The sequence below is a fragment of the Pseudomonas sp. NPDC087358 genome (assembly GCF_044900785.1).
GTDB lineage: Bacteria > Pseudomonadota > Gammaproteobacteria > Pseudomonadales > Pseudomonadaceae > Aquipseudomonas.
Genome location: NZ_JBJDOA010000002.1, coordinates 198,196 through 253,630 on the forward strand (window position 1 = coordinate 198,196; position 55,435 = coordinate 253,630).

At 60.1% G+C, this 55,435-nt stretch carries 56 protein-coding genes (2 of these 56 running past the window's edge); 28 read left to right on the plus strand and 28 right to left on the minus strand.

The window, feature by feature from the left end; translation table 11 throughout:
• Both lptF and lptG read left to right on the plus strand, forming a co-directional pair.
• Window positions 1–182, plus strand: partial view of an LPS export ABC transporter permease LptF gene (lptF, locus tag ACI2KS_RS04510; RefSeq protein ID WP_404617610.1) — the 3' portion only. It extends 937 nt beyond the left edge of the window; 182 of the gene's 1,119 nt are visible here — the last part of the coding sequence; its start codon lies off the left edge, out of view; the stop codon is at window positions 180–182.
• The gene (gene lptG / locus ACI2KS_RS04515; protein WP_404617612.1) at window positions 175–1,236 is read left to right on the plus strand and encodes an LPS export ABC transporter permease LptG; all 1,062 of its coding nucleotides are present in this window, start codon (window positions 175–177) and stop codon (window positions 1,234–1,236) included. The genes lptF and lptG overlap by 8 nt, the downstream gene beginning before the upstream one ends.
• 28 nt (window positions 1,237–1,264) lie before the next feature.
• On the opposite strand, the gene ACI2KS_RS04520 is transcribed toward lptG, so the two are convergent.
• The 14 genes from ACI2KS_RS04520 to gap form a co-directional block, all read right to left on the minus strand.
• The gene (locus ACI2KS_RS04520; protein WP_404617614.1) at window positions 1,265–1,801 is read right to left on the minus strand and encodes an RDD family protein; all 537 of its coding nucleotides are present in this window, start codon (window positions 1,799–1,801) and stop codon (window positions 1,265–1,267) included.
• 96 nt (window positions 1,802–1,897) lie between these two features.
• Entirely contained in the window at window positions 1,898–2,110 is a 213-nt protein-coding gene (locus ACI2KS_RS04525; RefSeq protein ID WP_007977299.1) for a cold-shock protein, read from the minus strand.
• Between the two features lie 394 nt (window positions 2,111–2,504).
• Window positions 2,505–3,626 (minus strand): glycine cleavage system aminomethyltransferase GcvT, encoded by a 1,122-nt coding sequence (gcvT, locus tag ACI2KS_RS04530; RefSeq protein WP_404617616.1) that lies wholly within the window; start codon window positions 3,624–3,626, stop codon window positions 2,505–2,507.
• A 69-nt stretch (window positions 3,627–3,695) separates the two neighbouring features.
• Window positions 3,696–5,072 (minus strand): L-serine ammonia-lyase, encoded by a 1,377-nt coding sequence (locus tag ACI2KS_RS04535; RefSeq protein ID WP_404617618.1) that lies wholly within the window; start codon window positions 5,070–5,072, stop codon window positions 3,696–3,698.
• Between the two features lie 183 nt (window positions 5,073–5,255).
• Window positions 5,256–8,114: an aminomethyl-transferring glycine dehydrogenase gene (gene gcvP / locus ACI2KS_RS04540; RefSeq protein ID WP_404617620.1), complete on the minus strand. Its 2,859-nt coding sequence runs from the start codon at window positions 8,112–8,114 to the stop codon at window positions 5,256–5,258.
• Window positions 8,115–8,124: 10 nt separating this feature from the next.
• On the minus strand, window positions 8,125–8,508 hold the full coding sequence (gene gcvH, locus ACI2KS_RS04545; RefSeq protein ID WP_404617622.1) for a glycine cleavage system protein GcvH: 384 nt from the start codon (window positions 8,506–8,508) through the stop codon (window positions 8,125–8,127).
• 446 nt (window positions 8,509–8,954) lie between these two features.
• Entirely contained in the window at window positions 8,955–10,463 is a 1,509-nt protein-coding gene (locus ACI2KS_RS04550) for a sigma-54-dependent transcriptional regulator (protein WP_404617624.1), read from the minus strand.
• A 183-nt stretch (window positions 10,464–10,646) separates the two neighbouring features.
• Window positions 10,647–11,000, minus strand: a complete 354-nt coding sequence (locus ACI2KS_RS04555) for a DUF5064 family protein (RefSeq protein ID WP_404617626.1) — start codon at window positions 10,998–11,000, stop codon at window positions 10,647–10,649.
• Between the two features lie 60 nt (window positions 11,001–11,060).
• Window positions 11,061–11,486 carry a YbaN family protein gene (locus ACI2KS_RS04560; RefSeq protein ID WP_404617628.1) on the minus strand — a complete coding sequence of 142 codons (426 nt, stop codon included), beginning with the start codon at window positions 11,484–11,486 and terminating at the stop codon, window positions 11,061–11,063.
• 93 nt (window positions 11,487–11,579) lie between these two features.
• The gene (locus ACI2KS_RS04565) at window positions 11,580–12,179 is read right to left on the minus strand and encodes a biliverdin-producing heme oxygenase (RefSeq protein ID WP_404617630.1); all 600 of its coding nucleotides are present in this window, start codon (window positions 12,177–12,179) and stop codon (window positions 11,580–11,582) included.
• Between the two features lie 186 nt (window positions 12,180–12,365).
• Window positions 12,366–14,954, minus strand: a complete 2,589-nt coding sequence (locus ACI2KS_RS04570; protein WP_404617632.1) for a TonB-dependent receptor — start codon at window positions 14,952–14,954, stop codon at window positions 12,366–12,368.
• A gap of 120 nt (window positions 14,955–15,074) precedes the next feature.
• On the minus strand, window positions 15,075–16,040 hold the full coding sequence (locus ACI2KS_RS04575; RefSeq protein WP_404617634.1) for a FecR family protein: 966 nt from the start codon (window positions 16,038–16,040) through the stop codon (window positions 15,075–15,077).
• A 98-nt stretch (window positions 16,041–16,138) separates the two neighbouring features.
• Entirely contained in the window at window positions 16,139–16,654 is a 516-nt protein-coding gene (locus ACI2KS_RS04580; protein WP_404617636.1) for an RNA polymerase sigma factor, read from the minus strand.
• Window positions 16,655–16,902: 248 nt separating this feature from the next.
• A complete protein-coding gene (gene gap / locus ACI2KS_RS04585) occupies window positions 16,903–17,904 on the minus strand; it encodes a type I glyceraldehyde-3-phosphate dehydrogenase (protein ID WP_404617638.1) in 1,002 nt (333 codons plus the stop codon).
• 237 nt (window positions 17,905–18,141) lie between these two features.
• On the opposite strand from gap, the gene edd reads away from it, so the two are divergent.
• The 10 genes from edd (at window position 18,142) to ACI2KS_RS04635 (ending at window position 30,520) form a co-directional block, all read left to right on the plus strand.
• Complete coding sequence (gene edd / locus ACI2KS_RS04590) at window positions 18,142–19,968, plus strand: phosphogluconate dehydratase (protein WP_404617640.1); 1,827 nt, start codon at window positions 18,142–18,144, stop codon at window positions 19,966–19,968.
• 8 nt (window positions 19,969–19,976) lie between these two features.
• Window positions 19,977–20,930: a glucokinase gene (locus ACI2KS_RS04595; RefSeq protein ID WP_404618468.1), complete on the plus strand. Its 954-nt coding sequence runs from the start codon at window positions 19,977–19,979 to the stop codon at window positions 20,928–20,930.
• 162 nt (window positions 20,931–21,092) lie between these two features.
• Window positions 21,093–21,830 (plus strand): response regulator, encoded by a 738-nt coding sequence (locus ACI2KS_RS04600; RefSeq protein ID WP_404617642.1) that lies wholly within the window; start codon window positions 21,093–21,095, stop codon window positions 21,828–21,830.
• A 6-nt stretch (window positions 21,831–21,836) separates the two neighbouring features.
• Entirely contained in the window at window positions 21,837–23,297 is a 1,461-nt protein-coding gene (locus ACI2KS_RS04605; protein WP_404617644.1) for an ATP-binding protein, read from the plus strand.
• A 263-nt stretch (window positions 23,298–23,560) separates the two neighbouring features.
• Entirely contained in the window at window positions 23,561–24,847 is a 1,287-nt protein-coding gene (locus ACI2KS_RS04610; protein ID WP_404617646.1) for an ABC transporter substrate-binding protein, read from the plus strand.
• Window positions 24,848–25,000: 153 nt separating this feature from the next.
• The gene (locus ACI2KS_RS04615) at window positions 25,001–25,909 is read left to right on the plus strand and encodes a carbohydrate ABC transporter permease (protein ID WP_404617648.1); all 909 of its coding nucleotides are present in this window, start codon (window positions 25,001–25,003) and stop codon (window positions 25,907–25,909) included.
• The gene (locus tag ACI2KS_RS04620) at window positions 25,902–26,747 is read left to right on the plus strand and encodes a carbohydrate ABC transporter permease (protein WP_404617650.1); all 846 of its coding nucleotides are present in this window, start codon (window positions 25,902–25,904) and stop codon (window positions 26,745–26,747) included. The genes ACI2KS_RS04615 and ACI2KS_RS04620 overlap by 8 nt, the downstream gene beginning before the upstream one ends.
• Window positions 26,748–26,749: 2 nt before the next feature.
• Window positions 26,750–27,910 (plus strand): ABC transporter ATP-binding protein, encoded by a 1,161-nt coding sequence (locus ACI2KS_RS04625; RefSeq protein WP_404617652.1) that lies wholly within the window; start codon window positions 26,750–26,752, stop codon window positions 27,908–27,910.
• A gap of 135 nt (window positions 27,911–28,045) precedes the next feature.
• A complete protein-coding gene (locus ACI2KS_RS04630) occupies window positions 28,046–29,401 on the plus strand; it encodes a carbohydrate porin (RefSeq protein WP_404617654.1) in 1,356 nt (451 codons plus the stop codon).
• 243 nt (window positions 29,402–29,644) lie between these two features.
• Window positions 29,645–30,520 (plus strand): D-hexose-6-phosphate mutarotase, encoded by an 876-nt coding sequence (locus ACI2KS_RS04635; RefSeq protein ID WP_404617656.1) that lies wholly within the window; start codon window positions 29,645–29,647, stop codon window positions 30,518–30,520.
• Between the two features lie 93 nt (window positions 30,521–30,613).
• On the opposite strand, the gene ACI2KS_RS04640 is transcribed toward ACI2KS_RS04635, so the two are convergent.
• Entirely contained in the window at window positions 30,614–31,483 is an 870-nt protein-coding gene (locus ACI2KS_RS04640; RefSeq protein ID WP_404617658.1) for a MurR/RpiR family transcriptional regulator, read from the minus strand.
• Window positions 31,484–31,714: 231 nt separating this feature from the next.
• Between ACI2KS_RS04640 and zwf the strand changes: the two genes are divergently transcribed.
• The 3 genes from zwf to ACI2KS_RS04655 are packed head-to-tail and all read left to right on the plus strand — an operon-like array spanning window position 31,715 to window position 34,582.
• Window positions 31,715–33,184 (plus strand): glucose-6-phosphate dehydrogenase, encoded by a 1,470-nt coding sequence (gene zwf / locus ACI2KS_RS04645; RefSeq protein ID WP_404617660.1) that lies wholly within the window; start codon window positions 31,715–31,717, stop codon window positions 33,182–33,184.
• Entirely contained in the window at window positions 33,171–33,890 is a 720-nt protein-coding gene (gene pgl, locus ACI2KS_RS04650; RefSeq protein WP_404617662.1) for a 6-phosphogluconolactonase, read from the plus strand. The genes zwf and pgl overlap by 14 nt, the downstream gene beginning before the upstream one ends.
• A 17-nt stretch (window positions 33,891–33,907) precedes the next feature.
• A complete protein-coding gene (locus ACI2KS_RS04655; RefSeq protein ID WP_404617664.1) occupies window positions 33,908–34,582 on the plus strand; it encodes a bifunctional 4-hydroxy-2-oxoglutarate aldolase/2-dehydro-3-deoxy-phosphogluconate aldolase in 675 nt (224 codons plus the stop codon).
• A 309-nt stretch (window positions 34,583–34,891) separates the two neighbouring features.
• Here ACI2KS_RS04655 and ACI2KS_RS04660 read toward each other — a convergent pair whose 3' ends face one another.
• The gene (locus ACI2KS_RS04660; RefSeq protein WP_404617666.1) at window positions 34,892–36,061 is read right to left on the minus strand and encodes an aminotransferase class V-fold PLP-dependent enzyme; all 1,170 of its coding nucleotides are present in this window, start codon (window positions 36,059–36,061) and stop codon (window positions 34,892–34,894) included.
• A gap of 63 nt (window positions 36,062–36,124) precedes the next feature.
• A complete protein-coding gene (locus ACI2KS_RS04665; protein ID WP_404617668.1) occupies window positions 36,125–36,388 on the minus strand; it encodes a DUF3820 family protein in 264 nt (87 codons plus the stop codon).
• 229 nt (window positions 36,389–36,617) lie between these two features.
• On the opposite strand from ACI2KS_RS04665, the gene ACI2KS_RS04670 reads away from it, so the two are divergent.
• Window positions 36,618–37,088 (plus strand): PA2169 family four-helix-bundle protein, encoded by a 471-nt coding sequence (locus ACI2KS_RS04670; protein ID WP_404617670.1) that lies wholly within the window; start codon window positions 36,618–36,620, stop codon window positions 37,086–37,088.
• Between the two features lie 122 nt (window positions 37,089–37,210).
• On the opposite strand, the gene ACI2KS_RS04675 is transcribed toward ACI2KS_RS04670, so the two are convergent.
• The 10 genes from ACI2KS_RS04675 to ACI2KS_RS04720 all read right to left on the minus strand — a co-directional run bounded on the left by ACI2KS_RS04675 (window position 37,211) and on the right by ACI2KS_RS04720 (window position 44,256).
• Window positions 37,211–37,483 (minus strand): HPr family phosphocarrier protein, encoded by a 273-nt coding sequence (locus ACI2KS_RS04675; RefSeq protein ID WP_404617672.1) that lies wholly within the window; start codon window positions 37,481–37,483, stop codon window positions 37,211–37,213.
• Window positions 37,484–37,499: 16 nt separating this feature from the next.
• Window positions 37,500–38,357, minus strand: coding sequence for an RNase adapter RapZ (gene rapZ / locus ACI2KS_RS04680; protein WP_404617674.1), 858 nt, complete (start codon window positions 38,355–38,357; stop codon window positions 37,500–37,502).
• A 2-nt stretch (window positions 38,358–38,359) separates the two neighbouring features.
• Window positions 38,360–38,824 (minus strand): PTS IIA-like nitrogen regulatory protein PtsN, encoded by a 465-nt coding sequence (gene ptsN / locus ACI2KS_RS04685; RefSeq protein ID WP_404617676.1) that lies wholly within the window; start codon window positions 38,822–38,824, stop codon window positions 38,360–38,362.
• An 11-nt stretch (window positions 38,825–38,835) separates the two neighbouring features.
• The gene (gene hpf, locus ACI2KS_RS04690; protein WP_404617678.1) at window positions 38,836–39,144 is read right to left on the minus strand and encodes a ribosome hibernation-promoting factor, HPF/YfiA family; all 309 of its coding nucleotides are present in this window, start codon (window positions 39,142–39,144) and stop codon (window positions 38,836–38,838) included.
• 77 nt (window positions 39,145–39,221) lie between these two features.
• A complete protein-coding gene (locus ACI2KS_RS04695; protein ID WP_404617680.1) occupies window positions 39,222–40,715 on the minus strand; it encodes an RNA polymerase factor sigma-54 in 1,494 nt (497 codons plus the stop codon).
• Window positions 40,716–40,904: 189 nt separating this feature from the next.
• A complete protein-coding gene (gene lptB / locus ACI2KS_RS04700) occupies window positions 40,905–41,630 on the minus strand; it encodes an LPS export ABC transporter ATP-binding protein (RefSeq protein WP_404617682.1) in 726 nt (241 codons plus the stop codon).
• Window positions 41,630–42,178 carry a lipopolysaccharide transport periplasmic protein LptA gene (gene lptA / locus ACI2KS_RS04705; protein WP_404617684.1) on the minus strand — a complete coding sequence of 183 codons (549 nt, stop codon included), beginning with the start codon at window positions 42,176–42,178 and terminating at the stop codon, window positions 41,630–41,632. Before lptA ends, lptB begins: the two co-directional genes overlap by 1 nt.
• Window positions 42,165–42,737, minus strand: coding sequence for an LPS export ABC transporter periplasmic protein LptC (lptC, locus tag ACI2KS_RS04710; RefSeq protein WP_404617686.1), 573 nt, complete (start codon window positions 42,735–42,737; stop codon window positions 42,165–42,167). Before lptC ends, lptA begins: the two co-directional genes overlap by 14 nt.
• Before the next feature lie 10 nt (window positions 42,738–42,747).
• A complete protein-coding gene (locus ACI2KS_RS04715; RefSeq protein WP_404617688.1) occupies window positions 42,748–43,281 on the minus strand; it encodes a KdsC family phosphatase in 534 nt (177 codons plus the stop codon).
• Window positions 43,282–44,256 carry a KpsF/GutQ family sugar-phosphate isomerase gene (locus ACI2KS_RS04720; RefSeq protein WP_404617690.1) on the minus strand — a complete coding sequence of 325 codons (975 nt, stop codon included), beginning with the start codon at window positions 44,254–44,256 and terminating at the stop codon, window positions 43,282–43,284.
• A 312-nt stretch (window positions 44,257–44,568) separates the two neighbouring features.
• Between ACI2KS_RS04720 and ACI2KS_RS04725 the strand changes: the two genes are divergently transcribed.
• From ACI2KS_RS04725 to hisC, 10 genes are all read left to right on the plus strand, one after another.
• Window positions 44,569–45,378, plus strand: coding sequence for an ATP-binding cassette domain-containing protein (locus tag ACI2KS_RS04725; RefSeq protein ID WP_404617692.1), 810 nt, complete (start codon window positions 44,569–44,571; stop codon window positions 45,376–45,378).
• On the plus strand, window positions 45,378–46,175 hold the full coding sequence (gene mlaE / locus ACI2KS_RS04730) for a lipid asymmetry maintenance ABC transporter permease subunit MlaE (RefSeq protein WP_404617694.1): 798 nt from the start codon (window positions 45,378–45,380) through the stop codon (window positions 46,173–46,175). The genes ACI2KS_RS04725 and mlaE overlap by 1 nt, the downstream gene beginning before the upstream one ends.
• Window positions 46,175–46,642 (plus strand): outer membrane lipid asymmetry maintenance protein MlaD, encoded by a 468-nt coding sequence (mlaD, locus tag ACI2KS_RS04735; RefSeq protein WP_120129599.1) that lies wholly within the window; start codon window positions 46,175–46,177, stop codon window positions 46,640–46,642. The genes mlaE and mlaD overlap by 1 nt, the downstream gene beginning before the upstream one ends.
• A gap of 11 nt (window positions 46,643–46,653) precedes the next feature.
• Window positions 46,654–47,310 (plus strand): phospholipid-binding protein MlaC, encoded by a 657-nt coding sequence (locus ACI2KS_RS04740; protein WP_404617696.1) that lies wholly within the window; start codon window positions 46,654–46,656, stop codon window positions 47,308–47,310.
• Window positions 47,307–47,612, plus strand: coding sequence for a lipid asymmetry maintenance protein MlaB (locus tag ACI2KS_RS04745; RefSeq protein WP_404617698.1), 306 nt, complete (start codon window positions 47,307–47,309; stop codon window positions 47,610–47,612). Before ACI2KS_RS04740 ends, ACI2KS_RS04745 begins: the two co-directional genes overlap by 4 nt.
• Window positions 47,613–47,726: 114 nt before the next feature.
• Window positions 47,727–47,966 carry a BolA family protein gene (locus ACI2KS_RS04750; protein ID WP_093461891.1) on the plus strand — a complete coding sequence of 80 codons (240 nt, stop codon included), beginning with the start codon at window positions 47,727–47,729 and terminating at the stop codon, window positions 47,964–47,966.
• Window positions 47,967–47,989: 23 nt separating this feature from the next.
• The gene (gene murA / locus ACI2KS_RS04755) at window positions 47,990–49,255 is read left to right on the plus strand and encodes a UDP-N-acetylglucosamine 1-carboxyvinyltransferase (RefSeq protein WP_404617702.1); all 1,266 of its coding nucleotides are present in this window, start codon (window positions 47,990–47,992) and stop codon (window positions 49,253–49,255) included.
• Between the two features lie 168 nt (window positions 49,256–49,423).
• Window positions 49,424–50,059 carry an ATP phosphoribosyltransferase gene (gene hisG / locus ACI2KS_RS04760; RefSeq protein ID WP_404617704.1) on the plus strand — a complete coding sequence of 212 codons (636 nt, stop codon included), beginning with the start codon at window positions 49,424–49,426 and terminating at the stop codon, window positions 50,057–50,059.
• A gap of 127 nt (window positions 50,060–50,186) precedes the next feature.
• Window positions 50,187–51,515, plus strand: coding sequence for a histidinol dehydrogenase (gene hisD, locus ACI2KS_RS04765; protein ID WP_404617706.1), 1,329 nt, complete (start codon window positions 50,187–50,189; stop codon window positions 51,513–51,515).
• Between the two features lie 2 nt (window positions 51,516–51,517).
• A complete protein-coding gene (gene hisC, locus ACI2KS_RS04770; RefSeq protein WP_404618470.1) occupies window positions 51,518–52,570 on the plus strand; it encodes a histidinol-phosphate transaminase in 1,053 nt (350 codons plus the stop codon).
• 74 nt (window positions 52,571–52,644) lie between these two features.
• Here hisC and algW read toward each other — a convergent pair whose 3' ends face one another.
• Window positions 52,645–53,823: a Do family serine endopeptidase AlgW gene (algW, locus tag ACI2KS_RS04775; protein WP_404617708.1), complete on the minus strand. Its 1,179-nt coding sequence runs from the start codon at window positions 53,821–53,823 to the stop codon at window positions 52,645–52,647.
• A 112-nt stretch (window positions 53,824–53,935) separates the two neighbouring features.
• Here algW and ACI2KS_RS04780 point away from each other — a divergent pair, with 112 nt between their 5' ends.
• Together ACI2KS_RS04780 and cysD are read left to right on the plus strand one after the other, a co-directional pair.
• Window positions 53,936–54,694 carry a Nif3-like dinuclear metal center hexameric protein gene (locus tag ACI2KS_RS04780; protein WP_404617710.1) on the plus strand — a complete coding sequence of 253 codons (759 nt, stop codon included), beginning with the start codon at window positions 53,936–53,938 and terminating at the stop codon, window positions 54,692–54,694.
• A gap of 255 nt (window positions 54,695–54,949) precedes the next feature.
• Window positions 54,950–55,435, plus strand: the 5' portion of a protein-coding gene (gene cysD / locus ACI2KS_RS04785; protein ID WP_404617712.1) for a sulfate adenylyltransferase subunit CysD. The gene runs 432 nt beyond the window's last position; the window shows 486 of its 918 coding nt (coding positions 1–486); it begins with the start codon at window positions 54,950–54,952; its stop codon lies beyond the right edge, outside the window.

Here is a 55,435-nt window from a genome sequence, read left to right on the forward strand (position 1 = left end):
CTTACCTCACCATCCTGATTGCGGCACGCAGCGCGCTGGAAAAAGGCAAGACGCCGCCAGTGCTGGGTCTGTGGTGGGTGCATGGCATATTCCTGCTGACCGGTCTGGGTCTGGTGTACTGGGAGGCTTTGCGTCTGAAGATCGCGAGTCGCCGCAGCGCGTCGGAGGTGGCTCATGGTTAAGCTCGATCGATACATCGGCAAGAGCGTGCTCTTCGCCATCCTCGGTGTCCTTGGCGTGATTCTGGGCCTGGCCTCGCTGTTTGCATTCATTGATGAAATGGGTGAAATCAGCGACACCTATACGCTGATGGATGCGCTCAGCTTTGTCGTGATGACGGCGCCACGCCGCCTCTACGACATGCTGCCGATGGCGGCATTGATTGGCTGTCTGATTGGCCTGGGGGCACTGGCCAGCAGCAGTGAGCTGACGATCATGCGGGCCGCCGGGGTTTCCCTGGGACGGATCGTCTGGGCGGTCATGAAACCCATGTTGCTGTTGATGATTGCCGGTCTGCTGATTGGTGAGTACGTCGCGCCGGTCACCGAGGCTCAAGCCCAGGCGGCTCGTTCGCTGGCGCAGGGTTCCGGCGACGCGCAAAGCTCCAGGCACGGGCTGTGGCATCGTCAGGGTCAAGAGTTCATCCACATCAACGCCGTGCAGCCCGATGGCTTGCTCTACGGTGTAACGCGCTATCGCTTCGATGATCAGCGGCACATGCTCAGTGCCAGTTTCGCCAAACAGGCGAACTTCAAGACCGACTACTGGATGCTCAAGGATGTGACGACCACGCTGTTTCACGATGGCCGGACCGAAGTGGTCACCGCCCCGGAGGAGCGCTGGAACGTCGCCTTGAGCCCTCAACTGTTGAGTACGGTGGTGCTGCCGCCCGAGTCGTTGTCGATGACCGGGCTGTATAGCTACTCGCGGTACCTGGCCGATCAGGGCCTGAACAACGGCCGCTACTGGCTGGCGTTCTACACCAAGATCCTGCAGCCGCTGGTGACGGTGGCGCTGGTGTTGATGGCGATCTCGTTCATCTTCGGCCCGCTGCGTTCGGTAACCTTGGGGCAGCGCGTGTTCACCGGCGTCCTGGTAGGTTTTACCTTCCGTATCGCCCAGGACCTGCTGGGCCCGTCGAGCCTGGTGTTCGGGTTCTCGCCGCTGTTCGCGGTGCTGGTGCCGGCCGGTGTTTGCGCGCTGGCGGGTGTCTGGTTGCTGCGCCGAGCGGGTTGATCGCTGCTGCGTTGTAAAAAAGCCGACCTCAGGGTCGGCTTTTTTGTGGCTGATCGCTCGCAGACGGTCCTGAAACGGACTTTTTCTGCCGGGGAATGTGCACCAACCGGGTCTCGGAGTACATGTCATGCCAGCTGCGTTTGTGTTTGTCGAACAAGCTCCAGAAGAACCCAAGACCCATGCACAGCCAGGAGGCGATCGCCACGACAAAGCGCAGCAGCGCTTGCCACAGGCTGATGCCGGAGCCGTCGGCGTTTTGCACACGGATGCCCCAGACTTGCATCCCCAGGGTCTGCCCGGAGTGGGTCCAGAACTTGGCGAAGAAGGCAAACAGCGCGAACAGCAGCAGGGTCGAGAGCAGAGGGTCGCCGTCCAGCGCGCCGGACTCTGACAACTGGCGCAGCTTCACTTGCCCGACGACCCCCATCCAGACCAACTTGTAGATGAACGTCGTCACCATCAGCAGTGCGACGCACAACAGGGCGTCGTAAAAAATGGCAGCCAGGCGCCGGCCCAGACCTGCAGCGGGGAAGTCCCCTTGGGGGCGAAGCAAGTGTTTGGGCATGGGGCAGCGCTCTTCACCGCAAAGCAGGCAGTTTACGCAATCGCAGGCATAAAAAAGCCCCTGACGTTGCCATCAGGGGCTTTTGTGCTTCAGCGATCAGGCTTCGGCTTGTACTTCGTCAGCCTGCATGCCTTTCTGGCCCTGCACGGCGATGAAAGTGACCTTCTGGCCTTCTTTCAGGCTTTTGAAGCCGTTGCCCTGAATAGCGCGGAAGTGGACGAACAGATCCGGACCGCTCTCTGGAGTGATAAAACCAAAACCTTTCTCGTCGTTAAACCACTTAACGGTACCGCTCTGACGTTGGGACATTTTCTTATTCCTTGGAGCATAAATTAATGACAGTCCCTTTCGCACGAAAGAGTACTGGGCTGGTTGCAGGAAGAAGAAACGTAGAGCGGGATGTAGCATTGCTTTTGGCGCTACTGCCCAGGTCACGATCCCAGCGACCCATGCAAACACAGTCGAGAAACTCTACGCTAACTCTCGCAGAAAAAACAAGCCCCGGATATGCCCGGTTTCAGGGGGTTTGGCCGGCTTTTTGAAAACTTTAACCAAGTCCGATCAATCGATAGTTTTTGCTGTAAAGGCTGATCTGGAAGTGCAATTTTCTGACAGTTTGATTGCTGTTTGGGAGCGGCGCCAGACTGCGGCATTCGCACAGTTTCATGCACTGTTGCGGTGCCGCAGTTTTTTGACGGTGTGATTAACCGCGGAAGTAACGTGGTGCAACGAAAGGCATTTTGCTGACCAGCATCGGGACTTTCTTACCACGGACGATGGCCCATACCGGCGTTTCGAGCGCGGTGAATGCAGCGTCCAGGTAGCCCATGGCCAGCGGCCCGCCCAGCGTTGGACCAAAACCGCCGCTGCAGATCATGCCGATTACAGTGCCGTCGGCGTCGACGATTTCTGCGCCTTCCCGGACCGGGGTACGCTCCTGCGGCAACAGGCCCACGCGTTTGCGCGCCGCACCGCTTTGGTGCTGGGCGAAGATGTGTTCGGCGCCGGGGAAACCTCCCGCGCGTGCACCGTCGGCACGGCGGACCTTGGAGATGGCCCACAGCAGGCTGGCCTGAATCGGTGTGGTTTGGGTGTTCATGTCGTGGCCGTAGAGACACAAGCCTGCTTCCAGGCGCAGCGAGTCACGGGCGCCCAGGCCGATGGGCGCAACTTGCGGCTCGGCCAGCAGGCGACGGGCCAGGGACTCTGCCTGATCGGCCGGGACGGAAATTTCGTAACCATCTTCACCGGTGTAGCCCGAGCGGCTGACATAGCAGTCGATGCCATCGATGTTGCAGGAGGTGTACTGCATGAAGGTCATCTTCGCCACATCCGGCGCCAGGCGCGCAAGCGCGGTTACCGCTTGTGGGCCTTGAAGGGCGAGCAGGGCGCGCTCATCGAACAGCGGTTTGATGCCGCACTGATCGCCGATGTGTTTTTGCAGGTGGGCCAGATCTTCGTTCTTGCAGGCCGCGTTCACCACCAGCATCAACTGATCGTTACCCAGGTTGGCGACCATCAGGTCGTCGAGGATGCCGCCGCTTTCGTTGGTGAACATGGCGTAACGCTGCATGCCCACGGGCAGGTCGATGATGTCTACTGGCACCAGGGTTTCCAGGGCCTTTGCGGCATTTGCGCCGCTGAGCAGGATCTGGCCCATGTGCGAGACATCAAACAGACCGGCTTGCTCGCGGGTGTGCAAATGCTCCTTCATCACCCCGGCCGGGTATTGCACCGGCATGTCGTAGCCGGCGAATTCGACCATCTTGGCGCCCAGTTCACGGTGCAGGGCGTTGAGCGGGGTTTTCAGCAGTTCTGTGGACATGGATGACTCCTTCAAGACTTTTGCGGGTTCCTGCCCGTCGGGCATGAAACACCACGAAATGGGCTGGTATCAGCACTCGATAATGTTCACGGCCAGCCCGCCACGGGCTGTTTCCTTGTATTTGCTTTTCATGTCGGCGCCGGTCTGGCGCATGGTGCGGATCACCTTATCCAGCGAGACAAAATGCTGACCGTCACCGCGCAGGGCCATACGCACAGCGTTGATCGCTTTGACCGAACCCATCGCGTTGCGCTCGATGCAGGGCACCTGAACCAGGCCGCCAATCGGATCGCAAGTCAGGCCCAGATTGTGTTCCATGCCGATTTCAGCGGCGTTTTCCACTTGCTGTACGTTACCGCCCAAGACTTCGCAGAGCGCACCGGCAGCCATGGAGCAGGCCACGCCGACCTCACCCTGGCAACCGACCTCTGCGCCGGAGATCGAGGCATTTTCCTTGTACAGAATGCCGATCGCAGCAGCAGTCAGCAGGAAGCGCACCACGTCATCTTCGTTGGCACCGGTGATAAAGCGCATGTAGTAATGCAACACCGCCGGGATGATCCCCGCCGCGCCATTGGTGGGCGCGGTGACCACACGACCGCCGTTGGCGTTTTCTTCATTGACCGCCAGCGCATACAGATTGACCCAGTCCAGCACGGACAGGGCATCACGCAGTGCTGCTTCCGGGTTCTTGCACAGCTGGCGATGCAGCGCCGCCGCACGCCGCTTGACCTTAAGGCCGCCGGGCAGGATGCCTTCGTTTCGGCACCCGGCTTCAACGCAATCCTGCATCACTTGCCAGATATTCAGCAGGCCCAGGCGGGTATCTGCCTCAGGCCGCCAGGCGGCTTCGTTGGCCAGCATGATCTGGCTGATGGACAACCCGGTGCTCGCGCAGTGGGCCAGCAGTTCCTTGCCGGTCTTGAACGGGTAGGGCAGTGGGGTGCTGTCTTCCACGATGCGATCTGCACCGGCGGCGTCTTCATCGACCACGAACCCGCCGCCCACCGAGTAGTACTCGCGGCTGCGAATCTGCAGCCCAGCCGCATCGAAGGCTCGGAAGATCATGCCGTTGGGATGGTAGGGCAGGGGTTTGCGGATCATCGCCAGGTGCTGCTTCTCGACGAAATCGATGGCGTGTTCGCCCAACAGGTTCAGCCGCCCGCTGCTGCGGATGCGTTGCAGGCGCTCGGCCACCTGTTCGGTGTCGACGGTATCCGGGTGCTCGCCTTCCAAGCCCAGCAGCACAGCCTTGTCACTGCCGTGGCCCTTGCCGGTGGCGCCGAGCGAGCCGTATAGCTCGACTTTCACGCAGGTGGTGGTTTCAAGCAATTGGTCACGACGCAGACCTTCGGCGAAGCGCGCTGCGGCTCGCATCGGGCCTACGGTGTGGGAGCTGGAGGGACCAATGCCGATCTTGAACAGGTCAAACACGCTCAGGGACATGATTGGGCTCCGAGTCATTCTTTTTATGGCGGTGGGCACGATCCCTGTAGGAGCCGGCTTGCTGGCGAATGCGACAGGACAGACAGCATAAAGGGGTCTGGACGGACGCATTCGCCAGCAAGCCGGCTCCTACAAGACGTGATCGCTCCCATGCAAGGGCATGGAAGCGCGCGAGGTGGCAGGTTAAGCGTAGTCTTCGATGGACGGGCAGGCGCAGATCAGGTTGCGGTCGCCGAACACGTTGTCGACGCGACCCACCGGTGGCCAGTACTTGCCTTCGATCAGCGAGGCAACCGGGTATACCGCTTGCTCGCGGCTGTACGGATGGCTCCACTGGCCCACCAGTTCGGCTGCGGTATGCGGCGCGTTTTTCAGTGGGTTGTCGTCTTTGTCCAGCGTGCCGCTTTCCACTGCGCGGATCTCTTGGCGAATGTGAATCATCGCGTCGCAGAAGCGGTCCAGTTCTTCTTTGGATTCGCTCTCGGTCGGCTCGATCATCAGCGTGCCCGCCACCGGGAACGACATGGTCGGGGCGTGGAAACCGAAATCGATCAGGCGCTTGGCCACGTCATCGACGCTGATACCGCTGGTTTCCTTGAGTGGGCGCAAATCAAGGATGCATTCATGCGCCACCAGACCACTGCTGCCGGTGTACAGCACCGGGTAATGCTCTTCCAGGCGACGGGAAATGTAGTTGGCATTGAGGATCGCCAGCTGCGAAGCACGCTTGAGGCCTTCGCCACCCATCATGCGGATGTACATCCAGGTAATCGGCAGAATGCTCGCGCTGCCGAAAGGCGCCGCGCAGACTGCGCCTTCCTTGCGCTCCATCTTGCCGTGACCCGGCAGAAACGGTGCCAGGTGCGACTTCACGCCGATCGGGCCGACGCCCGGGCCGCCACCGCCGTGGGGAATGCAGAAGGTCTTGTGCAGGTTCAGGTGGGACACGTCGCCGCCGAACTTGCCTGGAGCGCAGAGGCCGACCATGGCGTTCATGTTGGCGCCGTCGATGTACACCTGGCCGCCGTTGTCGTGAACGATTCCGCAGATTTCGCGGATGCCTTCCTCGAACACACCGTGGGTGGACGGGTAGGTGATCATCAGCGCGGCGAGGTGTTCGCGGTGCTCGATGGCCTTGGCACGCAGGTCTTCGATGTCGACGTTGCCACGCGCGTCGCAGGCGGTCACGACTACCCGCATGCCGGCCATGTTAGCGGTCGCCGGATTGGTGCCGTGGGCCGACGACGGGATCAGGCAGATATCGCGACGGTCATCGCCGCGGCTCTGGTGGTAGGCACGAATCGCCAGCAGGCCGGCATACTCGCCCTGGGAGCCAGCGTTTGGCTGCAGGGAGATCGCGTCGTAACCGGTGGCGGCACACAGCATCGCTTCCAGTTCGTCGGTCAGTTGCTGGTAGCCGGCGCTTTGCTCGGCCGGGGCGAACGGGTGCAGGTTGCCGAACTCGGCCCAGGTCACCGGGATCATTTCGCTGGCCGCGTTGAGCTTCATGGTGCACGAGCCCAGCGGAATCATGGTGCGGTCCAGCGCCAGGTCCTTGTCGGCCAGGCGACGCAGGTAGCGCATCAGCTCGGTTTCGGAGTGGTAACGGTTGAACACCGGGTGGCTGAGAATCGGCGACTGACGCTTCAGTTCCGCTGGCAGGCGTGCCTCGACGCTGCTCGCCAGTGCAGCGAACTCAGGCAAGGCCTGACCCTCGGCGGCGAACAGCTTCCAGAGCACTTCGATGTCGGCTTGCTGGGTGGTTTCGTCCAGCGACAGGCCCAGGTGTTGGGCGTCCACTTCGCGCAGGTTGACCCGCGCAGCGCGTGCCTTGGCATGCAGCTCGGCCGTGCGCGCGCCGGTGTTCAGGGTGATGCTGTCGAAGAAGAACGCCTGCTCGGCATCCAGGCCCAGCTGGCTCAGGCCGTTGGCGAGGATCGCGGTCAGGTGATGCACGCGGTTGGCGATGCGCGTCAGGCCGCGCGGGCCGTGGTACACGGCGTACATGCTGGCGATGTTGGCCAGCAGCACCTGCGCGGTGCAGATGTTACTGGTGGCCTTTTCGCGGCGAATATGTTGTTCGCGGGTCTGCATGGCCAGACGCAGGGCAGTCTTGCCGAAGCGGTCGATGGACACGCCCACCAGTCGCCCTGGCATGTCGCGCTTGTAGGCGTCTTTGGTGGAGAAATAAGCAGCGTGCGGGCCGCCGAAACCCAGGGGTACACCGAAGCGTTGCGCGCTGCCGATGGCCACATCGGCGCCGAATTCGCCCGGAGGGGTCAGCAGGGTCAGTGCCAGCAGGTCTGCTGCGACGGCGACCAGTGCGTTGGCGGCGTGGAAGCGCTCGACCAGTTCGCGGTAGTCGAAAACGTCACCATTGCTGGCCGGGTATTGCAGCAGGGCACCGAAGAACTCGCTGACATCGCTCAACTGAGTTTCATCAGCCACGACCACCTCGATACCCAGCGGCTCGGCACGGGTGCGCAGCACGTCGAGGGTCTGTGGGTGGCAATGGGCCGAGGCGAAAAACTTGTGGCTGCCTTTGTTCTTGCTCAGGCGTTTGCAGAAAGTCATGGCTTCGGCAGCGGCGGTGGCTTCATCGAGCAGCGAGGCGTTGGCGATCGGCAGGCCGGTCAGGTCGCTGATCAGGGTCTGGAAGTTGAGCAGCGACTCCAGGCGGCCTTGGGAAATCTCCGGCTGATACGGGGTGTAAGCGGTGTACCAGGCCGGGTTTTCCAGCAGGTTGCGCAGGATCGGCGCCGGCGTGTGGGTGTTGTAGTAACCCTGGCCGATGAAGGTCTTGAACAGTTGATTCTTGCTGGCAATGGCTTTGATGTCTGCCAGTGCGTCGGCTTCACTTTGCCCGGCGGACAGGCCCAGCACGCTGGTGCCCTTGATGGACTCAGGGATGACGCTGGCGCTCAGGGCCTCCAGCGAGTCGAAACCCAGGGTCGCGAGCATGGCCTGTTCGTCGTCGGCGCGTGGGCCGATGTGACGGGCGATGAACTCGTTGGCGGTGCTCAATTCGATGCGATCAGTCATTTCGCGTTCCTCAGGCTTCGGCGTTGGCTTTGATCAGACGGTCGTAAGCGTCCTGATCCAGCAGTTGGCCGACAGCGGCGGCGTCGGAAGGGATAAAACGGAAGAACCAGCCCTGGCCGATCGGGTCTTCGTTGACCAGTTCGGGATTGGCGTCCAGCGCCGGGTTGATTTCGACCACTTGACCATCGAGCGGCATGTACACACCGCTGGCGGCTTTCACCGATTCAACAGTAGCTGCTTCGGCGCCCTTGTCGTAGGCCTGCAGCTCTGGCAGTTGCACGAAAACCACGTCACCCAGTGCTTCCTGTGCGAAAGCGGTGATACCGACTGTGACGCTGCCGTCTGTTTCGGCACGCAGCCACTCGTGGTCTTCGGTAAAACGCAACTCGGTCATGGAAACTCCCCAGAATGAACAATCGCTCGTCGTTGGCGCGAGCATGATCAGAACGTCATAGCAAGTTTGCGGCCAACACCATGCAAGGCCCGTTATTCAAGGCTTTCAGCGATTCTGGGGATTTTCGCAGCGAGCGGGCTGTAGCGAAATCGATACAGATGGACGAGGTTTGAAAACCGCTGTGGGATCAAGGCCTTGTAGACAGGGGATTCGATGGCTGTGGAATGATATCGATACGCTGTTTCGAAATCGTTCCAGGCGCGTTTGATTCTCGGTCGAGCCCATGGGAGCGAGGCTTGCCCGCGATCGGCCGGGAACCGGTCGTACATAGTGCCTACCCGATGTTTCAGGATTAACCGGGATGCAGGATTTACTACCGCTGCGCGGCAGATCGCTGGCAAGCCGAGCTCCCACGCCTGCGGCAGAAGCCGTTCCTGTCCGCTGCCTCAGGTTTTTCCAGAGATCCCGTACTTGCGCAATCGATGGGCAATCGCTGTGTGTGAGGTTTGCAAGCGCGCGGCCAGTTGTCGGGTCGAGGGGTAGTGGCTGTAGAGTTTTTCCAGCAGCGATTTCTCGAAATCCTCGACCGCGGCTTCCAGGCTGTCGATTTCCCCATCGCTTTGCCGCGCCACCGAGGTGCCGGCGATGTCCAGGTCACCAATGTCCACCAGCGAGCTTTCGCAGATCGCCGCTGCGCGGAAAATCACGTTCTGCAGCTGCCGGACGTTACCCGGCCAGCGGTTACCGAGTAGCGCAGGGTAGGTGCCGGGTGCGAGACGGCACACCGGGCGCTGGATCTGGGTGCAGGCCTGCTCCATGAAATAGCGCGCGAGCATCAGGATATCCTGCCCGCGTTCGCGCAGCGGCGGGACTTCCAGATTGAGCACGTTCAGGCGATAGAACAGGTCTTCACGAAAGGTGCCTTCGGCGACCATTTTTTCCAGATTGCGATGGGTCGCGCTGAGGATTCGGACGTTGACCTGGACTTCCTTGTCGCCACCGACCCGCCGAAAGCTGCCGTCATTGAGGAACCGCAGCAGTTTGGCCTGCAAGTAAGGGGACATCTCGCCGATTTCATCGAGAAACACCGTGCCCTTGTTTGCCAGCTCCATCAGGCCGGGTTTGCCGCCGCGCTGGGCGCCGGTGAAGGCCCCTGGGGCGTAACCGAACAGCTCGCTCTCGGCGAGGTTTTCCGGGAGTGCGGCGCAGTTGAGCGCCAGGAACGGCGCACCGTTGCGCGCGCTGACGGCATGACAGGCGCGCGCCACCAGCTCCTTGCCGGTACCGGTTTCGCCCTGGATCAGCAGCGGCGCATCCAGTGCCGCCACGCGCTGAGCACGGGCCTTGAGGGTGCGGATCGGGGCGGAGTCGCCGAGCAAGGCATCGAAGCCTTCGGCGTGGTCGTGGTGCAGGGCCGAAAGCCGTTCGCCGATGCGGCTGGGCAGGTACAGGGTCAGCAGCGCACCGGCATCGGTGATCGGCGTGGCATCGAGCAGCAGCGCCTCGCCGTTGAGCGTGACCTCGCGCAATGGCAGGCGAAAGCCGTTCTCCAGCAGCGCTGATTGCAGACCAGGGTCGGAAAACAATTCGCCGACAGATTCCCCGGCAGGTTCGCGACCGTACAACGCTACCAGCGCCGGGTTGGCCAGCAGGATGTCGCCAGCGCTGTCCAGGGCCAGCACCGGGTCGGTCATGGCGGCGAGCAGCGCGTCCAGTTGCAGATGGCGACGTTGACCGGGGAGGATATCGACCACCGTGATGGCTTCCACGCCGCGTACGCGAAACAATCGGTCCTTGAGTTCCTCCAGCACCTCATGACTGAGGGTGGGGGCGTCGATGTAGACGTTGGGCGGGACCATTTCCACCGCGTCGAGGTTCAGGTTCCGCCCGCCGAGAATCGCCAGGACTTCCTGGGTGATGCCGACGCGGTCGATGAATGTGACGTGGATGCGCATGGGAGGCGGAGGGCTTCGGGCGGGAGACCGGGGCGATTATGCCAGTAATCTCGCGTGCGTTCGCGGTGTTAGCCCCTGTAGGAGTGAGCTTGCTCGCGATTGCGTTGAAGCAGTCTTGGGTACGTTGACTGACAAAACACTATCGCGAGCAAGCTCACTCCTACAGGCTGTGTGTTCGAGTGATCACTGCAAATGCTCCGGTTTCACTGGATCACCGGACTTCATGTCGAGCTTTTCGCGAATGTCTTCGAACATGGCGTCGTACTGGCCGTGCATCGCGTGAAGATCGGTGCCTTTGGGCAGGCCGTGTTTTTCAGCGAGGCGCGAGGCCTTGCTGGCGAAGTTGTAGGCCATGTCCTTGGGCAGGTCGAACGCTTCGTTGAGTGTCTTGCCGTTGATCTGACCTTCCATGCTGAAGTGCATGCCCTGGCAGGCGTCGGCGGTCTGGCAGAGTTCGTAGCGAAGGTGGATGTCGTAGCCGACCTCGTCCGGCTGGACGGCGGTGCGGGTAATGTGCAGGTGGCCTGGCTCGAACATGAGACTGATCCCTCAACAAACGATGTCGGTAAGGAGCAGACCGTCGCCCGGGGCGGCGGTTCAGCGCTGGCCGGAAGACTCCGTGCATTCGCTGGCTTGCCTGCCAGGCTCAGGTCGCGACCAGATCCACAGATTGACCAACAGCATGCCGGCCACCGCGAAGTAGATCCACCAGTTGTGCTTGAGCACCACCAGCATCATCACCGCGCAGATCAGCATGGTCACGGTGGCGCTGATCTTGGCGCTGCGGGCAATCAGCTTGCCGTTGCGCCAGTTGCTCAGCATGGGCCCGAACAGGCGATGGTTTTCCAGCCAGGCGCTCAGGCGTGGCGAGCTTTTGGTCGCAGCCCAGGCGGCCAGGAGAATGAATTCGGTCGTGGGCAGCCCTGGAATGAATATCGCAATGATACCGATCGTCAGGCTTACATAGGCCAGGATGCCAAACAGGATGCGGGACAGTTTGCTGCCTTCAGGTGTGCTGGTCATGAGTCTCGGGATACGGCAGGGTGAAAATGCGTTGCAAGGTTGTGCCCGGCAATGGCGCCCAGCTTACCAGCGTGGGGCGCCAAGCGCGCTCTTTCAGGCAGGTTCGGCCGCTGCAGCCGACGTATAGGCATGTTGCAGGAGCACGTTGAAGCGCTCGAAGGCAGCCACGGCGCCGCGATCTGTCTGGCGTTCCTGTTCTTCGCTCAAAGGCAGCTCGTCGAGCAGACGAACAAATTGCTTCCAGCCGTCGGCGCGACCACCGGCGGGCTCACCGAGGTGGCGCGCGCCGAAGCTTTCAGTGAGGTTCAGGGCTGCAGCGCGCTTGATCAGGAAGGCGGCGCCCAGTTTCGAACCTTCGGATACGAACAGCCAGCCCAGCGCCTCGGCCAGCGCTACGTTGGCGACTGCGCCGGGCACAGGCGCAGGAACCGGCGCATCAAGGTCGTGCAGGTCGGCCTTGGCCTGTTCGGCGCGGCAACGCTGGGGGAGGTCGGCGATCAATGCAGTCAATCGGGGATCGCTGTACAGCGCTTTGAGTTCCTGCTGAAACAGGTATTGAGCGCTCAGAAAACGGCTGTAGCTGGCAAGGGTTTCGAAGGGGGCATGGGCCTTGACCGCCTTGTCCAGTTGCTCATGGGGCGCGTGGGTGATCTGGTTCAGGCGCTGGGAGCGACGAATCGAGTCTTGATGCATGGTGTCTTCCTTGTGAACGCTTGTAGACGAGACGAATGAGCGGCTGCAAAAACGTAAAACGCAAACCCGGCGATGTGCCCTTGTAGGAGCCGGCTTGCTGGCGAATGCGGCATGTCAGAGACGGATGTGCCGTCTGACCTATCGGGTTCGCCAGCACGCCGGCTCCTACAGAAGGCGCAGTGCCTGTCAGATGTCCCACACCAGATTGATCGCGAAGTTGCGACCCGGCTGGGTCAGGCGATCGAGATTGGCAGGCGCGGTCACGCCCGCTTCGCCAACGCCGTCATAACCGCGCACGTCATCCCACAACCAGTATTTCTTGTCGGCGAGGTTGTAGAGGCCGCCGCTGACGGTCACATCGTCGCTGACCTTGTAATAGCCGGTCAGGTCGAGCAAACCGAAGCCTGGGGTCTTGAACTGGGTGGAGGAGCCGTCAGGCGCGTGGAAGTTGGTGTCGTCTACGCGGGTCTTGCGTTTGACCAGGGTCCAGTTCAACAAGCCGCCATAGTTACCCTGGTCATACCCCAGGCCGAACACGCCGGTCAGCGGGTTGACGCTATTGATCGGCTGGCCGCTGTCGTCGTTACGACCATACAGATACGCCAGCGAACCCTGGGTGTAGAGGCCATGTGGCGCGCCGAAGCTGTCGAGGTTCAAGCGACCCTTGAGTTCGATGCCCTTGATCGTGGCGTGCCGGATGTTATTGGACTGGAACACCGCTTCGGTGGAAGTCGCCGGCTGGATCGCGTCTTCGTTGATGAAATCGCGGTACTTGTTATAGAACACCGCCACGTCGAACGAGCCCTCATCGAACCGTCCGCGCAGACCGGTCTCGTAGCTTTTGCTCTTCTCGGGCTCAAGATCGGGATTGGGCTCCACGACATAGCCGGTGTTGAGGTTCTCGAAGCGGCCATACAACGCCTTGGCGCTCGGCGTGCGGAAACCTTCTGCGTACTGGCCATACCAGGTGTAGGCGTCGTCGATGGCGTAGGTCACACCCAGCTTGGGCGACAGGCGATGCCATTTCTTCTGTTTGTCGTTGAACTGGTCGGCGCTGGTCAGGCTGACCGCGCGCAGAAATTCTTCGGTCACGTGCGGGTCGAGGGTGGTGTAGTCGTAACGTGCGCCCGGCATGAAGGTCCAGTCACCCCACTTGATCTGGTCCTGCGCGAACAGGGCGTAAGTGTTGATGGTCGGGTCAGGGAAGTCGCTTGTGGCGGCCAGGCTGTCGGAGGCACTCGGGCTCGGCGCGCCGACAGTGCGGCAGGTACCCAGAACCGCGGCGCAGGTCGCGGTGCCGCTGCGCTCACCGGTGACTTTCTGCTGCTTGAGGGTGGTGCCGTAGGTCAACAGATGTTCGGTGTCACCGATGCTGAACGCCTTGTCCAGCTGGGCATCGAAGATCCACTGGCGTTCCTTGTAATAGGTATCGCGGGTGCGCCAGACATCGCGGCTGCCAGGCACATAACGCTCAAGGGTGGTCTGGTCGGTCTTGGCGATCTGGTAGTTCAGGCTCCATTTGACGTTGTCGGCCAGCAGGCTATCGAGGGCGAAGGCCTTTTCCAGCCCGAAACGCTCGCGGGTGATGGTGTCGTTGCCTTCACGACCTTGATAAAAACCGAAGCCCCTGCCTCCGGTGAAAGGCCCGCCAACAGCGCTTTTCTGATCGGTGTCGGTATCGTCCTTGAATTTTTCGTAGGTCAAGGCCAGGCGATCGTTGTCGCCGTAGTTCCAGCCCAGCTTGGCCAATACGTTGGTGGTGCGAACATCCTCGGGGTTGGCGGCAGTTCGATTCAGGCCGGTGCCGCCGTGCTCGCCGTAGGATTCGGTTTCACGGCCGTTGCGCTGGCTGACATGCAGCAATGCGTCGACCTCACCCTGACGCCCGGCGACGGTCGCCGAGTTCAACCAGCTGTTGTCTGCCGAGCTGTAGCCCGTCTTCAAGCGTGCGCCGACATCGCTGCCCGGCTTGATGATGTCTTCAGGGTCCAGGGTGTAATAACTCACCGCCCCGCCAATGGCGCTGCTGCCATACAGGGCCGAGGCCGGGCCGCGGAGAATTTCGACGCGCTTGACGATCTCCGGGTCGACGTAATTGCGATGAGTGTTGGCGTAGGGGCCGGAGAAGTAATTGTCCGGCACTTCGACGCCATCGACCTGAGTCAGGATCCGGTCGCCGTCGATGCCGCGAATGTTGTAGCCGCTGGTGCCCGCGCGCTGACCGGCTCCGCCTACCGAAACGCCAGGCTCATAGCGCACCAGATCGCGAATGTCATTGACGTTCTGCCGATCCAGGTCGGACCGTTCATGCACAGTGACGGTACTGGGTACGGAATCGACAGACTGCGCCTGACGGGTCGCACTGACCGTCACCTGATCCAGCGCCAGGGCACCTGCGGCGCTGCGTTTTTCCAGCACCACGTTGTTGTTGCCCAGATTGCGGTAATTCAGGTTACTGCCGGTCAGCAGGCGCTCCAGCGCCTTATCCGCAGACATCGTGCCGTTGACACCCGGCGAGATGATGTTCTTCGCCAGATCCGAGGACATGCCCACCTGCCAGCCGGTGACGTTGCTGAACTCGTTCAGGGCCGATACCAAGGGTTGCTGGCTGATCGAGAACGGATAGTTGCCGGCAACACGCGCGGGCGCTTCGGCGGCTGCCGCAGGTGCGCTGTGCAGGCCTGCGGCGAAGAGCGCTACGGTGAGCAGCGAAAGGGCGTAGTGGCGGGTGGTTCTCGGCGAGTCGGAGGTGGCCGGGGTGAACGTGAACGGCATCGATAGCGCTCCCTGTCGTGCGGGTCGTTAAGTGTTAGCAAGTGTTTTATGAATAGGAATCACTTGCATTGGCTATAACGAGACGTACGACGAACGGTTATCGCGTAAAAATATTCAGGCTCAGTCCAGGATCACCATTGCGGGCAGCTCGTGCAGGCGTGCGCGGGTGATTTGCGCCAGGGAGCGAACCACGTCCAGCGGGTTGTCCAGACGGTAATTGCCCGTGACGGCCACCTGATCCAGACGTGTGCTGGCGCTGACGATCCAGCCTGGGTAGTAGCGGCGCAACTCGGCCAACACCTCGCCCATGGGGCAGTTATCGAAGACCAGCCGCCCCTCGATCCAGGCCAGGTCCTTGCCCTGATCGATCTTTTTCCGATCACCGAAACCATCGGGCCCGACCCGAAGGCTGTCGCCTGCGCCCAGGCTCACTTGAGAATTGCCACGGGTGGCGCGCACATCCAGCGCGCCGCGCTCGACCTGGATCTGCGCTACGCCGTCCAGGTAGCGCACGGCGAACGCGCTACTGCTGGCGCTCATGCGCACCGGCCCGGCTTCGACCTCCAGCGGCAAGCCCTTGGCGGTGGGCACCTCGAAAAACGCCTCACCCTCGTACAACCGGGCGACGCGCTGACGGTCATCCAGCTCGCTGGAGAAGGCCGATCGGGTGTTGAGCAGTACCTTCGAGCCGTCGGCAAGCTCCAGGCGCTGGCGCTCGCCGGCAACCGTCAGGTGATCGGCTTTGAGACGTAATGGCAGGTCGCTGAAATTGAATAAACCGAGCAACAGCACGGCGGCCGTGGCCAGGGGCAGCCAATGCGGGCGCAGGCGGCGCAGGGCGGATGGTTTTTTTGCCGCAGCGAGCTTCACCGCAGCGTCCAGCACGGGCTGTGAATTCCACACCGCTTGGGCCTGATCGAAGGCCTGGCGATGGGCCGGGTCTGCCGCCAGCCAGTGTTCAAAGCGCGCGCGCGTCTGAGCGTCGGCCGTTTCCAGCTCGATCAGCCAGCTCAATGCCTGATCCAGGGTGCTTTGATCGGCCAGCTTCGCAGCTTGGGCAGGGCCAGGTGAGTGAGAGTCCGTCAAGGAGCGTCCTCGGATACACGGTGTGGGGCGCGAGTCTAGCGTCAGAGTCGCTGAGCCGCCGCCGATTTTCTTATGGTTTGTGGATCAGGTCGCTGTCATCAGTGATCGAGCCGGGCAGCCACTGCGACACAGATCGCCATGATCAGCTTGAGCTCCTTTTGCACGGTGCTGGCAGAAACGCCCAGTTGTTCGGCGATTTCCAGATAGCTGCAGCCGTTCAGGCGGCTGAGGGTAAAAATCTTCTGTTGTCTGGGCGTAAGCTTTTCCAGGCTCGCGTTGAGGCTTTCCAACAGCCGGTCGGCGTGAGCGGCATCTTCCAGCGCGGCGTTGGGCGCAACGACGTTATGAATGTCGCTCAAGGGGGCGTCGTCAATCATGGTGCGTGAATGAATACGTCGGGCGCGCAGGTGGTCCAGCGCCAGATTGCGCGCGGTCTGGAACACGAACGGCTCGAGATGATCGATGGCTCGTTCGCCCAAGGCACGCGTCACGCGCAGATAGGTTTCCTGCAGCAGGTCTTCGGCGGTGCTGTGATTACGCACCATGCGCTGCAAGGTGCGCAGCAGTATCGTCCGCCGGGCCAGGAAAACGTCATTGAAGAGGGAGTGACTCACGGGGATACCCGACCAGAAATTCAGCAAATGATAATGCGTATCATCTCTACTGTTGGCAAGGTGGGGAGTTGCAAAGAATGTGTAAAGGGGTGAGTAAAGACCAAGGCCTTTAGCAGCCCGGCTTGCCGGCGGTGACGTCTGTGAGACCGCCTCCGCCGGCAAGCCGGACTGTTACAGGTTATGTATCGGTTGTTCCCATGCTCTGCAGGGTTACGCCGGCCGGGACGTTCTGCGCCCCGGTCTGAACCTTACTCCGCGTTCATCAGTGCCAGGCAGTTGTCCAGCATGCGGTTGGAGAAGCCCCACTCGTTGTCGTACCAGGCCAATACCTTCAGCAGGCGGCCGCTGACCTTGGTGTGGTTGGCATCAAAGATCGACGACAGCGGGTTGTGGTTGAAGTCGTGGGACACCAGCGGCAGGGTGTTGTAGCCCAGGATCTTGGAGTGCTGAGCGGCTTCTTTCATGATCGCGTTGACTTCTTCAGCGGTCGCATCGCGTTTGAGCTGAATGGTCAGGTCCACCAGCGACACGTTGATCACCGGCACCCGCACCGCCATGCCTGTCAGTTTGCCCGCCAACTCTGGCAGCACCAGGCCCACCGCTTCAGCCGCGCCGGTCTTGCTTGGAATCATCGACTGAGTGGCCGAGCGCGCGCGGTACGGATCGGTGTGATAGACATCGATCAGGTTCTGATCGTTGGTGTAGGCATGAATCGTGGTCATCAGGCCGCTTTCGATGCCCAGTTCGCGGTTCAATACCTGCGCCACCGGGGCCAGGCAGTTGGTGGTGCAGGAAGCGTTGGAGATGACACTGTGCGACTGACGCAGCACGTCATGGTTGACGCCGTACACCACGGTGGCGTCCGCACCTTTGGCAGGGGCGGAAATGATGACTTTTTTCGCACCGGCGGTGATGTGCGCGGCGGCTTTGTCCCGGTCCGTGAAGAAACCGGTGCATTCGAAGACCACGTCGATGTTCTGGGATTTCCACGGCAACTCTGCCGGATTGCGGATCGCCGTGACCGAAATGCGGTCACCGTTGACCGTCAGACTGTCCTTGTCGTGCTCGACAGTGCCGTCAAATGGCCCGTGAACGGTATCGAACTTGAGCAGATGGGCGTTGATCTCGCTGTCACCCAGATCATTGATGGCGACGACTTGCAGGTCCTGACGGTAGCCTTGGGTATAGAGTGCACGTAGGACGTTGCGGCCGATTCGGCCAAAGCCATTGATTGCGATGCGGAGAGTCATACACCCGTCCTCAGTAAATTTGTTGTTGGAATTACAAGATTATTCTCATAAAAATAGAAAACAAGCCCTTTTAGTGGCAGTATTTTGTTTTATCTACAAATAGAAACCCGTAAAGCCATAACAACTGTCTGAAAAATCAAGCCTTTGCTGAAGCGTTTCTCTTGGGGTCTGATTGATCGACGGGTTTTGTAAGTGCCTGAACGGGTGACCACATCCGCTAGCCTGGAGTTCATGACAATGCATCCCCGCGTCCTTGAGGTAACCGAACGGCTGATCGCTCGAAGCCGTGAAACCCGTCAGCGCTATCTGCAACTGATCCGGGGCGCGGCGAGCGACGGGCCGATGCGCGGCAAGCTGCAATGCGCCAACTTCGCCCACGGCGTCGCTGCCTGCGGGCCCGAAGACAAAAACAGCTTGCGGATGATGAATGCGGCCAACGTCGCCATCGTTTCTTCGTACAACGACATGCTCTCGGCGCATCAGCCCTACGAGCATTTTCCTGAACAGATCAAAAAGGCCCTGCGCGAAATCGGCTCGGTCGGCCAGTTCGCTGGCGGCGTGCCTGCCATGTGCGACGGCGTGACCCAGGGCGAGCCGGGGATGGAGCTGAGCATCGCCAGCCGTGAAGTCATCGCCATGGCCACCGCCGTGGCGCTGTCGCACAACATGTTCGACGCCGCGCTGATGCTTGGCATCTGCGACAAAATCGTGCCGGGTCTGTTGATGGGATCGCTGCGGTTCGGTCATCTGCCGACCATTTTCGTCCCGGGCGGGCCGATGGTCTCGGGCATTTCCAACAAGCAGAAAGCCGACGTGCGCCAGCGTTATGCCGAAGGCAAGGCGACCCGTGAGGAGCTGCTGGACTCGGAGATGAAGTCCTATCACGGCCCGGGCACTTGCACCTTCTACGGCACGGCGAACACCAACCAGCTGCTGATGGAAGTCATGGGGCTGCACTTGCCGGGCGCCTCCTTCGTCAATCCCTACACACCGATGCGTGATGCCCTGACCCGCGAAGCGGCGTTCCAGGTGACGCGTCTGACCAAGCAAAGCGGCGATTTCATCCCACTGGGAGAGATTGTGGACGAGCGTTCGCTGGTCAACTCGATTGTTGCCCTGCACGCGACGGGCGGTTCCACCAACCACACCCTGCACATGCCTGCCATTGCTCAGTCGGCAGGCATTCAGCTGACCTGGCAGGACATGGCCGACCTTTCCGAAGTCGTGCCGACCCTGACCCACGTCTACCCGAACGGCAAAGCCGACATCAACCACTTCCAGGCCGCTGGAGGCATGTCGTTCCTGATTCGCGAACTGCTCGATGCCGGCCTGCTCCACGAGGACGTCAATACCGTGGTCGGCCGTGGCCTGCGTCGCTATACCCAGGAGCCGTTCCTTGAGGATGGCCAGCTGGTCTGGCGCGACGGCCCGACTGAAAGCCTGGATGAAAGCATCCTGCGCCCAATCGCCCGTCCGTTCTCGCCCGAAGGCGGCCTGCGGGTGATGGAAGGCAATCTGGGGCGCGGCGTGATGAAGGTTTCGGCCGTGGCACTGGAACACCAGATCGTCGAGGCGCCGGCCAAGGTGTTCGAAGATCAGCAGGATCTGGCCGACGCGTTCAAGGCCGGGGAGCTGGAGTGCGATTTCGTCGCGGTCATGCGTTTTCAGGGCCCACGCTCCAACGGTATGCCTGAGCTGCACAAGATGACGCCGTTTCTGGGCGTGCTGCAGGATCGCGGTTTCAAGGTGGCGCTGATCACCGACGGGCGCATGTCAGGCGCATCGGGAAAAATCCCGGCAGCCATTCACGTTTGTCCCGAAGCTTCCGATGGTGGCCCTCTGGCACTGGTGCGTGATGGGGATCTCATCCGCGTGGATGGCGTGAAAGGAACATTGCAAGTTTTGGTCGAACCGGCAGAATTGGCCGCCAGAGAGCCGGCAATCGGTCGTCTGTCGCACAATGTCGGCAGTGGCCGCGAACTGTTCGGTTTCATGCGCATGGCCTTCAGCTCGGCAGAGAAGGGCGCCAGCGCCTTTACTTCGAATCTGGAGACGCTCAAGTGACATTGGCGATGGTGGGTGATATCGGCGGCACAAATGCTCGTTTTGCCATCTGGGAAGACGATCAATTGCATTCGATCCGGGTGTTCCCGACAGTCGATTACGCCAGTCCCGAGAAGGCCCTGCTGGTCTACCTGCAGGACCTGGAGCTGCAACTGGGCGATGTCGGCTCGATCTGCCTGGCGGTGGCCGGGCCGGTGACCGGTGACGACTTTCATTTCACCAACAGCCACTGGAAAATCAATCGCCAGTCGTTCTGCGCCGCGCTCAAGATCGACAACCTGATCATGGTCAATGACTTCACGGCCATGGCGCTGGGCATGACCCGCCTGGGCGACGATGAATACCTGACCGTACGCCACGGCAAGGGCGATCCGAAGGCTGCCCGCGTGGTGATCGGGCCGGGCACCGGACTTGGTGTCGGTACGCTGATCCGCACCGGTCAAAGCCACTGGACGGCGGTGCCGGGCGAGGGCGGGCACGTCGACCTGCCGATCGGCAGTCCGCGCGAAGCCTTGTTGTGGATGCGCCTGATGGCCAGCCACGAGCATGTCAGTGCCGAAACGATTCTGAGTGGCGCCGGTCTGTTGCTGCTGTATCAGGTCAGCTGCGCGCTGGACGAAATCGAGCCGGTATTGAAGTCGCCCGCGGCCATCACCTCGGCGGCGCTGGCTGGCGATGCAGTGGCCAGCGCTGTGCTGGAGCAGTTCTGTGTGTTCCTGGGTCGTGTCGCCGGCAACAATGTATTGACCGTGGGTGGTCGTGGCGGCGTGTATATTGCCGGTGGGGTGATCCCGCGGTTCATCGACTTCTTCACGCAGAGTGGTTTCAACAAGGCCTTTGCGCAAAAGGGCCTGATGAAGGATTACTTCAAGGATGTGCCGGTGTGGCTGGTGACGGCCGAGTATCCGGGACTGATGGGCGCTGGCGTGGCGTTGGATCAGGCGTTGATCGCGCAAGGCTGAGCGGGCACCTGCCCGTAGCAGCACGGCTTGCCGGAGGTGGCGGTTTCAAGGACGCTAGCGCCGGCAAGCCGGACTGCCACCGAGGCGAACGAGCGCAATCACTGCGACGTAAAACAGTTTCACCCCATAACAACAATTTCAGTGCTTACAAGGACGACCAAAGTGAACGCTGTCAGTAAATCGATCCTGGTGGTGGACGACGACCAGGAGATTCGCGAATTGCTGCAGGCCTACCTGAGCCGCTGCGGCTTTCAGGTGCGCACCGTAGGCGATGGAGCGCAATTTCGTCAGGCGTTCAATGACGAGCCCAGCGACCTGCTGATTCTCGATGTCATGCTGCCCGACGAAGACGGCTTCAGCCTGTGCCGCTGGGTCAGACACCACCCGCGCCAGCCCCATGTCCCGATCATCATGCTCACCGCCAGTTCCGACGAGGCCGACCGCGTCATCGGGCTTGAACTCGGTGCCGATGACTACATGGCCAAACCCTTCAGCCCGCGTGAACTCCAGGCCCGGATCAAGGCCTTGCTGCGCCGTGCCCAGTTCGGCCAGGAGCGTGCGGGGGGCGAGGTGCTGGTCTTCGACGAGTGGCGGCTGGACATGGTCAGCCATCGGCTGTTCCACAGCGACGGCGAGGAGGTGATCCTGTCCGGCGCCGATTTCGCGCTGCTCAAGCTGTTTCTCGACAACCCGCAGCAGATCCTCGACCGCGACACCATCGGCAATGCCACCCGTGGGCGTGAACTGATGCCGCTGGAGCGTATCGTCGACATGGCGGTCAGCCGGCTGCGGCAACGTCTGCGCGACACCGGCAAGGCGCCACGCTTGATTCGTACCGTACGGGGCAGTGGTTATCTGCTGGCGGCCAATGTGCTGCCGCAAGCCAGCAACGGTTACTGAGCACCGATGGGCACCGAGAAAAAGCGCCGCCTGCCAGTCCCGCGCTCATTGCTGGGGCGCATGCTGCTATTGACCCTGCTGGCGGTATTGCTGGCCCAGACCCTGTCCAGCCTGATCTGGCTTTCTCAGCTGCGCGCCACGCAGATGGAAGGTCTGGTCACCAGCGCCCGCAGCCTGGGCTTCTCCATGGCGGCCAGCGTGAGTTATTTCCGCTCCTTGCCCGTCGCCTTTCGGCCTCTGGTGCTGGACCAGCTGCGCAGCATGGGTGGCACGCGGTTCTTCGTCTCGCTCAATGACCGGCCGCTGGAGATGCAAGTGCTGGAGCCGACGGTGCGCAAGTCGGCGGTGATCGATGTGGTCGGCCAGGTGTTGCGGCAAAACCTGGGGGCCGATCCGGACATCCTGGTCCGGTTCGTGCGCCCGGAGGATCTGCGGATTTTCAACAGTGGGCTCAAACTCGATGAGTTGCCGCGCTCCTGGGCCCATTACGCCTTGACGCTGGAACCGGTGAACCCACCGGTGCTGGTCACCCAGATCGAGCTGTCGCCGGGGGAATGGCTGTACATCGCCTCCTTGCTGCCCGAGCCGTACACCATGCTCGAAGAAGAAGGCCTGCCGTCGCAACAAGTCTGGTTCATCGGCCTGACCAGTATTTTTCTGCTGGTGTTCATTGGCTTGTTGGTGCATTGGCAGAGCGGCCCGCTCAAGCGCCTGGCCCGTGCCGCGCGTGACCTGTCGCTGGGTGCCGACGTGGAACCGGTGGTTGAAGGCGGAGGCAGCGAGGTGATCGAGGTGACCCGCGCCTTCAACACCATGCGCGATCGCATCAGTCGTTATCTCACCGAGCGTGGCCAGCTGTTCAGCGCCATATCCCACGATTTGCGCACGCCCATCACACGCTTGCGTCTACGCGTCGAACTGCTCGACGACGAGGAGATGCAGGTCAAGTTCACTCGCGATCTGGACGAGCTGGAGCTGCTGGTCAAAGGCGCATTGCAATGCGTGAAGGACACCGATATCCATGAAAACATCGAGCCGGTTGACCTCAATCACGCGCTGGACTGCCTGATCGAGCCCTTTCTGGCGCCCGACGACGGTGGTCGGGTGACGATCAAAGGCCAGGCGATGTCGATGTTTTACGGCAAGCCCCTGGCACTGCGTCGCTGTATGGGCAACCTGATCGACAACGCCATCAAATACGGCGACAAGGCTCACTTGTTCATCGAGGACGACGCCCAGGCGTTCATCCTGCACGTCGAAGACGAAGGCCCGGGCGTACCGGAGCAGCGACTGGAGCAAGTCTTCGAGCCGCATTTTCGTCTGGCGGGCAAACAGCAGCAGGGCTACGGCCTGGGATTGGGCATCGCGCGCAACATCGCCCACAGCCACGGCGGCGAAGTGACGTTGCAGAACCTGCGCGAAGGCGGGTTGCGGGTGACGCTGTATCTGCCGCGCGGGATGGAATGAACCGCAAATCCGATCACGCTGCAGTCCCTGCGGGCGCCGGCTTGCTGGCGAATGCAGACGGCCAGTCGATAGCTCTTTGACTGGCACACCGCTTTCGCCAGCAAGCCGGCTCCTATAAGTAAAATCGATGCCTCTCCCAAATGTAACCATCCAGTGACACTCGCGCATCCCTTCGTTACCGTCCGCGCGAGTCCCTTGTTTAGAATCCATGCAGCGCAAGCGCCAAGACTTGCTCATGCATAACAACAAGAAAGGTCAATTAGATGAATTCGATCACCCGTCTCGCAGCATTCGTTTCTCTCGCCTCGTTGTTCCCTCTGAGCGCCATGGCCGCTGATTCCAAAGGCACCGTCGAAGTTGTCCACTGGTGGACGTCCGGTGGCGAAAAAGCCGCTGTCGATGTGCTCAAGGCCCAAGTTGAAAAAGACGGTTTCACCTGGAAAGACGGCGCTGTCGCCGGCGGCGGTGGTGCGACCGCCATGACCGTTCTGAAAAGCCGCGCTGTGGCTGGTAACCCGCCGGGCGTTGCTCAGATCAAAGGTCCCGATATCCAGGAATGGGCCTCCACCGGCCTGCTCGACACTGACGTTCTGAAAGACGTTTCCAAGCAGGAAAAGTGGGACAGCCTGCTGGACAAGAAAGTCTCCGATACCGTGAAGTACGACGGTGATTACGTGGCCGTGCCGGTGAACATTCACCGCGTCAACTGGCTGTGGATCAACCCGGAAGTCTTCAAGAAAGCCGGTATCGAAAAACCTCCTGCCACCCTCGAAGAATTCTACGCTGCCGGCGACAAGCTCAAGGCCGCAGGCTTCATTCCCCTGGCTCATGGTGGCCAGCCTTGGCAGGACAGCACTGTCTTCGAAGCCGTGGTGCTGTCGGTGATGGGTGCCGACGGTTACAAGAAAGCCCTGGTCGATCTGGATAACGCTGCGTTGACCGGTCCGGAAATGGTCAAGTCGCTGACCGAGCTGAAAAAAGTCGCCACCTATATGGATGTCGACGGCAAGGGTCAGGACTGGAACCTGGAAGCGGGCAAGGTCATCAACGGCAAGGCCGGCATGCAGATCATGGGTGACTGGGCCAAGAGTGAATGGACCGCAGCCAAGAAAGTCGCAGGCAAGGACTACCAGTGCGTAGCCTTCCCGGGCACCGACAAGGCCTTCACCTACAACATCGACTCCCTGGCGGTGTTCAAGCAGAAAGACAAAGGCACTGCTGCCGGTCAGCAGGACATCGCCAAAGTCGTGCTGGGTGAAAACTTCCAGAAAGTCTTCAGCATCAACAAGGGTTCGATCCCGGTGCGTACCGACATGCTGGCGGACATGGACAAGTACGGTTTCGACTCGTGCGCCCAGACTGCGGCCAAAGACTTCCTGGCAGATGCCAAAAGCGGCGGCCTGCAGCCAAGCATGGCGCACAACATGGCGACCACGCTGGCCGTACAGGGCGCGTTCTTTGACGTAGTCACCAACTACATCAACGACCCGAAAGCCGACCCGGCCGATGCCGCGAAGAAACTCGGCGCGGCAATCAAGTCTGCCAAGTAAGCGGTCGTATCGCTCCCCTTTGCAGGAGTGAGCTTGCTCGCGATGCCGTAGTGTCAGTGACTACCTCAGTACCTGACACTCTGCTATCGCGAGCAAGCCCACTCCTACGGGGAACGCGTTTGTAATCTTCATTTCTTTGTACTGGATTTCACCATGAGTTCTGTTGCTGTGTTCAGCAAAGCCTCGCCGTTCGATGCACTGCAGCGCTGGCTACCCAAACTGGTGCTGGCGCCAAGCATGTTCATCGTATTGGTGGGCTTCTACGGCTATATCCTGTGGACGTTCGTACTGTCGTTCACCAATTCCACTTTCCTGCCGACCTACAAATTCGTCGGGCTGGCGCAGTACGCGCGGCTGTTCGATAACGACCGCTGGTGGGTCGCGAGCAAGAACCTTGCGGTATTTGGTGGCATGTTCATCAGTATCAGCATGGTCGTCGGTGTGCTGCTGGCGGTTTTCCTCGATCAGCGTATTCGCCGCGAAGGCTTCATCCGCACCATTTACCTGTACCCGATGGCGCTCTCGATGATCGTCACCGGTACCGCGTGGAAATGGCTGCTCAACCCGGGCATGGGCCTGGACAAACTGTTGCGCGACTGGGGCTGGGAAGGTTTTCGTCTGGACTGGCTGATCGACCCGGACCGCGTGGTCTATTGCCTGGTCATCGCCGCTGTCTGGCAAGCCTCGGGCTTCATCATGGCGATGTTCCTGGCGGGCCTTCGTGGCGTCGACCAGTCGATCATCCGTGCCGCGCAGATCGATGGCGCGAGCATGCCCAAGATCTACTGGAAGGTGGTGCTGCCAAGCCTGCGTCCGGTGTTTTTCAGTGCCGTGATGATCCTGGCGCACATCGCGATCAAGAGCTTTGACCTGGTGGCAGCAATGACTGCCGGTGGTCCTGGCTACTCGTCCGACCTGCCGGCGATGTTCATGTACTCGTTCACCTTCAGCCGTGGCCAGATGGGCATGGGCTCGGCCAGTGCGATTCTGATGCTCGGTGCAATTCTCGCGATCCTCGTGCCTTACCTGTATTCCGAGCTGAGGACCAAACGCAATGACTAGTCTGGCGGGTAAACCTTCCATCAGCCTGAGCCGTGTCGCGATCTATGCGGTGCTGATCCTGGCTGCGCTGCTCTATCTGGTGCCGCTGGTGGTCATGCTGCTGACCAGCTTCAAGTCGCCGGAGGACATCGGCACCGGCAACCTGTTGAGCTGGCCTGCCGAGGTCACCGCTATCGGCTGGATCAAGGCCTGGGCAACGGTCAAGGGCTACTTCTGGAACTCGATCCTGATCACGGTTCCGGCGGTTTTGATCTCCACTGCCATCGGCGCCTTGAACGGCTATGTGCTGTCGATGTGGCGCTTCCGTGGCTCGCAGCTGTTTTTCGGTCTACTGTTGTTCGGTTGCTTCCTGCCGTTCCAGACCGTGCTGCTGCCGGCGTCCTTCACCCTGGGCAAGATGGGTCTGGCAAGCACCACCACGGGTCTGGTGTTCGTGCATGTGGTCTACGGCCTGGCGTTCACCACGCTGTTTTTCCGTAACTACTACGTGAGCATTCCCGATGCGCTGGTCAAGGCCGCACGCCTGGACGGTGCCGGTTTCTTCACTATTTTCCGGCAGATCATTCTGCCGATGTCGACCCCGATCATCATGGTCTGCCTGATCTGGCAGTTCACTCAGATCTGGAACGACTTCCTGTTCGGCGTGGTGTTCTCCAGCGGTGATTCGCAGCCCATCACGGTGGCGCTGAACAACCTGGTCAACACCAGTACCGGGGTCAAGGAATACAACGTTGATATGGCGGCGGCGATGATCGCCGGGCTGCCGACCCTGCTGGTCTACGTGGTCGCAGGCAAGTATTTCGTGCGCGGGCTGACGGCCGGCGCAGTCAAGGGGTAATCATGGCAACGCTCGAACTTCGCAATGTAAACAAGACTTACGGGGCCGGTCTGCCGGACACCCTGAAGAACATCGAATTGTCGATCAAGGAAGGCGAGTTCCTGATCCTGGTCGGTCCTTCGGGCTGTGGCAAGTCGACCCTGATGAACTGCATCGCGGGCCTGGAAAACATTACCGGCGGCGCGATCATGATCGGCGATCAGGACGTCAGCGGCATGAGCCCGAAAGATCGCGACATCGCCATGGTGTTCCAGTCCTACGCGCTGTATCCGACCATGAGTGTGCGCGAGAACATCGAATTCGGTCTGAAGATCCGCAAGATGAGCCAGTCGGCCATCGACGAGGAAGTCGCACGGGTTGCCAAGCTGCTGCAGATCGAACACCTGCTCAATCGCAAGCCGGGCCAGCTCTCCGGTGGTCAGCAACAGCGCGTGGCCATGGGCCGTGCACTGGCGCGTCGGCCGAAGATCTATCTGTTCGACGAACCATTGTCCAACCTCGACGCCAAACTGCGGGTCGAGATGCGCACCGAAATGAAACTGATGCACCAGCGCCTGAAGACCACCACGGTCTACGTGACCCACGACCAGATCGAAGCGATGACCCTGGGCGATAAAGTGGCAGTCATGAAGGACGGCATCATTCAGCAGTTCGGTACGCCGAAACAGATCTACAACGATCCGGCCAACCTGTTTGTCGCCAGCTTCATTGGCTCACCGCCCATGAACTTCATTCCGCTGCGCCTGCAACGCAAGGATGGCCGTCTGGTGGCACTGCTGGACAGTGGTCAGGCGCGCTGCGAACTGCCGATGAGCATGAGTGACGCAGGGCTTGAGGACCGTGAGGTGATTCTGGGCCTTCGCCCTGAACAGATCGTGCTAGCGTCCGCTGAAGCTGCAGGGATGCCGACCATTCGCGCCGAGGTGCAAGTCACCGAGCCGACAGGTCCTGACACGCTGGTCTTTGTCACGCTCAACGAAAGCAAGGTTTGCTGCCGTCTGGCGCCGGATGTCGCGCCAGCGGTTGGCGAGACCCTGACCCTGCAGTTCGATCCGGCGAAGGTGTTGCTGTTCGACGCCAAGACCGGGGAACGTCTGGGGGCACTGGGAAAGTCGCAGCCCGCTGAAGGCATGGGAAACGTCACGCGGCTCAACCGCAACTGATCCCGCACGCAGGAGCACTGCGTCGACGAGCACATCTGACGGGTTGATTTCTGCCGTAAAAGGCCTGTCAGGCACACGAAGCAAGTGGTTACAACGATGTTTAAAGCTAATAACAATAAAACGAGGATTTAAGGGATGAAGAAGGTAAAAGGCAAATCGCTTAACCAGTTTCAGCTTATCGGTGGGTTGTCGGTCTTGAGTGCGTTGTCGCTGTCCGGAACGGCCTCCGCCATGGAGCCTTTCAAAGCCAGCGAACACCTTACCGGCGACTGGGGCGGTCTGCGCCAGGAGCTGTATGACAAGGGTTATGACTTTCCGATCGAGTACGTAGGTGAGGCCGGTTCCAACCTCAGCGGTGGCTACAACGACGACACGACCGGCCGCTACAGCGACCAGTTTGCGTTCGGCGTGCAGATGGATCTGCAGAAAATCCTCGGTTGGCATGATGCGGAATTCAAGCTGGCGATCACCGAGCGTAGCGGTAACAACATTTCCAACGACCGTATCGGCGATCCACGCGCCGGCACACTCAGCTCCTCGCAAGAAGTCTGGGGTCGTGGTCAGACCTGGCGTCTGACACAAATGTGGGTCAAGCAGAAGTACTTCGACGGCGCACTGGACATCAAGGTCGGTCGTTTCGGTGAAGGCGAAGACTTCAACAGCTTCCCGTGCGATTTCCAGAACCTGTCGTTCTGCGGCTCGCAAGTGGGTAACTACGTGAGCACCTGGTACAACTGGCCCGTCAGCCAGTGGGCATTGCGCGTGAAGTACAACATCACGCCTGAAGTCTTTGCCCAGATCGGTGTCTACGAGCAGAACCCTTCGTACCTGGAAACCGGCAACAGCTTCAAACTCAGCGGCAGCGGCGCCAAAGGCACCGTGGTCCCGGTGGAACTGGTGTGGTCCCCAAGCGTCAATGCGCTGCCCGGCGAATACCGCGTGGGTTACTACGTGAGCTCGCCGAGCGCCGATGACGTGGCGGAAAACACCGATGGCCAGAACCAGCGCATCTTTGGCGGTGACTTCAAGTCCCACAAAGACAAGCACGGCTGGTGGGTCGTGGCTCAGCAACAGCTGACCAGCCACAACGGTGACGCATCCCGTGGTCTGAGCATCTTCGCCAACGCCACCGTGCATGACAAAGCCACCAACTTCGTCGACAGCTATCAGCAGGTCGGTTTCGTCTACAAAGGCCCATTCGATGCCCGTCCCAAGGATGACATCGGTATCGGTATCGCTCACATCCACGTGAACGATGACGTGCGTGACGCTCAGCGTCAGCAAAACGCCTTCAACGGTGCGACCGATTATGACGATCCGTTGTTCCAGCCGGTGCAGACCAGCGAATACAACTCGGAAATCTACTACGGCTTCCACGTTACCGACTGGCTGACCGTGCGTCCTAACCTGCAGTACGTGAAAAACCCGGGTGGCGTAACCGAAGCCGACAACGCGCTGGTTGCAGGTCTGAAGATTCAGTCCAAGTTCTAAACGTTACACCGTTGTGCGGACCGCTCCTCCGCACATCTCTCTGATGTGCTTCACAAACGATCAAGGGTCGTGTGTGCTTTACGGGCAGCCTGGCTGCCCGTTTTTTTTATGTCATATCGGCTCCGGTGTCGGGGCGTTTTTTATTGTTTGCACATGATCGAGTGCCTGACGGGCCTCGCACTTACCTGCAGGTGAAACAGGCCTGTAGCCGTCATTGAACTGAATACCCGTACCGGAATAGCTATGGCCATCGGTGACACAGGATCGCTCGAGCATCCGCTGCAACGCTTCTTCACCTCGGCCAGACCTCAGCCGACGTTTCAATGGGAGCGCTATCAGCAACGTGACGTGCTGGTGATCAATCATGCCCGGTGCCAGGCCGTATTCAGCCGTCAGGGCGGTCAACTGCTGCACTTTCAACCTGCTGGGCAAAAACCCTGGTTGTGGTGTGCGGCGCAGTGGCCTCAGGTTGGCGCCATCCGTGGCGGCGTACCTGTCTGCTGGCCATGGGTGGGGCGTCATCCGGGGGAGGGCGGCTGGCCAGCCAACGGTTGGGGCCGGCTGCTCGACTGGAAGCTTATCGACAGCCAGGCGCACGAGCTGGGCGTCTCGTTGCACTGGCAATTGAAACTGTGGGACTGGCAGGCTGACCTGTACGCCGAGCTGGGGCAGGGCATGGACCTGCGCCTGGAGACACGGCACGAGGACAGCGAGCCCTGTCAGTTCGGCCATGCCTTGCACGCCTACTGGCGCATCAGTGACATTGCCGACGTCGCGCTGGAAGGCCTGGACGGTGCCCAGGGGTACGACGAGCTCAGTCGCAGCAGTTGTGAGCAGAAAGGTGATCTGCGTGTGCTGGGCAGCTGTCAGCGGGTATTCGAGCATGCAGGCCTTCTGCAGCTGCAGGATGACGCCTGGCAGCGCCGCTTGTGTATCGACACCGGGGACAGCATCAGTACCGCGGTCTGGCACCCTGGAAGCCGGCCTTTGCTGGGCGTGGGTGGCAATGAAGCGATGGGTTTTTTGAGGGTCGAGGCGGTGTCAGGCGTGGACGATTGCCTGAGCCTGGCACCGGGGCAGCAAGCGCGCTTGAGCCTGCAGGCGAGTCTGGTGCATTGAGTCTGGCATTATCGCGAGCAAGCTCACTCCTACAGAGGCGCGCGTGATCTTGTAGGAGTGAGCTTGCTCGCGATGGTGCCGCAGGCGCTCAGCTCAATTCAACTCATCATCGGCCGGGTAGCGGCTGGCGTTGAGGCTTTCCTTGATCTTGCGCAGGTGCGGCTGGAAATCCACGCCGCGGCGCAGGGTCATGCCGGTGGCCAGCACGTCCAGGACGGTGAGCTGGATGATCCGCGAGGTCATTGGCATATAGATGTCGGTGTCTTCGGGCAGCGGAATGTTCAGGCTCAGCGTGCTGGCCTTGGCCAGGGGGGAATCGGCCGCGGTCAGGCCCAGTACCGATGCGCCGTTTTCCCGGGCGATACGCGCCACTTCCACCAGCTCCCGGGTACGACCGGTGTAGGAAATGATCACGAATAATTCCCCGGTGTGCGCCACTGACGCCAGCATGCGTTGCATCAGCACGTCGGCGTGAGCGGTGACCGCCAGGTTGAAACGGAAGAATTTGTGTTGTGCATCCAGCGCCACCGGAGCCGACGCACCGAGGCCAAAGAAGTGGATCTGCCGCGCCTGGATCAACAGGTCGACTGCCTTGCTGATCAGGTTCGGATCGAGCACTTGGCAGACGCTGTCGAGCGAGGCAATTGCGCTGGCAAAAATCTTGCGGGTATAGGCTTCAGGGTTATCGTCGGCTTCCACCGCGCGGCTGACGTAGGCCGCGCCGCTGGCCAGGCTCTGCGCCAGTTGCAGCTTGAGTTCGGGGTAGCCACTGACATCGAACGAGCGACAGAAGCGATTGACGGTCGGTTCACTGACCTTGGATGCCTGCGCCAGCGCGGCAATGCTGAAGCGCGTCGCCTGCTGGGGATTGCTCAGAATCACCTCGGCGACCTTGCGCTCAGCCTTGTTCAGTTCTGCAAGACGACTCTGGATCTGTTCCAGAAGATTGCGTACGCGGTCCATTCAAAGTCCTTCTCGTGAAGCGGCAACAGGCTGATCTGTGGGCCTTTATGCAAAAGGTGCGCATCTAGGCCTTTAGCCTGTAGCAAAGGTGGCCTATCGTACTGAGGGCCTGTGTTGATCACCACTGTAATGTGTGTTTTGAAGAAATGTTGTGGTTATTACTACATTTGGCCTTGAGTAACGCCTTTAAAAAAGGTATTTGTAGCCTAACTTGATAAAAGAACCAACATTATGCTCTCGATTACGGTTGAACCGTGCACTTTTGCCTTGTTCGGCGCCCTGGGCGACCTGGCCGTGCGCAAACTGTTTCCTGCGTTGTACCAGCTGGACCGTGCTGGACTGCTGCATGCCGAGACCCGAATTCTAGCCTTGGCCCGCGAGCCCGGAACTCCCCAGGAGCACCTGGCTTACATCGACAAGAGCTTGCGCCGCTTCGTCCCCGAGGCACAGCTTGAGAGTGAACACGTGGAGCGTTTTCAGGCGCGCCTGAGCTACCTGCACGTGGATTTCCTCAAGGGCGACGATTACGTGGCGCTGGCCGAAGCAGTCGGCGATGCGCAAACGATGATTGCCTACTTCGCAACACCTGCGTCGGTGTATGGCGCCATCTGCGAGAATCTTGCGCTGGTTGGCCTGACCGATCGCACCCGTGCGGTGCTCGAGAAGCCGATCGGTCATGACCTCGCGTCTTCACGGCGGGTCAACGATGCGGTGGCCAAGTTCCTCCCGGAAAACCGCGTCTACCGGATCGACCACTATCTGGGCAAGGACACAGTGCAAAACCTCATTGCCCTGCGCTTTGCCAACAGCCTGTTCGAAACCCAATGGAACCAGAACTACATTTCCCACGTCGAGATTACTGTGGCGGAGAAAGTAGGGATCGAGGGCCGCTGGGGGTATTTCGACCAGGCCGGTCAGCTGCGCGACATGATTCAGAACCACCTGTTGCAGCTGCTGTGTCTGATCGCCATGGACCCACCGAGCGATCTGTCCGCCGACAGCATCCGCGATGAGAAGGTAAAGGTGCTCAAGGCACTGGCACCCTTCACCCCGGAGCGCCTGGCCACCCAAGTGGTGCGCGGGCAATACATCGCCGGTTACAGCGAAGGCAAACCGGTCCCCGGTTATCTGGAAGAGGAAAACTCCAACACCCAGAGCGACACCGAAACGTTTGTGGCCATTCGTGCCGATATCCGTAACTGGCGTTGGGCGGGCGTTCCGTTTTATCTGCGTACTGGCAAACGCATGCCGCAGAAGCTGTCGCAGATTGTGATCCACTTCAAGGAACCGCCGCACTACATCTTTGCCCCGGAACAACGGATGCAGATCAGTAACCGCCTGATCATCCGCCTGCAGCCTGATGAAGGTATCTCGCTGCAAGTGATGACCAAGGATCAGGGGCTCGATAAAGGCATGCAATTGCGCAGCAATCCTTTGCAACTGAGCTTCTCCGATGCCTACCGCAGCGCCCGTATTCCGGACGCCTATGAGCGGTTGTTGTTGGAGGTCATGCGTGGCAATCAGAACCTGTTTGTCCGCAAAGATGAGATCGAGTATGCGTGGCAATGGTGCGACCAGCTGATCGCAGGCTGGAAGAAGGCGGGCGATGCGCCCAAACCTTACGCAGCAGGCTCCTGGGGGCCGATGAGCTCCATTGCCTTGATTACTCGTGACGGGAGGTCCTGGTATGGCGATATGTGAACTTGAATTTCCGGCTGGCCTTACAGCCCGTGAATTCGATAACCCTGAACTGCTGGCCAATGCGCTGGCAGACCACGTGGCAGAACGCTTGAGCGCAGCCATCGAGAGCAACCCACACGGCACCGCTACGCTGGTGGTGTCCGGCGGCAAGAGTCCCGTGGCGTTTTTTCAGGCGCTGGCGCAAAAGCCGCTTAAGTGGTCGAGAGTCTGCATCAGCCTGGCTGACGAGCGCTGGGTGCCGACTGAACACGAGGACAGCAACGCTGGCCTGCTCAAGCGTTTTCTGTTCCAGGGGCCTGCGGCCGAGGCAGGTTTTTTCAGCCTGTACCGCCCGACCCAGACACTGGATGAAGCGGCAGCAGCCACCGACGAAGCGCTCAAGGAGCTGCCGAAAATCGACGTCCTGGTGCTGGGCATGGGCGATGACGGTCACACCGCGTCACTGTTCCCCGAGAGTCCGAACCTGGCCGAGGCGCTGGACCCGGACAGTCCGCGCCGTTGCCTGCCGATGCTGGCACCCAGCACACCGCATCAGCGTCTGACCATGACGCGCTCGTTGTTGGCGTCGGCAACGACGCCGATCCTGTCCGTTTCCGGGCAGGCAAAACTGCAAACCCTGCGCACGGCGCTGGCCGGCGATGACCTCGCCGAAATGCCGATACGTGCCTTCCTCAACCCGTCTTTAGAGATTTACTGGTGCCCATAAGCAAAGGATCAGCCGCCATGGAAAATACCCAAGTGAAACAGCCGTTGAATAACATGGCGAGCAAGATTGCCCAGATCGACGAACTTTGCGCCAAAGCGAAGATTCTCCCGGTCATCACCATTGCGCGCGAACAAGACGTGCTGCCGCTGGCCGACGCGCTGGCGGCAGGCGGCCTGAACGCGCTGGAAATCACCCTGCGTTCGGAGTTCGGCCTCAAGGCCATCCAGATCCTGCGCGATGCGCGCCCTGAGCTTTGCGTTGGCGCCGGCACCATTCTTGATCGGCACATGCTCAAGGCGGCCGAGCAAGCCGGCTCGCAGTTCATCGTTACCCCTGGCAGCACCCAGGATCTGCTCGAGGCCGCAGTGCAAAGCGAATTGCCACTGCTGCCAGGCATCAGCAGCGCGTCGGAGATCATGATCGGTTATGCCCTGGGTTATCGCCGCTTCAAGCTGTTTCCGGCGGAAATCAGCGGCGGCGTGGCGGCGATCAAGGCCTTGGGCGGTCCATTCCCTGAGGTGCGTTTCTGCCCCACTGGCGGCGTCAGCGCTGCCAACCTGAAAAGCTACATGGCCCTGTCGAACGTCATGTGCGTTGGCGGGACCTGGATGATCGACAACGCCTGGGTCAAGAATGGTGACTGGGGACGTATCACAGATGCTACCGCTGAGGCGATGGCGTTGTTTGACTGAGCGGCTGCTGCAAGCGCCCCATTGATCGCCCCTAGACAGCTCCTGTTCATGGCGGGGCTGTTCTAATTATCACCAGATGAAGGTGTTCAGCGCATTGGGGCGCCGCTACTGAAGTCGTTGTTGCATGGCTATTTGACGGTGTTCCTTGGTCGGGAACGCCGTTTTTTTTGGGTAAAAAATGAGGCGCGATACATATGTACCGCTAAATCCCGGTCTGCGGGGCGTATCTTCGCCACTCCTTTGTAGTTCGTTCTCCATGAAGTCTTAACGGCGCCTCAGGGCGCCTTTTTTTTGGGGACCAGCGCACAATCACGCCAGTGATCGCAGTGCCTCGGTCAGCTGCGCGACGTCATCGGCCGAAGTGGTGAACCCCGGTGTTATGCGGATGCATGGGCCGCACGCCGAACCGTCTCGGGTGACTGCAAAAATGCCGTGTTCATCCAGTAATCGCCGAGCCATGAGTGCCTGATCGGCATGCCGGTTGAACCGAAACGACGTGATGCCGCAGTAGAGGCGCGGGTCATCGGGAGTCAGTACGTCGATGCCATCCATTTCACGCGCTTCTCGGACCCATAAGTCCCGCAGGTGCGCCAGGCGCGCACCCTTGACCACAGAGCCGCCAAGAGCGCGATGTTCGGCGAAGACGGTGCTGAGCGTCATTAACGCGGGAATATTGGGGGTGCCGTATGGCGCGCGGCCTAGGATGTCGTCCGGGGCATAGCGGGTGTCGCCCATGTCCGGGTCGATGGCCTGCAGGCGCTCCTTCTTGATGTGGATGAAACCCAGGCTCAGTGGGGCGCCCATCCACTTCTGCAAATTGAACCCGGCAAACGCGACAGGCAATCGGGCAAGGTCGAAGTCCAGCTGCCCCAGCGCGTGAGCGCCATCGAGAATCACGTCAATGCCCCGGCTCCTGGCTGCCGCGGCAATATCCTGGACGGGCATCACCAGCCCGGTGCGGTGGGTGACATGCGTCAGTGCCATAAGCTTGAGTCGGGGATGAGCAGCAAAGGCGTCGTCGTAGGCCTGCAACAGCGATTCATGGCTGGCGGGGTGGCCATGAGTGATCTCGACCAGCGTCACGCCACGCGTTTTCGCCAGCCAACGCATGCCGCTCTGCACGCTGTTGTAATCCAGGTCACTGATCAGCACCTCATCGCCGGGTTGCAAGTCGTTGTAATTGCGAATCAGCGCCTGCAGCGATTCAGAGGCGCAACGGGTGAGGGCGATTTCCTCGCTCGGAACGCCGAGCAGGCGGGCCAGGTCCTCACGAATGATTTCGCTGTCCTGGGTATCGAAGCGTTGACGGACATACACCGAGTTACTGCGATTCACATACGCCAGATGCTGCTCATAGGTACGCAGGACCTCACGGGTCATGCGCCCGAAGTAGCCGTGTTCAAAGTTGGTCGGACCGGGTTCCACATCGTATTGATCGGCGACGTTACGCCAGAAGGCTTCATCGCGGGCTCGCGCCATGGCTGAATCCGCTGCGGCAGTATGGACACGGGTCATCGGGCACTCGACTGGATAAGAAGGTATTCAGGAGAAGCGAATGGGTGTTTTCAGGGGGCTGGTGCGCAACGGCTCGCGTGGGCGGGTGCGCAGCGGGTCGAGTAAGGCGGACAGCCCGTTGTGATCGATCTCATGCATGAGCGCCAACAGGCTGCCCAGCTCGCCTGGGGGGAATCCCTTGCGAGCGAACCAGTTCAGGTAATCGCCTGGCAAGTCGGCGAGCAAGCGCCCTTTGTACTTGCCATAGGGCATCTCACGCATGACCAGCAGTTTGAGTTTTTCGGGATTCATGGTGCGGCCGTTGGTCAGTCTCAATGAACTTGAACGATACGTGCATTCTGCATGTACGCCAACCTGCCGATCATGCAGAACGCGAGGTACGCGTTCCTAGTAGATCAATTAACCCATTGATTTATAACGAATATATTCAGGTTAAAAACCTGGCACGCACAGTGCAATAGTCTATTCATCAGATGTTATTGCACCACTCTCGATTAACCTGCCAGAAAGGAACAGCAAAATGACGGATATCAATAAAGAAGCGATTTCGGTACTCAATGATCTGACCGAGACCAGCATTGATGGCGAAAAAGGCTTTCATACTGCTGCCGAAGATACCAAGAACCCTGAAATTAAAGCGTATTTCCTTTCCCGCTCTTCCGAATGCGCAACTGCCGTGCGAGAGCTTCAGGCTGAAGTGCGCGCACTCGGCGGTGATCCTGAGGATTCTTCCAGCGTTGCTGCGGGCGCACACCGCCTGTGGGTTAACCTGAAAAGTGCCGTCACTGGCAAGAGCGACGAGGCCGTACTCAACGAAGTAGAAACTGGTGAAGATCACGCCCTGAAGGCATACAAGGAAGCCTTGCAAAAGGCCACCGAGAAGAACCTGCCAGTCAACGTGACCACTCTGATCCAGCGTCAGCTGGCAGGCGTGCAGGCTAACCATGACAAAGTCAAAGCCCTGCGCGACAGCGTGAGAAGAGCGAGCTGATCTTCTCGTTGGTTCGAGACGCTAAAACAAAAAAACGCCAGTCAGACTGGCGTTTTTTTATGCCTGGGACAAACCTCTGATAAAACCTTGGCCGGGTTTAGGGTGCCGGCTCGCCAAGCCGCTTATTCGCCCTCGTCAAACTTGTTGTTGATCAATTCAATCAGACCGTCAAGCGCGGCCTGGTCTTCCTCGCCCTCGGTGGAGAGGTGAATCTCGGTGCCCTTGCCTGCGGCGAGCATCATGACAGCCATGATGCTTTTGCCATCGACCATGCTGTCCGGCGTGCGGCCAACCCGGATCTGGCAAGGGTATTTGCCAGCGACGCCGACGAACTTGGCTGCGGCGCGGGCATGCAGGCCCAGCTTGTTGATGATGGTGATCTGGTGAGCGGGCATCGCGTAGGGGATCCTTTCAGCTTAGGTCGCGGTGGCGGACCTGAACGTTCTTGAGCGATTGTTGCAGGACCTGACCCAGGCGTTCGGTCAGGTAGACGGAGCGGTGGTGTCCGCCGGTGCAGCCAATGGCAATGGTGACATAGGCGCGGTTGCTGGCGGCGAAGCGCGGCAGCCACTTGGTCAGGTATGAGGCAATGTCCTGGAACATCTCTTCGACATCGGGCTGTGCAGCGAGGTATTCGGCGACCGGTTGGTCGAGCCCGGATTGGTCGCGCAATTCAGGCTTCCAGTATGGATTGGGCAGGCAGCGCACATCGAAAACCAGATCCGCATCCACGGGCATCCCGCGCTTGAAGCCGAATGACTCTATGAGGAAGGCTGTGCCGGGCTCGGGTTTGTTGAGCAGGCGCAATTTGAGCGTATCGCGCAACTGGTACAGATTCAGGTGCGTCGTATCGATGGTCAGGTCGGCAAGATCGATGATCGGTCCGAGCAAGGTTTTCTCATCGCGTATCGCCTCGGCCAGCGAGCGAGTGGCGTTGCTCAGTGGGTGGCGGCGGCGAGTTTCGGAGAAACGCTTGAGCAACGTGGACTCATCGGCATCCAGGAACAGTACGTCGCACTGAATGTGCCGATCGCGAACCTCTTCAAGCATCCGCGGGAAACGCGTCAGGTGGCTTGGCAGATTGCGTGCGTCTATGGACACCGCCAGCAACGGCTCGGCAAGTTCGGTATGAATCAGCGCACGTTCGGCGAGCTCCGGGAGCAGGCCCGCCGGCAGGTTATCTACGCAATAGAAGCCGCTGTCTTCGAGAACATCGAGCGCTGTACTCTTGCCGGAGCCGGAGCGACCGCTGACGATGATCATGCGCATGATCAGTGACCGTTCTGGGCAGCAAGTACGACGTTGTAAAGCGCATCGCTGCTTTTGGCGTCACGCAACTGGGCGCGAACGTCGGCCCGATCGAGCATGCTTGCGATCTGGCGCAGCAACTCCAGGTGCGCATCGGTTGCTGCTTCGGGGACGAGCAATACGAACAGCAGATCCACAGGGGCGCCGTCGATGGCGTCGAAATCGACGGGTTTTTCAAGGTGCAGTACGGCGCTGACGGGTGAGGTGCAACCCTTGAGTCTGCAGTGGGGAATGGCAATGCCGTTGCCAAAGCCGGTCGAACCCAGCTTTTCGCGGGCGACAAGGCTCTCATAGACGGTTTGACGGTCGAACTCGGGGACTTCTCGCCCAATCAACTTGGCAATTTCTTCGAGTACGGCTTTCTTACTGCCGCCTGGCACGTTCACGGGGGAACGGCCAGGGGTCAGGATGTTTTCAAGTCGGATCATGGATGGAAGTGTCAACGAGCAGTGGCACCTTGCAGCAGGCTCTGCTGTTTTTCCTTATGTTTTTTGAGTTGGCGGTCGAGCTTGTCGGTGAGCAAGTCGATGGCTGCATACATGTCATCATGTTCGGCGTTGGCGACCACTTCGGCCCCCGGAACATGCAGGGTGGCTTCGATTTTCTGTTTGAGCTTCTCGACCTCCATGGTCACCTGCACATTGGTAATCTTGTCGAAGTGCCGCTCCAGGCGATCGAGCTTCTCGGTGATGTAGTTGCGCAGAGGGTCGGTCACTTCCAGCTGGTGTCCACTGATGTTGACTTGCATACAGCTTCTCCTTCATTGCCAGTGCATTAAGAGGCAGGCTTGGTTGCCTGCCACTGGAACGCTGTGGCTCGTGACCCTTACATCAAACGCTTGCGTTCGCTCGACGGCGCGATTCCCAGGGATTCGCGGTACTTGGCGACCGTGCGACGGGCCACTTGAATGCCTTGTGCCTCCAGTAAACCAGCGATCTTGCTGTCACTCAACGGCTTTTTCTGATTTTCAGCGGCAACCAGTTTTTTGATGATCGCGCGGATGGCCGTGGACGAGCATTCACCGCCTTCAGAGGTGCTGACGTGGCTGGAAAAGAAGTATTTCAGTTCGTAGATGCCACGCGGGGTATGCATGAATTTTTGCGTGGTCACGCGGGAGATCGTCGATTCGTGCATGCCCACCGCCTCTGCGATGTCGTGCAGTACCAGCGGCTTCATGGCCTCATCGCCGTATTCGAGGAACCCGCGTTGATGCTCGACGATCTGGGTCGCGACCTTCATCAGGGTTTCGTTGCGGCTTTGCAGGCTCTTGATGAACCAGCGAGCCTCCTGCAACTGATTGCGCATGAAGGTGTTGTCGGCACTGGTATCGGCGCGTCGCACGAAGCCTGCGTATTGCGGGTTGACCCGCAGGCGCGGCACGGATTCCTGATTGAGTTCCACCAGCCAGCGCTCGTTATGCTTGCGCACGATCACGTCAGGCACGACGTATTCGGCTTCGGTCGACTCGATTTGCGAACCGGGGCGCGGGTTGAGGCTCTGGACCAGCTCGATGACCTGGCGCAGGTCATCTTCCTTGAGCTTCATGCGGCGCATCAGTTGCGCGTAATCACGGCTACCCAGCAGGTCGATGTAGTCGGCAACCAGTCGTTGAGCCTCGGCCAGCCATTTGGTCTTGGCCGGAAGCTGGCGCAATTGCAGGAGCAGGCATTCGCTGAGGTTGCGCGCACCGATGCCCGCCGGTTCGAATTGCTGAATCCGATGCAGTACCGCTTCGATTTCATCCAGCTCGATGTCCAGTTCCGGGTCGAAGGCGTCCAGCAGTTCGTCCAGCGATTCGTCCAGGTAACCCTGATTATTGATGCAGTCGATCAGCGTCACGGCGATCAGGCGATCGGTGTCGGACATCGGCGCCAGGTTCAGCTGCCACAGCAGGTGGCTTTGCAGGCTCTCGCCGACCGATGTCCGGGTGGTGAAGTCCCACTCATCGTCGTCGTTGCTCGGAAGGCTGCTGGCGCTGGTCTGGTAGACGTCTTCCCATGCGGTGTCCACGGGCAGCTCGTTGGGAATGCGCTCGCTCCATTCGCCGTCTTCCAGATTGTCGACGGTTGGGGCGGATTCCTGGTAGGTCGGTTCCTGAACGTCAGGGTTGGGCTTTTGCTCGATGTTGTCGGCCATGGGGTCGGCGTTATCGAAATCGTCGCCCTCTTCCTGGCGTTCGAGCATAGGATTGGACTCCAGCGCCTCCTGGATTTCCTGTTGGAGATCCAGCGTCGACAATTGGAGCAAGCGGATGGCCTGTTGCAGCTGCGGTGTCATCGTCAGCTGCTGGCCCATTCTCAAGACTAGCGAAGGTTTCATGGCAGGGGCTTAACACCTTATTCGCCGGCGCATATGCGCGCCATCCACTACTAGGGCGCCGAGGCGCCAACTTAAGCAAATTATATGCCTGAAACCGGAGTGTTTGCCTAGGGTGTGATGACAATTATTACGAGGTTGGCGATCAGGCTCATGCAGCGCTCGCCCGCCAACCCCCGCGTCATCGCCCGATTACAGGCGGAACTCGTGGCCGAGATACACTTCCTTGACCAGTTGATTGGCCAGGATGGTTTCGGCATCGCCTTCGGCGATCAGCTGGCCATCGTTGACGATATAGGCTGTTTCGCAGATGTCGAGCGTCTCACGGACGTTATGGTCGGTGATCAGGACGCCGATGCCCTTGGCCTTGAGATGGTAGATGATCTGTTTGATGTCGCCCACGGAGATGGGGTCGACGCCCGCGAACGGTTCATCCAGCAGAATGAATTTGGGCGATGTTGCCAAGGCGCGGGCGATTTCGACGCGACGTCGCTCACCACCCGAAAGGCTCATGCCCAGGTTGTCGCGGATGTGCGTGATGTGGAACTCCTGAAGCAGGCTTTCCAGTTCCTTGCGACGTCCGGCCCGGTCGAGCTCCTTGCGGGTCTCGAGGATGGCCATGATGTTGTCCGATACCGACAGTTTGCGGAAGATCGACGCTTCCTGAGGCAGATAGCCGATGCCTGCGCGGGCGCGGCCGTGCATGGGCTGATGACTGACATCCAGATCATCGATCAATACACGACCCTGATCGGCCTGGACCAGGCCGACGATCATATAGAAGCAGGTGGTCTTGCCAGCACCGTTGGGGCCCAGAAGGCCGACGATCTGACCGCTGTCGATGGACAGGCTGACGTCACGTACGACCTGGCGGCTCTTGTAAGCCTTGGCCAGGTGTTGGGCTTTCAGCGTTGCCATTACTGGGCCTTCTGCTGGTCGGTTTTCTTTTTCGGCTGGATCACCATGTCGACGCGAGGGCGGCTTTCAGTCACCTTGCTGCCAGTGGCGCGGCCGGCGCTGGCCAGCTTGCGGACCGTGTCATAGACGATTTTCTCGCCCTGGGTGACGTTGCTGTCCTTGTCGATTACCTTGGCCTTGTCGATCAGTACGATACGGTTTTGCGGCGCATGATACTGGATAGTGACGCCCCAGCCCTGGACAGGCTTGATGTCACCGGCAGTCTGCAACTGCTCGAAGTAGGCCAGGTTGCCTACCGAGGTCACCACATCGATGTCGCCGGCAGCGGTGCGGGTCATGGTTACCTTGTTGCCGGTGACCTTCATCGAACCTTGGGTAATGATCACATTGCCCGTATAGGTGGCGACGCCTTGCTTGTCGTCCAGCTGAGCATCGTCGGCCTGAATGCGGATAGGCTGATCCTGATCGTTCGGAAGAGCCCAGGCGCTCACGCTTCCCAGTGCTGCGCCCAGGCCGAGCAAAATAGGGAGGGTTTTAAGGAGCCTCATACTGTCCTCTTGCGTTCGATAGCAGGTGTATCCTGCTTTCTTTTAGATAGGCTTTCATACCCGTGCCGGTGCTCACACCGTTAAAGCCGTCGATTCTAACGGGTTGAGCGGTTTCCGCATATTGCTTCTGAGGGAATACGGTCATACGGCTGCTGGTAATGATAGTGGCGCGGTTCTTTTCGTCAGTGCGGTTGATTCGTACGGAGTCGATCAGCTCGACATGATCACCGCCGGGGGAGACCTCGGCGCGCACACTCTGCACGTGCCAGGGGTAGGTCGAGCCACGAAACATCTGCAGCACCGGCGTGGTCATCAACGTGACGTCGGTAGCCTTGAGATGTTCAACCTTGTCGGCGGTCATGTCGTACTGCATGGCGCCGTCGGGCAGGTACTGAATGCTGTGGGCGTTGATCGCATAATAATCGATAGCGCTTTCATCCACGGCTGCCTTTGGCTGGTCCATGAAGCTTTCCGGGCTGATGTTCCAGTACCCGGCGGCCGCCAGCAGCAACGCCAGCACACCGAAGATCAGGAAGGTTCTAAATCTCTTGCTCAGCATAAATGCACTTCTATAAGTAGGCGGCGTGAGCCGCTTCGAGGTTGCCCTGAGCGTTCAGGATCAACTCGCAGAATTCCCGGGCCGCGCCTTCGCCGCCCCGTGCCTGGGTGGTGCCGTGGGCATGCTGACGGACGAACCCGGCAGCGTTGGCGACCGCCATGCCCAGGCCGACGCGGCGGATCACTGGCAGATCAGGCAGGTCGTCACCCAGATAAGCGACCTGTTCATAGCTTAGATTGAGTTGCTGCAACAGCTCGTCCAGAACGACGAGTTTGTCTTCGCGTCCCTGATACAGATGGGCGATGCCGAGGTTCTTGGCGCGACGCTCGACCACCGGCGTTTTGCGGCCGCTGATGATGGCCGTGGCAACGCCGGAATTGATCAGCATTTTGATGCCTTGGCCATCCAGGGTGTTGAAGGTCTTGAATTCGCTGCCGTCTTCGAGGAAATACAGTCGGCCATCGGTCAGCACGCCGTCGACGTCGAAGACCGCCAGCTTTATAAGTTTGCCGCGTTGCATCAGTTCGTTCATATCGACGCTCATTTACATCACTCCTGCACGCAACAGGTCTTGAAGGTTGAACGCGCCCACCGGGCGATCGTTCTCGTCGACCACGATCAACGCGCCAATTTTGTTGTCTTCCATGATTTTCAGCGCTTCGGCCGCAAGCATTTCCGAGCGTACGGTCTTGCCGTGGACGGTCATGACTTCATCGATGGTGGCCAGGCGCAGGTCGATGTCGCGGTCCAGTGTGCGACGCAAGTCGCCGTCGGTGAAGATCCCGGCCAGGCGTCCGTCGGTTTCGACCACTGCCGTCATGCCCAGGCCTTTGCGGGTCATTTCCATCAGCGAGTCGCGAAGCGGGGTGCCGCGGGCGACCTGGGGCAGCTCGCCGCCGGAGTGCATCACATGCTCGACCTTGAGCAGCAAGCGGCGGCCCAGCGCACCACCGGGGTGGGAGAATGCGAAATCTTCGGCGGTAAAGCCGCGCGCGTCCAGCAGGGCTACGGCCAGGGCATCGCCCATGACCAGCGCCGCAGTGGTGGAGGAGGTCGGTGCCAGGTTCAACGGGCAGGCTTCCTTTTCCACGCGTGCATTGAGGCTCACGTCGGCGGCTTTGGCCAGTGTCGAATCCGGGTTGCCGGTGAGGCTGATCAACTTGATCCCCAGGCGCTTGATCAGCGGCAGCAGGGTCACGATTTCCGCGGTGGTGCCTGAGTTGGACAGGGCGAGAATGACATCGGCGCCGGTGATCATGCCCATGTCGCCATGACTGGCTTCGGCCGGGTGCACGAAGAACGCGGGCGTGCCGGTGCTGGCCAACGTTGCGGCGATCTTTTTGCCGATATGCCCGGACTTGCCCATACCGACCACGACCACCCGGCCTTGACTGGCGAGAATCATCTCGCAGGCGCTGACGAAATCTGCATCGATATGCGCGAGCAGGCCTTCCACAGCTTCTATTTCAAGGCGGATGGTGCACTGTGCCGATTGAATCAGGTCGCGGGCGTTGGTCATGTCAAGAAAGGGTCGGTCCGGTGAAAAGGCGGCGATTATAACGGCAATGTTGAAATCCCTCACGCTTCATCGCAGCTGTTTGTTTATAGAGTTCGCCAGTCCTTCAGCTGTTGCCAGGAAGAAGCCGCACGTAACGCAGGAAATTTCCACTGATGCTGAAATATTTAACCCTGACTGCGACTGGCCAAGTTGGAGCTTTGGCGGCGCACGACAGCGGTGTTATAGTTCGCCGCTTGTTCGGCCCCTCCAGACAGTGTGTCGTTCGTCAAGGACGCGGCATCTGAGAGACAGGCTGCATCGCAAGGAGTTTAGATGAGTGCCGATAACGCCTACGCGGTCGAATTGAAGGGTTTGTCCTTCAAACGCGGTACGCGCAGCATCTTCAACAATGTAGACATCCGTATTCCCCGGGGCAAAGTCACTGGCATCATGGGGCCGTCCGGCAGTGGCAAGACCACGTTGCTGCGCTTGATGGGAGCACAGCTGCGCCCGAGCAGTGGCGAGGTCTGGGTCAATGGCCAGAACCTGCCCAAGCTGTCGCGCAGTGATCTTTTCGATGCTCGCAAGCAGATGGGCGTGCTGTTCCAGAGCGGCGCACTGTTTACCGATCTCGACGTTTTCGAAAACGTGGCGTTCCCGCTGCGCGTTCATACCAAGCTGCCTGAAGACATGATCCGCGACATCGTCCTGCTGAAATTGCAGGCGGTGGGCTTGCGCGGCGCGGTCGAGTTGATGCCCGATGAGCTGTCGGGCGGCATGAAACGGCGTGTGGCACTGGCGCGGGCCATTGCCCTGGATCCGCAGATCCTCATGTACGACGAGCCTTTCGTCGGGCAGGATCCGATCGCCATGGGGGTTCTGGTGCGTCTGATCCGTTTGCTCAACGACGCGCTGGGCATCACCAGTGTCGTGGTCTCCCACGACCTGGCCGAGACTGCCAGCATTGCCGACTATCTGTATGTGGTCGGTGACGGTCAGGTGTTGGGGCAGGGCACACCAGAGGAATTGATGGAGTCGGATAACCCGCGCATCCGTCAGTTCATGACAGGGGATCCAGATGGCCCCGTGCCTTTTCACTATCCGGCACCGGATTATCGCGAAGATCTTTTGGGGAAGCGCTGATGCGCAGAAAGTCATTGATGGATCGTGTACGCCTGATGGGGCGTTCGGCGATCGATATTGTTGCAGTGTTGGGGCGTTCAGGGATTTTTCTGGTTCATGCCTTGCTCGGGCGAGGCGGAATTGGCGGCGGTTTCCAGTTGCTGGTTCGCCAGCTCTATTCGGTCGGCGTCATGTCGCTTGCGATCATTGTCGTGTCCGGCGTCTTCATCGGCATGGTTCTGGCCCTGCAGGGTTTCAGCATCCTCGCCAAATACGGCTCCGAACAGGCGGTTGGGCAAATGGTTGCCCTGACCTTGCTGCGTGAACTGGGGCCGGTGGTCACTGCGCTGCTGTTTGCCGGTCGTGCCGGTTCGGCGCTGACCGCGGAAATCGGCAACATGAAGTCCACCGAGCAGTTGTCCAGCCTGGAAATGATCGGTGTCGACCCTCTGAAATACATCGTCGCGCCACGTTTGTGGGCAGGCTTCATTTCATTGCCGGTGCTTGCCATCATCTTCAGCGTGGTCGGTATCTGGGGTGGTTCGTGGGTTGCGGTCGACTGGCTGGGCGTCTACGAAGGCTCCTTCTGGGCAAACATGCAGAACAGCGTTTCCTTCCCCAATGATGTACTCAACGGTGTTATCAAAAGCGTTGTCTTCGCTTTCGTGGTCACCTGGATTGCCGTGTTCCAAGGCTATGACTGTGAGCCCACTTCAGAAGGGATCAGTCGCGCCACGACCAAGACCGTGGTCTACGCCTCGTTGGCCGTACTGGGCCTGGACTTTATTTTGACCGCCTTGATGTTTGGAGACTTCTGATGCAAAACCGCACCCTCGAAACCGGTGTCGGCCTGTTCCTGCTGGCCGGGATTCTGGCTTTGCTCTTGCTCGCCCTGCGGGTCAGCGGTCTGAGCGCCAGCACGACCAACGACAGCTATAAACTTTACGCAAATTTCGACAATATCGCCGGTTTGACTGTCAGAGCGAAAGTGACCATGGCCGGTGTGACCATCGGCAAGGTCACCGCAATCGATCTGGACCACGATACCTTCATGGGACGCGTGACGATGGAGGTGGACAAACGAGTCAATAACCTGCCTTCCGACTCCACCGCATCGATCCTCACCGCAGGCTTGCTGGGCGAAAAATACGTCGGCATCAGCGTCGGTGGCGACGACCAGTTGTTGAAAGACGGCGGTACGATTCATGACACCCAGTCGTCGCTGGTACTTGAGGACCTGATCGGTAAATTCCTGCTCAATTCCGTGGGTAAAGACGCCAAATGAGGAGTTTTTTCATGATCTCGATTCTGCGCCGTGGCCTGCTTGTGCTGTTGGCCGCTCTGCCGCTGTTCGCCAATGCGGCAGCGACTGCGTCCTCGGCCCATGACCTGGTGGACACTACGACCAAGCAGCTGCTGGCAGACCTTGCTACCAACAAGGAAAGCTACAAGACCAATCCGCAGGCCTTCTACGATGCCTTGAACGGCATTGTCGGTCCGGTCATCGATGCCGATGGCATTTCCAAAAGCATCATGACCGTGAAGTATTCGCGCAACGCTTCGCCCGCGCAGATGCAACGCTTCCAGGAAAACTTCAAGCGCAGCCTGATTCAGTTCTATGGCAACGCGCTGCTCGAGTACAACAACCAGGGCATCACTGTTTCCCCGGCCAAAGAGGAGGCGGCTGACCGTACCTCCGTCGACATGTCGGTCAAAGGCAACAACGGTGCGGTCTACCCTGTGTCGTACACCCTCGTCAAAATCAACGGCGAGTGGAAAGTGCGTAACGTGATCATCAACGGCATCAACATCGGCAAGCTGTTTCGCGATCAATTCGCCGATGCCATGCAGCGCAACGGCAATAACCTGGACAAGACGATTGACGGATGGGCCGGTGAAGTGGCCAAGGCCAAGCAGGAAACCGAGAACTCGCCGGACAAGGTCGTCAAATGAGTGAGGCATGCATCACGGCGGGCGGTGGCGGCGAGCTGAAACTGTTCGGCGTGCTCGATTACCGCACCGCGCCTGCCTTGCGCGAGCAGGGCGCTGACCTGATCAAGGCCAGTGACGCGCCGGCACTGGTGATTGACTGCTCTGCGGTCGAGAAATCCAGCAGTGTCGGTCTGGCCTTGCTGCTGGCTTTCATGCGCGATGCGCAGGCGGCCGGCAAGTCGGTCAGCGTTCGTGCGCTGCCCGAAGACATGAGAGAAATCGCACAGGTGTCCGGTCTGACCGAACTGTTCGACCAACATTGATTGCTGTCGCCGATCAAGCCCCTCGTCCGGCACCCGTAAAGTAGGGTTCGCAACGAGAGGGCTTTTTTGTATGATGGCCGACCCGCGCGCGTAGGGCGCCGATTGAGGTTAAGCATGCAGGCCGTAGAAGTTAAAAGCTTCCTTGAAGGTAAGCTGCCAGAAATCCAGGTCGAAGTTGAGGGCGAAGGCTGCAACTTCCAGCTGAACGTGATCAGCGACGAACTGGCTGCACTGAGTCCGGTCAAGCGCCAGCAGCAGATCTACACGCATTTGAACCCATGGATCGCCGATGGCAGCATCCATGCGGTCACCATGAAATTTTTCAGCCGCGCTGCATGGGCCGAGCGCACCTGAGCCAAATTGGCGTCGAGATTCTAATGGACAAACTGATTATTACTGGCGGCATTCGTCTTGATGGCGAAATCCGTATTTCCGGGGCAAAGAACTCTGCCCTGCCGATTCTTGCAGCCACCTTGCTGGCTGACGGTCCCGTGACTGTCGCCAACCTGCCGCATCTGCACGACATCACCACCATGATCGAGCTGTTCGGTCGCATGGGCATCGAGCCGATCATCGACGAAAAGCTGAGTGTCGAGATTGACCCTCGCACCATCAAGACCCTGGTCGCGCCGTACGAGCTGGTGAAAACCATGCGTGCGTCGATTCTGGTGCTGGGTCCGATGGTCGCCCGCTTTGGTGAAGCTGAAGTCGCACTGCCTGGCGGTTGCGCCATCGGTTCGCGTCCGGTCGATCTGCACATCCGTGGTCTTGAGGCCATGGGCGCGATCATCGACGTCGAAGGCGGTTACATCAAGGCCAAGGCGCCGGAAGGCGGCCTGCGTGGCGCGCACTTCTTCTTCGACACCGTCAGCGTCACCGGTACCGAGAACATCATGATGGCCGCTTCCCTGGCCAATGGCCGCAGCGTGCTACAGAACGCTGCCCGCGAGCCGGAAGTCGTCGATCTGGCAAATTTCCTCAATGCCATGGGCGCGAAGGTTTCCGGTGCTGGCACCGATACCATCACCATCGATGGCGTGAAGCGCCTGGGTTCGGCGACTTACCGCGTCATGCCTGACCGCATCGAGACCGGTACCTATCTGGTCGCAGCCGCTGCAACCGGCGGCCGCGTCAAGGTCAAGGACACCGATCCGACCATTCTGGAAGCGGTGCTTGAGAAGCTTCGCGAAGCGGGTGCCGAGATCACCACCGGCACCGACTGGATCGAGCTGAACATGCACGGCAAGCGTCCGAAAGCGGTCAATGTGCGCACTGCGCCGTATCCGGCTTTCCCGACCGACATGCAAGCGCAGTTCATTTCGCTGAACGCGATTGCCGAAGGCACGGGCGCAGTGATCGAGACCATCTTCGAAAACCGCTTCATGCACGTGTATGAAATGCACCGCATGGGCGCGCAGATTCAGGTTGAAGGCAACACGGCCATCGTTACCGGCTGCGCGAAGCTCAAAGGCGCGCCAGTGATGGCCACCGACCTGCGTGCTTCGGCCAGCCTGGTGATCTCGGCATTGATCGCCGAAGGCGACACGCTGATCGACCGCATCTACCACATCGACCGTGGTTATGAGTGCATCGAAGAAAAACTGCAGATGCTGGGCGCCAAGATTCGTCGCGTTCCGGGCTAGCAGTCCTCGGCGTTCTCGCTGTCTGCGCCCATGGGTGCAGGCAGTGGGGCTGCTGAATGAAAGTACCTTTTGAATCGTTTCACTTCGAGTCCTGCGCCATCGACTCGAACGTTGTCGGGCGCCGATCGTGACCCGACACGCGTTTGCTGATAAGGACTGACGTTTCCCATGTTGACCATCGCACTGTCCAAGGGCCGAATCCTTGACGACACTCTGCCGCTTCTCGCTGCTGCGGGCATCGTGCCGACCGAGAATCCGGACAAGAGCCGCAAGCTGATCATTCCGACGACCCAGGACGATGTACGTCTGTTGATCGTACGGGCTACCGACGTGCCGACCTATGTCGAGCATGGTGCGGCTGACCTCGGTGTGGCGGGCAAGGACGTATTGATGGAATACGGCGGCCAGGGCCTGTATGAGCCGCTGGATCTGCAGATCGCACAGTGCAAGCTGATGACTGCCGGTGCCGTCGGTGCTGCCGAACCCAAGGGCCGCCTGCGCGTGGCAACCAAGTTCGTCAACGTCGCCAAGCGTTATTACGCCGAGCAGGGCCGTCAGGTCGACATCATCAAGCTCTACGGCTCCATGGAGCTGGCACCGCTGGTGGGGCTTGCCGACAAGATCATCGATGTCGTCGACACCGGCAATACCCTGCGCGCCAATGGCCTCGAACCCCAGGAAATGATCGCCCACATCAGTTCGCGCCTGGTGGTCAACAAGGCCTCGATGAAGATGCAGCACGCCCGTATCCAGTCGCTGATCGACACGCTGCGTACTGCCGTGGAGTCGCGACACCGCGGTTGACGGTTTAGCGCGACAATAATCACGTCGCGCCCAGCTATCCGCGTCATAGCCAAATTTCTCAGGTGCCTGCGCGGATGGCTTGCTAGCTTAGGCTCCTGAGAAAATGCCATTTATCGAGGCTCACGCTATGACCACTTCCAACACCATTCGCCGACTCAACGCTGCTGACCCGGATTTCGCCCGACATCTGGCTCATCTGCTGAGCTGGGAAAGTGTGTCTGATGACTCGGTCAATGAGCGTGTGCTGGACATCATCAAGAATGTGCGCGAGCGCGGTGATGCGGCGCTGGTCGAGTACACCCAGCGTTTCGACGGCCTGCAGGTCGCGTCCATGGCCGAGCTGATCTTGCCCCGCGAGCGTCTGGAACTGGCGCTGACCCGCATCACCGCCGTTCAACGTCAGGCGCTGGAAAAGGCCGCTGACCGGGTGCGCAGCTATCACGAGCGGCAGAAACAGGACTCCTGGAGCTACACCGAGGCCGACGGCACGGTGCTGGGGCAGAAGGTCACGCCGCTGGATCGCGCCGGTCTTTATGTTCCGGGCGGCAAGGCGTCGTATCCGTCCTCGGTATTGATGAACGCGATTCCGGCCAAGGTGGCCGGGGTGGGCGAGGTGGTCATGGTAGTGCCGACCCCGCGCGGCGAGATCAATGAACTGGTACTCGCCGCTGCGTGCATCGCCGGGGTCGACCGGGTGTTCACCATCGGTGGCGCACAGGCAGTGGCGGCGCTGGCCTACGGTACTGAAAGTGTGCCGCAGGTCGACAAAGTGGTCGGCCCGGGCAACATCTACGTCGCGACCGCCAAGCGCCATGTGTTTGGGCAGGTCGGTATCGACATGATCGCCGGCCCTTCGGAAATCCTCGTGGTCTGCGACGGCCAGACCGACCCGGACTGGATCGCCATGGACCTGTTTTCCCAGGCCGAGCACGACGAAGACGCGCAGGCGATTCTGGTCAGCCCCGATGCCGAGTTCCTCGACAAGGTCGCGGCCAGCATCGCCAAGCTGATGCCGACCATGGAGCGCGCCGAGATCATTAACACCTCGATCAATGGTCGTGGCGCACTGATCAAGGTGGCGGACATGGCTCAGGCGATCGAGGTTGCCAACCGTATCGCCCCCGAGCACCTGGAGCTGTCGGTGGCCGATCCTGAAGCCTGGTTGCCACAGATCCGCCACGCTGGCGCGATCTTCATGGGCCGCCACACCAGTGAGGCGCTGGGCGATTACTGCGCAGGCCCGAACCACGTGCTGCCGACGTCCGGCACCGCGCGGTTCTCCTCGCCGCTGGGCGTCTACGATTTCCAGAAACGCTCTTCGATCATTTTCTGCTCTGAGCAGGGCGCATCGGAACTCGGCAAGACCGCGTCGGTGCTGGCACGTGGTGAGTCGCTGACCGCTCACGCACGCAGCGCTGAATACCGGATTGTCGATAACCAACAGGAAGGCAAGTGAGCATGAGCAAATACTGGAGTCCTTTTGTCCGTGACCTCGTGCCTTACGTGCCGGGCGAGCAACCCAAGCTGACCAAGCTGGTGAAGCTGAACACCAACGAGAACCCCTACGGCCCGTCGCCCAAGGCCATCGAGGCGATGCGCGCCGAGGTCAATGACAACCTGCGCCTGTACCCCGACCCGAACAGCGACCTGCTCAAGCAGTCGGTGGCCCGCTACTACGGTGTAGAGGCCAATCGGGTGTTTCTGGGTAACGGTTCGGATGAGGTGCTTGCCCACGCCTACAACGCGTTCTTCAAGCAGGACAAGCCGCTGCTGTTCCCGGATATCAGCTACAGCTTCTATCCGGTGTATTGCGGCCTGTATGGCGTCGAGTTCGACGCCGTACCGCTGGACGAGCAGTTTCAGATCCGCGTCGAAGACTACAACCGCCCCAACGGCGGCATCATCTTCCCCAACCCGAACGCGCCGACCGGTTGCCTGATGGCGCTCGATGCAGTCGAGCAGATGCTCAAGGCCAATGCGGATTCGGTGGTAATCGTCGACGAGGCCTACATCGACTTCGGCGGTCAGAGCGCGATCAGCCTGGTGGATAAATACCCCAACCTGCTGGTGACCCAGACCCTGTCCAAGTCGCGCTCCCTGGCAGGCCTGCGGGTCGGGCTGGCGGTGGGTCATCCTGATCTGATCGAGGCGCTGGAGCGGGTCAAGAACAGTTTCAACTCCTATCCGCTGGATCGAATCGCCATCGTCGGGGCCGCTGCTGCGTTCGACGATCGCGAGTATTTCGAAAGTACCTGCAACCTGGTCATTGCCAGCCGAGAAAAGCTGGTCGGGCAACTGCAGGACAAAGGATTTGAGGTGCTGCCTTCGGCGGCCAACTTCATCTTTGCCCGTCACCCGCAGCATGATGCGGCTGGACTGGCGGCCACGGTGCGGGAGCAGGGGGTGATCGTGCGTCACTTCAAGCAGCAAAGAATCGCGCAATTCCTGCGCATCAGCATCGGCACGCCTGAGCAGAACCAGGCGTTGGTGGATGCGCTGGGCGAGCTGTAAGCGCGTCATCGGAACAATAAAAAACCGCCTGATTGGGCGGTTTTTTCATTCCCGGCCAAGGGTTTGAATGCGCGTTAATCCTCGGCCGCAGGCGCGGGCGCAGCAGCCGGTGCCGGCGTTTGCGGCGGACGCAGTCCGACCTCCGCCATCAGCTTCAACTCCTTGCCGTTGCGCATGACCTGAATCGCGATCTTGTCCGTTGGCTTGGTTCGGGCGACCTGGTTCATGGATTTGCGTCCGTCGCCAGCAGGCTCGCCATTGATGCTCAGGATAACGTCACCCAGTTGCAGGCCAGCTTTTTGCGCCGGGCCGTCCCGGAAGATGCCGGCGACGACGATGCCTGGACGGTCCTTGAGGCCAAACGACTCGGCCAGTTCCTGGGTCAGCGGTTGCACTTCGATACCCAGCCAGCCGCGGATGACCTGCCCGTGCTCGATGATCGACTTCATCACTTCCAGTGCCAGCTTGGTCGGAATCGCAAAGCCGATCCCTTGGGAACCGCCGGATTTGGAGAAAATGGCGGTGTTGATCCCGGTCAGATTGCCGTTGGCATCGACCAGCGCGCCACCCGAGTTGCCCGGGTTGATCGCGGCGTCGGTCTGAATGAAATCCTCATAGGTATTGAGACCCAGCTGGTTGCGGCCGGTAGCGCTGATGATGCCCATGGTGACGGTCTGGCCAACGCCAAACGGGTTACCGATCGCCAACGCGACATCGCCGATGCGGATGCTGTCGGAGCTGCCCAGGGTAATGGACGGCAGATTCTTCAGGTCGATCTTCAACACCGCCAGGTCGGTTTCCGGGTCGCTGCCGATCACCCGGGCGATGGTTTCACGACCATCCTTGAGCGCCACGACAATCTGGTCGGCGCCTGAGGTCACGTGGTTGTTGGTCAGCAGGTAACCTTCGGGGCTCATGATCACCGCCGAGCCGAGGCTGGACTCCATGCGCCGCTGCTTGGGCAGGTTGTCACCGAAGAAACGCCGGAACTGCGGATCCTCGAACAGGGGATGGTTGGGTTTGTTGTTGACCATCTTGGTCGTGTACAGGTTGGCAACCGCGGGCGCTGCGCTGCTCACGGCGTCGGCATAGGACACCGGACCCTGTTGGATGAAGGCGGTCTGTGGCGCTTGCTGCAGGTTGACGTCCTGGCTGGGCAGCCCGACCCACTGCGGGTAACGCTGGATAATCAGTAAGGCGATCAGCACACCAGCGAGCAATGGCCAGCCGAGAAAACGCAGCGCTTTGAACATTGAGCAAGGTCCTAAGGGTGAAAGCGCAACGTTTTCGAATGTCAGCTGCGCCATAATGGCGGGCATTATACGAGGACCGGCACGGTCTGAACTGCATATTTAGGAGACTTTTATGGCTGTTGCCCTGAGCACTCTGGTTGAAGAGGCGGACCGCTATCTGGGCAGCGCCCGGGTTCAGGATTATTGCCCCAATGGACTGCAGGTCGAGGGGCGCGCGCAGGTCACGCGAATCGTTTCCGGGGTGACCGCAAGCCAGGCGCTGCTGGACGCTGCGGTCGAGGCCGGCGCCGACCTGATCCTGGTCCATCACGGGTATTTCTGGAAAGGCGAGAACCCTTGTATCACCGGCATGAAGCAGCGCCGCATGAAGACCCTGCTCAAGCACGACATCAGTCTGCTGGCCTACCACCTGCCATTGGACCTGCATCCGGAAGTCGGCAACAACGTGCAGTTGGCCCGGGAACTGGACATCACTGTCGAGGGCCCGCTTGACCCGGACAATCCGCGGATTGTCGGGCTGGTCGGCTCCTTGTCCGAGCCCATGACACCCCGCGATTTTGCCCACCGCGTGCAAACCGCCCTCGGGCGCGAGCCTTCGTTGATCGAAGGCGACGGGATGGTTCGTCGGGTCGGATGGTGTACCGGAGGCGGACAGGGCTACATTGATCAGGCGGTGCTGGCCGGGGTTGATCTGTACCTGAGCGGTGAAGCCTCCGAGCAGACCTTTCACAGTGCGCGGGAAAACAACATCAGCTTCATCGCCGCTGGCCACCATGCCACCGAACGCTACGGCGTGCGGGCGCTGGGAGATTATCTGGCACGCCGCTTTGCGCTGGAGCATCTGTTCATCGACTGCCCGAATCCGATCTGAGCGTCGTCGGGTGTTACGGCGGCGTCTACCTGTAGCCATCCCGCTTGCCGGTGAAGGTGATTTCAAGTTTGTCACCGTCGGCAAGCCGGGCTGCTACAGGTTCGTCGAGCGGCGGACCGGTCCAAAGACTGAGCTATATGGTTAGATCGTTTCGATCTATCTGGGCCGCTGAATAGAATCAGGCCTCATGATAAAGTGCCTCGCTCGATAGAGCCCGCAGGCTCTCCATAAAAGTACGTTATCCCGTGAGTAACCATGGTCGACAAACTGACGCATCTGAAACAGCTGGAGGCGGAAAGCATCCACATCATCCGCGAGGTCGCCGCCGAGTTCGATAACCCGGTGATGCTGTACTCCGTCGGTAAGGATTCTGCCGTGATGCTGCACCTGGCGCGCAAGGCGTTCTTCCCGGGCAAGCTGCCGTTCCCGGTGATGCACGTCGACACCCGCTGGAAATTCCAGGAAATGTATCGCTTCCGCGATCAGATGGTCGAGGACATGGGCCTGGACCTGATCGTGCACGTCAATCCCGATGGCGTCGCGCAGGGTATCAACCCGCTGACCCACGGCAGTGCGAAACACACCGACATCATGAAAACCGAGGGCCTCAAGCAGGCGCTCGACAAACACGGCTTCGATGCCGCCTTCGGTGGCGCGCGCCGCGACGAAGAGAAGTCCCGGGCCAAGGAACGCGTGTACTCCTTCCGCGACACCAAGCACCGCTGGGACCCGAAAAACCAG

What these genes read in the sequence shown, in the direction of transcription:
- lptG (WP_404617612.1), top strand. Translation starts at nt 175, where the DNA reads ATGGTTAAGCTCGATCGATACATCGGCAAGAGCGTGCTCTTCGCCATC.
- ACI2KS_RS04520 (WP_404617614.1), bottom strand. Translation starts at nt 1,801, where the DNA reads ATGCCCAAACACTTGCTTCGCCCCCAAGGGGACTTCCCCGCTGCAGGT.
- ACI2KS_RS04525 (WP_007977299.1), bottom strand. Translation starts at nt 2,110, where the DNA reads ATGTCCCAACGTCAGAGCGGTACCGTTAAGTGGTTTAACGACGAGAAA.
- gcvT (WP_404617616.1), bottom strand. Translation starts at nt 3,626, where the DNA reads ATGTCCACAGAACTGCTGAAAACCCCGCTCAACGCCCTGCACCGTGAA.
- ACI2KS_RS04535 (WP_404617618.1), bottom strand. Translation starts at nt 5,072, where the DNA reads ATGTCCCTGAGCGTGTTTGACCTGTTCAAGATCGGCATTGGTCCCTCC.
- gcvP (WP_404617620.1), bottom strand. Translation starts at nt 8,114, where the DNA reads ATGACTGATCGCATCGAATTGAGCACCGCCAACGAGTTCATCGCCCGT.
- gcvH (WP_404617622.1), bottom strand. Translation starts at nt 8,508, where the DNA reads ATGACCGAGTTGCGTTTTACCGAAGACCACGAGTGGCTGCGTGCCGAA.
- ACI2KS_RS04550 (WP_404617624.1), bottom strand. Translation starts at nt 10,463, where the DNA reads ATGCGCATCCACGTCACATTCATCGACCGCGTCGGCATCACCCAGGAA.
- ACI2KS_RS04555 (WP_404617626.1), bottom strand. Translation starts at nt 11,000, where the DNA reads ATGTTCGAGCCAGGCCACCTGCACATTACCCGCACCGCCGTCCAGCCG.
- ACI2KS_RS04560 (WP_404617628.1), bottom strand. Translation starts at nt 11,486, where the DNA reads ATGACCAGCACACCTGAAGGCAGCAAACTGTCCCGCATCCTGTTTGGC.
- ACI2KS_RS04565 (WP_404617630.1), bottom strand. Translation starts at nt 12,179, where the DNA reads ATGCATCAAGACTCGATTCGTCGCTCCCAGCGCCTGAACCAGATCACC.
- ACI2KS_RS04570 (WP_404617632.1), bottom strand. Translation starts at nt 14,954, where the DNA reads ATGCCGTTCACGTTCACCCCGGCCACCTCCGACTCGCCGAGAACCACC.
- gap (WP_404617638.1), bottom strand. Translation starts at nt 17,904, where the DNA reads ATGACTCTCCGCATCGCAATCAATGGCTTTGGCCGAATCGGCCGCAAC.
- edd (WP_404617640.1), top strand. Translation starts at nt 18,142, where the DNA reads ATGCATCCCCGCGTCCTTGAGGTAACCGAACGGCTGATCGCTCGAAGC.
- ACI2KS_RS04595 (WP_404618468.1), top strand. Translation starts at nt 19,977, where the DNA reads ATGGTGGGTGATATCGGCGGCACAAATGCTCGTTTTGCCATCTGGGAA.
- ACI2KS_RS04605 (WP_404617644.1), top strand. Translation starts at nt 21,837, where the DNA reads ATGGGCACCGAGAAAAAGCGCCGCCTGCCAGTCCCGCGCTCATTGCTG.
- ACI2KS_RS04610 (WP_404617646.1), top strand. Translation starts at nt 23,561, where the DNA reads ATGAATTCGATCACCCGTCTCGCAGCATTCGTTTCTCTCGCCTCGTTG.
- ACI2KS_RS04615 (WP_404617648.1), top strand. Translation starts at nt 25,001, where the DNA reads ATGAGTTCTGTTGCTGTGTTCAGCAAAGCCTCGCCGTTCGATGCACTG.
- ACI2KS_RS04620 (WP_404617650.1), top strand. Translation starts at nt 25,902, where the DNA reads ATGACTAGTCTGGCGGGTAAACCTTCCATCAGCCTGAGCCGTGTCGCG.
- ACI2KS_RS04625 (WP_404617652.1), top strand. Translation starts at nt 26,750, where the DNA reads ATGGCAACGCTCGAACTTCGCAATGTAAACAAGACTTACGGGGCCGGT.
- ACI2KS_RS04630 (WP_404617654.1), top strand. Translation starts at nt 28,046, where the DNA reads ATGAAGAAGGTAAAAGGCAAATCGCTTAACCAGTTTCAGCTTATCGGT.
- ACI2KS_RS04635 (WP_404617656.1), top strand. Translation starts at nt 29,645, where the DNA reads ATGGCCATCGGTGACACAGGATCGCTCGAGCATCCGCTGCAACGCTTC.
- ACI2KS_RS04640 (WP_404617658.1), bottom strand. Translation starts at nt 31,483, where the DNA reads ATGGACCGCGTACGCAATCTTCTGGAACAGATCCAGAGTCGTCTTGCA.
- zwf (WP_404617660.1), top strand. Translation starts at nt 31,715, where the DNA reads ATGCTCTCGATTACGGTTGAACCGTGCACTTTTGCCTTGTTCGGCGCC.
- pgl (WP_404617662.1), top strand. Translation starts at nt 33,171, where the DNA reads ATGGCGATATGTGAACTTGAATTTCCGGCTGGCCTTACAGCCCGTGAA.
- ACI2KS_RS04655 (WP_404617664.1), top strand. Translation starts at nt 33,908, where the DNA reads ATGGAAAATACCCAAGTGAAACAGCCGTTGAATAACATGGCGAGCAAG.
- ACI2KS_RS04660 (WP_404617666.1), bottom strand. Translation starts at nt 36,061, where the DNA reads ATGGCGCGAGCCCGCGATGAAGCCTTCTGGCGTAACGTCGCCGATCAA.
- ACI2KS_RS04665 (WP_404617668.1), bottom strand. Translation starts at nt 36,388, where the DNA reads ATGAATCCCGAAAAACTCAAACTGCTGGTCATGCGTGAGATGCCCTAT.
- ACI2KS_RS04670 (WP_404617670.1), top strand. Translation starts at nt 36,618, where the DNA reads ATGACGGATATCAATAAAGAAGCGATTTCGGTACTCAATGATCTGACC.
- ACI2KS_RS04675 (WP_404617672.1), bottom strand. Translation starts at nt 37,483, where the DNA reads ATGCCCGCTCACCAGATCACCATCATCAACAAGCTGGGCCTGCATGCC.
- rapZ (WP_404617674.1), bottom strand. Translation starts at nt 38,357, where the DNA reads ATGCGCATGATCATCGTCAGCGGTCGCTCCGGCTCCGGCAAGAGTACA.
- ptsN (WP_404617676.1), bottom strand. Translation starts at nt 38,824, where the DNA reads ATGATCCGACTTGAAAACATCCTGACCCCTGGCCGTTCCCCCGTGAAC.
- hpf (WP_404617678.1), bottom strand. Translation starts at nt 39,144, where the DNA reads ATGCAAGTCAACATCAGTGGACACCAGCTGGAAGTGACCGACCCTCTG.
- ACI2KS_RS04695 (WP_404617680.1), bottom strand. Translation starts at nt 40,715, where the DNA reads ATGAAACCTTCGCTAGTCTTGAGAATGGGCCAGCAGCTGACGATGACA.
- lptB (WP_404617682.1), bottom strand. Translation starts at nt 41,630, where the DNA reads ATGGCAACGCTGAAAGCCCAACACCTGGCCAAGGCTTACAAGAGCCGC.
- lptA (WP_404617684.1), bottom strand. Translation starts at nt 42,178, where the DNA reads ATGAGGCTCCTTAAAACCCTCCCTATTTTGCTCGGCCTGGGCGCAGCA.
- lptC (WP_404617686.1), bottom strand. Translation starts at nt 42,737, where the DNA reads ATGCTGAGCAAGAGATTTAGAACCTTCCTGATCTTCGGTGTGCTGGCG.
- ACI2KS_RS04715 (WP_404617688.1), bottom strand. Translation starts at nt 43,281, where the DNA reads ATGAGCGTCGATATGAACGAACTGATGCAACGCGGCAAACTTATAAAG.
- ACI2KS_RS04720 (WP_404617690.1), bottom strand. Translation starts at nt 44,256, where the DNA reads ATGACCAACGCCCGCGACCTGATTCAATCGGCACAGTGCACCATCCGC.
- ACI2KS_RS04725 (WP_404617692.1), top strand. Translation starts at nt 44,569, where the DNA reads ATGAGTGCCGATAACGCCTACGCGGTCGAATTGAAGGGTTTGTCCTTC.
- mlaE (WP_404617694.1), top strand. Translation starts at nt 45,378, where the DNA reads ATGCGCAGAAAGTCATTGATGGATCGTGTACGCCTGATGGGGCGTTCG.
- mlaD (WP_120129599.1), top strand. Translation starts at nt 46,175, where the DNA reads ATGCAAAACCGCACCCTCGAAACCGGTGTCGGCCTGTTCCTGCTGGCC.
- ACI2KS_RS04740 (WP_404617696.1), top strand. Translation starts at nt 46,654, where the DNA reads ATGATCTCGATTCTGCGCCGTGGCCTGCTTGTGCTGTTGGCCGCTCTG.
- ACI2KS_RS04745 (WP_404617698.1), top strand. Translation starts at nt 47,307, where the DNA reads ATGAGTGAGGCATGCATCACGGCGGGCGGTGGCGGCGAGCTGAAACTG.
- ACI2KS_RS04750 (WP_093461891.1), top strand. Translation starts at nt 47,727, where the DNA reads ATGCAGGCCGTAGAAGTTAAAAGCTTCCTTGAAGGTAAGCTGCCAGAA.
- murA (WP_404617702.1), top strand. Translation starts at nt 47,990, where the DNA reads ATGGACAAACTGATTATTACTGGCGGCATTCGTCTTGATGGCGAAATC.
- hisG (WP_404617704.1), top strand. Translation starts at nt 49,424, where the DNA reads ATGTTGACCATCGCACTGTCCAAGGGCCGAATCCTTGACGACACTCTG.
- hisD (WP_404617706.1), top strand. Translation starts at nt 50,187, where the DNA reads ATGACCACTTCCAACACCATTCGCCGACTCAACGCTGCTGACCCGGAT.
- hisC (WP_404618470.1), top strand. Translation starts at nt 51,518, where the DNA reads ATGAGCAAATACTGGAGTCCTTTTGTCCGTGACCTCGTGCCTTACGTG.
- algW (WP_404617708.1), bottom strand. Translation starts at nt 53,823, where the DNA reads ATGTTCAAAGCGCTGCGTTTTCTCGGCTGGCCATTGCTCGCTGGTGTG.
- ACI2KS_RS04780 (WP_404617710.1), top strand. Translation starts at nt 53,936, where the DNA reads ATGGCTGTTGCCCTGAGCACTCTGGTTGAAGAGGCGGACCGCTATCTG.